The organism is Methylobacterium sp. NPDC080182, assembly GCF_050281105.1.
GTDB lineage: Bacteria > Pseudomonadota > Alphaproteobacteria > Rhizobiales > Beijerinckiaceae > Methylobacterium.
Map to the genome: position 1 here is coordinate 1 of NZ_JBNNWO010000020.1, position 57671 is coordinate 57671.

At 72.7% G+C, this 57671-nt stretch carries 45 protein-coding genes (1 of these 45 running past the window's edge); 23 read left to right on the forward strand and 22 right to left on the reverse strand.

Annotation, left to right across the window (positions count from 1 at the left end; translation table 11 throughout):
• Together ACQKQD_RS27995 and ACQKQD_RS28000 are read left to right on the forward strand one after the other, a co-directional pair.
• The coding region (locus ACQKQD_RS27995; protein ID WP_427510165.1) for an amino acid adenylation domain-containing protein at window positions 1-2544 on the forward strand (2544 nt) is incomplete at its 5' end.
• A complete protein-coding gene (locus tag ACQKQD_RS28000; protein WP_427510166.1) occupies window positions 2541-6659 on the forward strand; it encodes an amino acid adenylation domain-containing protein in 4119 nt (1372 codons plus the stop codon). The genes ACQKQD_RS27995 and ACQKQD_RS28000, both read left to right, overlap by 4 nt.
• A gap of 287 nt (window positions 6660-6946) precedes the next feature.
• On the opposite strand, the gene ACQKQD_RS28005 is transcribed toward ACQKQD_RS28000, so the two are convergent.
• From ACQKQD_RS28005 to ACQKQD_RS28025, 5 genes are all read right to left on the reverse strand, one after another.
• A complete protein-coding gene (locus ACQKQD_RS28005; protein ID WP_427510167.1) occupies window positions 6947-9169 on the reverse strand; it encodes a TonB-dependent siderophore receptor in 2223 nt (740 codons plus the stop codon).
• Window positions 9170-9544: 375 nt separating this feature from the next.
• Window positions 9545-9832 (reverse strand): hypothetical protein, encoded by a 288-nt coding sequence (locus ACQKQD_RS28010; protein WP_020094334.1) that lies wholly within the window; start codon window positions 9830-9832, stop codon window positions 9545-9547.
• A gap of 98 nt (window positions 9833-9930) precedes the next feature.
• Entirely contained in the window at window positions 9931-10275 is a 345-nt protein-coding gene (locus tag ACQKQD_RS28015) for an AtuA-related protein (RefSeq protein ID WP_091682746.1), read from the reverse strand.
• An 18-nt stretch (window positions 10276-10293) separates the two neighbouring features.
• On the reverse strand, window positions 10294-11631 hold the full coding sequence (locus ACQKQD_RS28020) for an acyclic terpene utilization AtuA family protein (protein ID WP_427510168.1): 1338 nt from the start codon (window positions 11629-11631) through the stop codon (window positions 10294-10296).
• 26 nt (window positions 11632-11657) lie between these two features.
• On the reverse strand, window positions 11658-12983 hold the full coding sequence (locus ACQKQD_RS28025; protein ID WP_427510169.1) for a CitMHS family transporter: 1326 nt from the start codon (window positions 12981-12983) through the stop codon (window positions 11658-11660).
• A 116-nt stretch (window positions 12984-13099) separates the two neighbouring features.
• Here ACQKQD_RS28025 and ACQKQD_RS28030 point away from each other — a divergent pair, with 116 nt between their 5' ends.
• Window positions 13100-14026 (forward strand): LysR family transcriptional regulator, encoded by a 927-nt coding sequence (locus ACQKQD_RS28030; RefSeq protein WP_427510170.1) that lies wholly within the window; start codon window positions 13100-13102, stop codon window positions 14024-14026.
• A 29-nt stretch (window positions 14027-14055) separates the two neighbouring features.
• Here the strand turns inward: ACQKQD_RS28030 and ACQKQD_RS28035 are convergent, their stop codons facing one another.
• Window positions 14056-15876, reverse strand: a complete 1821-nt coding sequence (locus ACQKQD_RS28035; RefSeq protein ID WP_427510171.1) for an amidohydrolase — start codon at window positions 15874-15876, stop codon at window positions 14056-14058.
• A 319-nt stretch (window positions 15877-16195) separates the two neighbouring features.
• Between ACQKQD_RS28035 and ACQKQD_RS28040 the strand changes: the two genes are divergently transcribed.
• Entirely contained in the window at window positions 16196-16468 is a 273-nt protein-coding gene (locus tag ACQKQD_RS28040; protein WP_020094328.1) for a hypothetical protein, read from the forward strand.
• A 229-nt stretch (window positions 16469-16697) separates the two neighbouring features.
• Here the strand turns inward: ACQKQD_RS28040 and ACQKQD_RS28045 are convergent, their stop codons facing one another.
• Window positions 16698-18389 (reverse strand): methyl-accepting chemotaxis protein, encoded by a 1692-nt coding sequence (locus ACQKQD_RS28045; RefSeq protein ID WP_427510172.1) that lies wholly within the window; start codon window positions 18387-18389, stop codon window positions 16698-16700.
• A gap of 322 nt (window positions 18390-18711) precedes the next feature.
• Complete coding sequence (locus ACQKQD_RS28050; RefSeq protein ID WP_427510173.1) at window positions 18712-19683, reverse strand: bifunctional helix-turn-helix transcriptional regulator/GNAT family N-acetyltransferase; 972 nt, start codon at window positions 19681-19683, stop codon at window positions 18712-18714.
• 226 nt (window positions 19684-19909) lie between these two features.
• Between ACQKQD_RS28050 and ACQKQD_RS28055 the strand changes: the two genes are divergently transcribed.
• Window positions 19910-20845, forward strand: coding sequence for a helix-turn-helix domain-containing protein (locus tag ACQKQD_RS28055; protein ID WP_020094325.1), 936 nt, complete (start codon window positions 19910-19912; stop codon window positions 20843-20845).
• An 87-nt stretch (window positions 20846-20932) separates the two neighbouring features.
• Here the strand turns inward: ACQKQD_RS28055 and ACQKQD_RS28060 are convergent, their stop codons facing one another.
• The 4 genes from ACQKQD_RS28060 to ACQKQD_RS28075 all read right to left on the reverse strand — a co-directional run bounded on the left by ACQKQD_RS28060 (window position 20933) and on the right by ACQKQD_RS28075 (window position 28078).
• Window positions 20933-23068, reverse strand: coding sequence for a TonB-dependent receptor (locus ACQKQD_RS28060; RefSeq protein WP_427510174.1), 2136 nt, complete (start codon window positions 23066-23068; stop codon window positions 20933-20935).
• 225 nt (window positions 23069-23293) lie between these two features.
• The gene (nikR, locus tag ACQKQD_RS28065) at window positions 23294-23740 is read right to left on the reverse strand and encodes a nickel-responsive transcriptional regulator NikR (protein WP_132369134.1); all 447 of its coding nucleotides are present in this window, start codon (window positions 23738-23740) and stop codon (window positions 23294-23296) included.
• 350 nt (window positions 23741-24090) lie between these two features.
• Window positions 24091-25710 carry a PepSY-associated TM helix domain-containing protein gene (locus ACQKQD_RS28070; RefSeq protein WP_427510175.1) on the reverse strand — a complete coding sequence of 540 codons (1620 nt, stop codon included), beginning with the start codon at window positions 25708-25710 and terminating at the stop codon, window positions 24091-24093.
• Between the two features lie 10 nt (window positions 25711-25720).
• The gene (locus ACQKQD_RS28075) at window positions 25721-28078 is read right to left on the reverse strand and encodes a TonB-dependent siderophore receptor (RefSeq protein ID WP_427510176.1); all 2358 of its coding nucleotides are present in this window, start codon (window positions 28076-28078) and stop codon (window positions 25721-25723) included.
• A 324-nt stretch (window positions 28079-28402) separates the two neighbouring features.
• Between ACQKQD_RS28075 and ACQKQD_RS28080 the strand changes: the two genes are divergently transcribed.
• Entirely contained in the window at window positions 28403-29227 is an 825-nt protein-coding gene (locus tag ACQKQD_RS28080) for a 2-keto-4-pentenoate hydratase (RefSeq protein ID WP_427510177.1), read from the forward strand.
• Window positions 29228-29328: 101 nt separating this feature from the next.
• Window positions 29329-29565: a hypothetical protein gene (locus ACQKQD_RS28085; protein WP_091927668.1), complete on the forward strand. Its 237-nt coding sequence runs from the start codon at window positions 29329-29331 to the stop codon at window positions 29563-29565.
• A 27-nt stretch (window positions 29566-29592) separates the two neighbouring features.
• On the opposite strand, the gene ACQKQD_RS28090 is transcribed toward ACQKQD_RS28085, so the two are convergent.
• Together ACQKQD_RS28090 and ACQKQD_RS28095 are read right to left on the reverse strand one after the other, a co-directional pair.
• On the reverse strand, window positions 29593-30300 hold the full coding sequence (locus ACQKQD_RS28090; RefSeq protein WP_020094318.1) for a response regulator: 708 nt from the start codon (window positions 30298-30300) through the stop codon (window positions 29593-29595).
• Window positions 30297-30824: a MarR family winged helix-turn-helix transcriptional regulator gene (locus tag ACQKQD_RS28095; RefSeq protein WP_020094317.1), complete on the reverse strand. Its 528-nt coding sequence runs from the start codon at window positions 30822-30824 to the stop codon at window positions 30297-30299. The genes ACQKQD_RS28090 and ACQKQD_RS28095 overlap by 4 nt, the downstream gene beginning before the upstream one ends.
• 215 nt (window positions 30825-31039) lie before the next feature.
• On the opposite strand from ACQKQD_RS28095, the gene ACQKQD_RS28100 reads away from it, so the two are divergent.
• On the forward strand, window positions 31040-32407 hold the full coding sequence (locus ACQKQD_RS28100; protein WP_427510178.1) for an 8-oxoguanine deaminase: 1368 nt from the start codon (window positions 31040-31042) through the stop codon (window positions 32405-32407).
• Between the two features lie 154 nt (window positions 32408-32561).
• Here the strand turns inward: ACQKQD_RS28100 and ACQKQD_RS28105 are convergent, their stop codons facing one another.
• From ACQKQD_RS28105 to ACQKQD_RS28120, 4 genes are all read right to left on the reverse strand, one after another.
• The gene (locus ACQKQD_RS28105) at window positions 32562-34235 is read right to left on the reverse strand and encodes a formate--tetrahydrofolate ligase (protein WP_427510179.1); all 1674 of its coding nucleotides are present in this window, start codon (window positions 34233-34235) and stop codon (window positions 32562-32564) included.
• A 260-nt stretch (window positions 34236-34495) separates the two neighbouring features.
• Window positions 34496-35455, reverse strand: coding sequence for an OmpA family protein (locus tag ACQKQD_RS28110; RefSeq protein WP_427510180.1), 960 nt, complete (start codon window positions 35453-35455; stop codon window positions 34496-34498).
• A gap of 223 nt (window positions 35456-35678) precedes the next feature.
• Entirely contained in the window at window positions 35679-37547 is a 1869-nt protein-coding gene (locus ACQKQD_RS28115) for a tetratricopeptide repeat protein (RefSeq protein WP_020094312.1), read from the reverse strand.
• A gap of 279 nt (window positions 37548-37826) precedes the next feature.
• Window positions 37827-39500: an electron transfer flavoprotein-ubiquinone oxidoreductase gene (locus ACQKQD_RS28120; RefSeq protein WP_427510181.1), complete on the reverse strand. Its 1674-nt coding sequence runs from the start codon at window positions 39498-39500 to the stop codon at window positions 37827-37829.
• Window positions 39501-39737: 237 nt separating this feature from the next.
• Here ACQKQD_RS28120 and ACQKQD_RS28125 point away from each other — a divergent pair, with 237 nt between their 5' ends.
• Window positions 39738-40628 (forward strand): uracil-DNA glycosylase, encoded by an 891-nt coding sequence (locus ACQKQD_RS28125; protein WP_427510182.1) that lies wholly within the window; start codon window positions 39738-39740, stop codon window positions 40626-40628.
• 155 nt (window positions 40629-40783) lie between these two features.
• Window positions 40784-41695 (forward strand): KPN_02809 family neutral zinc metallopeptidase, encoded by a 912-nt coding sequence (gene ypfJ / locus ACQKQD_RS28130; RefSeq protein WP_427510183.1) that lies wholly within the window; start codon window positions 40784-40786, stop codon window positions 41693-41695.
• 147 nt (window positions 41696-41842) lie between these two features.
• On the opposite strand, the gene ACQKQD_RS28135 is transcribed toward ypfJ, so the two are convergent.
• Window positions 41843-42103 carry a hypothetical protein gene (locus ACQKQD_RS28135; protein WP_020094308.1) on the reverse strand — a complete coding sequence of 87 codons (261 nt, stop codon included), beginning with the start codon at window positions 42101-42103 and terminating at the stop codon, window positions 41843-41845.
• Window positions 42104-42298: 195 nt separating this feature from the next.
• Here ACQKQD_RS28135 and ACQKQD_RS28140 point away from each other — a divergent pair, with 195 nt between their 5' ends.
• Together ACQKQD_RS28140 and ACQKQD_RS28145 are read left to right on the forward strand one after the other, a co-directional pair.
• On the forward strand, window positions 42299-43921 hold the full coding sequence (locus tag ACQKQD_RS28140; protein WP_427510184.1) for an ABC-F family ATP-binding cassette domain-containing protein: 1623 nt from the start codon (window positions 42299-42301) through the stop codon (window positions 43919-43921).
• A 118-nt stretch (window positions 43922-44039) separates the two neighbouring features.
• Window positions 44040-44519, forward strand: coding sequence for a hypothetical protein (locus ACQKQD_RS28145; protein WP_427510185.1), 480 nt, complete (start codon window positions 44040-44042; stop codon window positions 44517-44519).
• 75 nt (window positions 44520-44594) lie between these two features.
• Here the strand turns inward: ACQKQD_RS28145 and mnmE are convergent, their stop codons facing one another.
• On the reverse strand, window positions 44595-45920 hold the full coding sequence (gene mnmE, locus ACQKQD_RS28150) for a tRNA uridine-5-carboxymethylaminomethyl(34) synthesis GTPase MnmE (protein WP_427510186.1): 1326 nt from the start codon (window positions 45918-45920) through the stop codon (window positions 44595-44597).
• Window positions 45921-46042: 122 nt separating this feature from the next.
• Here mnmE and bla point away from each other — a divergent pair, with 122 nt between their 5' ends.
• The 5 genes from bla to ACQKQD_RS28175 all read left to right on the forward strand — a co-directional run bounded on the left by bla (window position 46043) and on the right by ACQKQD_RS28175 (window position 50250).
• Complete coding sequence (gene bla / locus ACQKQD_RS28155) at window positions 46043-46945, forward strand: class A beta-lactamase (protein WP_427510187.1); 903 nt, start codon at window positions 46043-46045, stop codon at window positions 46943-46945.
• A gap of 11 nt (window positions 46946-46956) precedes the next feature.
• A complete protein-coding gene (locus tag ACQKQD_RS28160) occupies window positions 46957-47466 on the forward strand; it encodes an aminoacyl-tRNA deacylase (protein WP_427510188.1) in 510 nt (169 codons plus the stop codon).
• Between the two features lie 78 nt (window positions 47467-47544).
• Window positions 47545-47901, forward strand: a complete 357-nt coding sequence (locus ACQKQD_RS28165; protein WP_331298311.1) for a hypothetical protein — start codon at window positions 47545-47547, stop codon at window positions 47899-47901.
• A gap of 96 nt (window positions 47902-47997) precedes the next feature.
• Window positions 47998-48846 carry a pantoate--beta-alanine ligase gene (gene panC / locus ACQKQD_RS28170; protein ID WP_427510189.1) on the forward strand — a complete coding sequence of 283 codons (849 nt, stop codon included), beginning with the start codon at window positions 47998-48000 and terminating at the stop codon, window positions 48844-48846.
• Between the two features lie 117 nt (window positions 48847-48963).
• Window positions 48964-50250: an OprO/OprP family phosphate-selective porin gene (locus ACQKQD_RS28175; RefSeq protein ID WP_427510190.1), complete on the forward strand. Its 1287-nt coding sequence runs from the start codon at window positions 48964-48966 to the stop codon at window positions 50248-50250.
• A gap of 40 nt (window positions 50251-50290) precedes the next feature.
• Here the strand turns inward: ACQKQD_RS28175 and ACQKQD_RS28180 are convergent, their stop codons facing one another.
• Window positions 50291-51826, reverse strand: a complete 1536-nt coding sequence (locus ACQKQD_RS28180; RefSeq protein WP_427510191.1) for an EAL domain-containing protein — start codon at window positions 51824-51826, stop codon at window positions 50291-50293.
• Between the two features lie 240 nt (window positions 51827-52066).
• Here ACQKQD_RS28180 and ACQKQD_RS28185 point away from each other — a divergent pair, with 240 nt between their 5' ends.
• Window positions 52067-52939: a MipA/OmpV family protein gene (locus ACQKQD_RS28185; RefSeq protein WP_244540024.1), complete on the forward strand. Its 873-nt coding sequence runs from the start codon at window positions 52067-52069 to the stop codon at window positions 52937-52939.
• A 68-nt stretch (window positions 52940-53007) separates the two neighbouring features.
• Window positions 53008-53229: a heavy-metal-associated domain-containing protein gene (locus tag ACQKQD_RS28190; protein ID WP_026605107.1), complete on the forward strand. Its 222-nt coding sequence runs from the start codon at window positions 53008-53010 to the stop codon at window positions 53227-53229.
• A gap of 148 nt (window positions 53230-53377) precedes the next feature.
• Here the strand turns inward: ACQKQD_RS28190 and ACQKQD_RS28195 are convergent, their stop codons facing one another.
• On the reverse strand, window positions 53378-53527 hold the full coding sequence (locus tag ACQKQD_RS28195; protein WP_020094296.1) for a hypothetical protein: 150 nt from the start codon (window positions 53525-53527) through the stop codon (window positions 53378-53380).
• A 406-nt stretch (window positions 53528-53933) separates the two neighbouring features.
• Between ACQKQD_RS28195 and mnmG the strand changes: the two genes are divergently transcribed.
• The 4 genes from mnmG to ACQKQD_RS28215 all read left to right on the forward strand — a co-directional run.
• Window positions 53934-55835 carry a tRNA uridine-5-carboxymethylaminomethyl(34) synthesis enzyme MnmG gene (gene mnmG, locus ACQKQD_RS28200; protein WP_427510192.1) on the forward strand — a complete coding sequence of 634 codons (1902 nt, stop codon included), beginning with the start codon at window positions 53934-53936 and terminating at the stop codon, window positions 55833-55835.
• A complete protein-coding gene (gene rsmG / locus ACQKQD_RS28205) occupies window positions 55832-56467 on the forward strand; it encodes a 16S rRNA (guanine(527)-N(7))-methyltransferase RsmG (protein WP_091980762.1) in 636 nt (211 codons plus the stop codon). The genes mnmG and rsmG overlap by 4 nt, the downstream gene beginning before the upstream one ends.
• Window positions 56464-57321 (forward strand): ParA family protein, encoded by an 858-nt coding sequence (locus ACQKQD_RS28210; protein ID WP_427510193.1) that lies wholly within the window; start codon window positions 56464-56466, stop codon window positions 57319-57321. The genes rsmG and ACQKQD_RS28210 overlap by 4 nt, the downstream gene beginning before the upstream one ends.
• A gap of 61 nt (window positions 57322-57382) precedes the next feature.
• Window positions 57383-57671, forward strand: the beginning of a protein-coding gene (locus ACQKQD_RS28215) for a ParB/RepB/Spo0J family partition protein (RefSeq protein WP_026605106.1). Its footprint extends 605 nt past the window's final position; 289 of the gene's 894 nt are visible here — the first part of the coding sequence; it begins with the start codon at window positions 57383-57385; the stop codon falls past the right edge of the window.

Here is a 57671-nt window from a genome sequence, read left to right on the forward strand (position 1 = left end):
GTCGCCTTCGGCACGACCGTGGCCGGGCGCCCGGCCGACCTGCCCGGGGCCGAGACCGTGCTCGGGCTGTTCATCAACACCCTGCCGGTGGTCGTCGACCTCGACCCGGCCCGGCCCCTCGGCGCGTGGCTGGCGGGCGTGCAGGAGGCCGGTCTCGGCCTGCGCGAGCACGGCCACCTGCCCCTGGCCGCCGTCCAGCGCCTCGCCGGCGCCGCGGGCACGGGCATGGGCACAGGGACGGGCACAGGGACGGGCGGCCTGTTCGACAGCCTCGTGGTGTTCGAGAACTACCCCGTCGACGCCGCCCTCGCCGCCGCGCGCCACGGACGGGACGGCGACGGAAACGGGGACGGGGACGGAAACGGCGACGCTGCCGACCCGCACGCCTTGCGTCTCGGCCCGGCCATCGTCGCCGAGACCACGCACTACCCCGTCAACCTGGTGGTCCACCCGGAGACCGGCCCCGACGGGACGCGGCTGGCCCTGCGCCTGAGCTACGCCGCCGATCGCCTGGGACACGCGGATGCCGAGGCGCTGCTCGCCGCCTTCGTGGCCCAGCTCGCCGCCCTGGCGGAGGCCGACCCGGCAACCCCGCTCGGGGCACTGCCGCCGCCACTGCCCGACAGCGACCGGGCGGTGATCGGCTCGGCGAACGCGACCGCCCGGGCCTATCCGGACGGCGCCGGCGACGTGCTCGCCGCCTTCGCAGGCCACTGCGCGCACGACCCCGACGCGATCGCGGTGACCGACGGGCAGGGCGCGCTCACCCGCCGCGCCCTCGACAGCGCGGCCTCCGCGCTGGCCCGCCGCCTCGCCCGCGCCGGGGCCGGTCCCGACACTCTGGTCGGCGTCGGGCTGGAGCGGTCCTGCGCGCTGCTCGTCGCCTGGCTCGCCGTTCTCAAGACGGGGGCCGCGATCCTGCCCCTCAACCCCGAGCTGCCGCGCCCGCGCCTCGTCGCGACCGCCCGCGAGGCGGCCCTGCGCCTCCTCGTCACCGAGTCCGGCCTGGCCGCGCGGATGCCCGGGCCGGCGGAGCTTCCGGACTTGCAGATCCTCACCCCGGATCTGGCAGAGGCGGCGGACGATCCCGCCCTGCCGGCCGCGGCGCCGCACCCGGACGCCCTGGCCTACCTCATTTACACGTCCGGCTCGACCGGCACGCCCAAGGGCTGCGCCAACACCCGCGCCGCCATCGCCAACCGCCTCGCCTGGATGCGGGCCCATTTCGCGGTCGGCCCCGCCGACGTGATCCTGCACAAGACCCCGGTCTCCTTCGACGTCGCCGTCTGGGAGATCCTCCTGCCCCTCGTCAGCGGCGCACGCCTCGTCATGGCGCCGCCGCAGGCCCACCGCGACCCGGACGCGCTGGCCGCCCTGATCCGGCGGGACGCGGTGACGATCGTGCACTTCGTGCCCGCCCTGCTGGAGGCGTTCCTGGCGTCCGGCCGGCTCGCCGCCTGCCCGAGCCTGTCCCGCATCGTGTGCAGCGGCGAGGCGCTCGCCCCCGACCTCGCGGCCGCCGTCCGCGCCCAGAGCCGGGCCGACCTGGCGAATCTCTACGGGCCGACGGAGGCGGCCATCGACGTCAGCGCCTGGATCTGCGGGCCCGAGCCGGACGCCACGCGGGTGCCGATCGGGCACCCGATCGCCAACACGCAGCTCCACGTCCTCGACGACGCGCTGCACCCGGTGCCGGTGGGGGCGGTGGGCGAGCTCTACATCGGCGGCACCGGCCTCGCCCGCGGCTACCTCGGACGCCCCGGCCTGACCGCCGAGCGCTTCGTGCCCGACCCGTTCGGAAGGCCCGGCGCGCGCCTCTACCGCACCGGAGACCGCGCCGCACGCCGCCCCGACGGCGCCCTCGACTACCGCGGACGCGCCGACGAGCAGGTCAAGATCCGCGGCCAGCGCGTCGAGCCCGGCGAGGTCGCCGCCGCCCTGCGCGCACAACCCGGCATCGCCCAGGCCGCCGTCGTCGCCCGCCGCAGACCCGACGGCCCCGCGCGGCTCGTGGCCTACGCGGTGCCCGCGCCGGGCGCGCGCCCCGACCCGCAGGAGCTGCGCCGCGCCCTGGCCCGCGACCTGCCCGAGGCCCTGGTGCCGACCGCGATCGTCCTGCTCGACGCCCTGCCGCTCTCGCCCAGCGGCAAGCTCGACGCCCGCGCCCTGCCCGAGCCCGACGCGGACGTGCCCGCCCGGGACGCCGACCCGCCGCGCACGGCGACCGAGCGGCGCCTCGCCGATCTCTGGGCCGCGGTGCTCGGCCTGCCCGGCCCCGACGCCGTCGCCCGGTCCGACACCTTCTTCGAGCGCGGCGGCGATTCCATCCTCGTCATGAAGCTCGTCGCCGCCGTCCAGGAGAGCCTGGGACCGCGCCTGCCGCTGCGCGCGGTCTTCGATCACCCGACGCTGGCGGATCTGGCCGCCCGGATCGACGCAGACGGCAGCACCGGCAGCACCGGCGGGGCCGGGGCGGCCGACCTCACCGACATGGAGAGCTGGCTCGACGCGATCGAGACGGCGGCAGGAGCGACGCGGACATGACCCTTCAGGCCACGCAGATCGCGCGACGCTTCGCCCGGCTCGCGCCGGAGCAGCGCCGGGCCTTCCTCGCCAAGCTCGCCGAGAACGGGATCGACTTCGCCACCCTGCCGATCGTCCCGGCGGACGGCGACAGGACGGCGCTGCCGCTCTCGGCGGCGCAGCGCGGCCTGTGGCTGACCTGGCAACGCGAGCCCCTGAGCCCGGCCTACAACCTGACCGGCATCGTCGAGATCGCCGGGACCCTCGATCCGGCGCGGCTCCAGGCCGCCGTCGACGACCTCGTGCGGCGCCACGAGCCGCTGCGCACCACCTTCGGGCTGGATCCGCAGGGCGAGCCGTGCCAGCGCGTCCACCCGGCCGCCCCGGTCCCGATCCGGGTCCGCGAGGGGCTCGACGCCGCCGGCAGCGACGCCCTCGCGGAGGCCCTGGCCCGCAAGCCGTTCGATCTGGAGGGCGGTCCCCTGCTCCGCGTCGAGCTGCACCGCCTCGGGGACGGCACCGACCGGATCCTGCTGGGCCTGCACCACATCGCCGCCGACGGGCAGTCGATCCCCCTGCTGCTGCGCGACCTCGACGCCCTGTACGCGGCCCGGTCGCGGGAGGCGGGGGCCGACGGCCTGCCGCCGCTGCCCGTGCAGTACGCGGATTACGCCCTCTGGCAGCACAGCCGGCTCGAGGCCGGGGAGGCCGCGCGCCAGGCCGCGTACTGGCGCTCGGAACTGGGCGCGTCCCCGGCCGAGACGCCGCTGCCCCTCGACCGGCCCCGCCGCGCGGAGCGCGCCGCTTCGGGCGGGATCCACGCGTTCCGGATCCCGCCCGAAGTGAGCGAGGCCCTGCGGAGCCTCGCCCGCCGCGAGGGCGCGACGCCGTTCATGGCCGCCCTCGCGGGGTTCGCCCTGACGCTGGCCCGCTACGGCGACGGCGCGGACGTGCGCGTCGGCCTGCCGCTCGCCGACCGCGCGCGGCCCGAGACGCGCGGCATGGTCGGCCACCTGACGGGCATCGGGGTCCTGCGGGCCCGCGTCGACCCGCGCGACGGGTTCCGCGCCCATCTCCGGCAGGTCCGCGATCGGCTGCTGGCCGCCCAGGCGCACGCCGATCTGCCGTTCGACCGGATCGTCGCGGCGTCGGCGACGGAGCGCCGGCCCGGACTCCACCCGCTGTTCCAGGTCAAGGTCACCGAGCAGGCCGCGCCCCCGCCCGACGCCCGGTTCGCCGGACGGCCGATGCGGCTGCGCGGCCTCGACGGGGGCGACGTCCACTTCGACCTCAGCCTCGATCTCGTCGATTCCGCCGAGGGCCTGTGCGGCCGCTTGGCCTTCGCCCGCGACCTGTTCGACCCCGAGACCGTCGCGGGCCTGGCCGAGGCCTTCGCGACGCTGCTCGCCGCGGCCGTCGCCGAACCCGACCGCCCGCTCTACGCGCTGGCGAGCCCCGCCCCGGCCGCGGCGACGGACCCGGCCGCGCTCGACGGGGTCGCGCCCGACGTGGTCGCGGCCTGGCGTGCCCGCGCGGCCGAGGCGCCGGAGGCGCCCGCCCTGCGGCAGGGCCGGCGCTCCCACAGCCGGGCCGAGCTGAATGCCGCCTCGGACCGCCTCGCCGCGCGGCTGGCCGCGGACGGGGCGAGGTCGGAGACGCGGGTCGCCCTCCATCTCGGCCGCGGCCCCGAATGGGTGCTCGGCCTCCTGGCGATCCTCAAGACCGGCGCCGCCTACGTGCCGATCGATCCCGGCCTCCCGGCCGCCCGCCGGGCCGACCTCGTGGCCGAGTGCGGGGCCTGCCTCGTCCTGGGCGAGCCGGTCCCGGGCGACCGGCCCGACCGGCCGGTGATCGCGGCGCGCTTCGACCCGGCCGAGGACGCGGCGGCCCCGCCCTTCGCGGCCGCGCCGCCGCATCCCGACGCGGCGGCCTACATCCTCTACACCTCGGGTTCCACGGGCCGGCCCAAGGGGGTCGTCGTGACCCGCGGCGGCCTCGCGCAGTACGTGGCCGGAATGCTCGCGCGCGTCGGCCTGCCCGCCGGCGGCCGCGTCGCGATGGCCTCGACCGTTGCGGCCGACCTGGGCAACACCGTGCTGTTCGGCGCGCTGGCCGGCGGCTCGGAACTCGACCTCCTCGACCACGAGACCGCCCTCGACCCCGACCGCTTCGCCGCGGCGGTCGGGGGGGACGCGGCCGGGGGCCGGAGGATCGACGCCCTGAAGATCGCGCCGAGCCACCTCGGCGCGCTGCTCCAGGCGGCCGACCCCGCCGCCGCGCTGCCAGAACGGCTCCTCATCCTCGGCGGCGAGGCGCTGCGCTGGCCCCTCGTCGACCGGATCGCCGCGCTGAAGCCCGGCTGCCGGGTGGTCAACCATTACGGGCCGACCGAGGCGACGGTCGGCGCGCTGTGCCAGGAGGTCCGCGCGGGGGCGGAACACCGGGGCGGTGCGCTCGGCCCGGAGGACGGGGCCGGACGCTGGGCCGGCGGCGCGCCCATCGGGACGCCGCTCCCGGGCGTCCGCGCGCGCGTGCTCGACGGATTCCTCGCACCGGTGCCGCCGGGCGCGACGGGGGAGCTCTACCTCGGCGGGCCGCAGGTCGCGCGGGGCTATCTCGACCGGCCGGGCCTCACCGCCGAACGGTTCGTCCCGGACCCGCATGCCGGCCCCGGGGCGCGCCTCTATCGGACCGGCGACCGCGTCCGGCTTCTCCGCGACGGCAGCCTCGCCTTCGTGGGCCGGGCCGACGACCAGGTGAAGATCCGGGGCCACCGGGTCGAGCCCGGCGAGGCGGCCGCGGCCCTGCGCGACCTTCCGGGAATCCGCGACGCCGCCGTCATCGCGCTCGCCGAACCGGAGGCCGACGGGGCGGACGGCCCGCGCCTCGCCGGCTACGTCGTGGCCGACCCGGACCTCGACCTCGCCGCGGTCGGCGCCCGGCTCGCCGAGCGCCTGCCGCCGGCCCTCGTGCCGACGAGCCTGACCCGGCTCGACGCGCTGCCCCTGACCCCCAACGGCAAGCTCGACCGGTGCGCCCTGGCGTCGCTGGAGGCGGCGCCCGGGACGGGCGGGAAGGATCCGCCCCGGGACGGGACGGAGCGGGCGCTCGCCGCCCTCTGGGCCGACCTCCTCGGCCTGGATCCGTCCGCGATCGGCCGCCACGACGCCTTCGCCGACCTCGGCGGCGACTCGATCCTGAGCCTGAAGATGCTCGCGCGCATCCGCCGACAGGGCGTCGCGGGGGGCAAGACCCTCACCCTCGCCCAGATCCTCGGCGCGAAGAGCCTCGCCGACCTCGCCGAACGCGTCGCGCCGGCGGCTCCGCGCGGGCCGGAGATCGTCCATCTCCGCCGCGAGGGCGGACGGACCCCGCTTTTCTGCGTCCCCGGCCTGATCGCCAACGCGACCGAGTTCGCCGCGCTGGCCGCGCGGCTCGGCCCGGAGCGGCCGGTCCACGGCTTCGTCAGCCACGTCTACACGGAGGCGCGCTGGCAGGGGTACGACGTGCCCGCGCTGAGCGGCGCCTACGCGGACTGCATCGCCGCGCACGCGCCGGGCGGCCGGTGCGCGCTGGTCGGCTGGTCGTCCGGCGGCGACCTCGCCTACGAGACCGCGCGCCGTCTCTTCGGGCGCGTGCGCGTCGACTTCCTGGGCCTCGTGGATGTGTTCGAGTCGGTGCCCTTCGCGGCGCCGCGGGCTCTGGACGCGGCCGCGCGGGCGCTGGCCGCGCGGCGGCGCGCGGACTGGCTGGAGGGCTCGCGGATGGCCGAGCAGTGGCGCGGGCTGATCGCCCGCATGGACGCGGACGAGCGGGAGGCGCTCGACGCCTACCTCATCGACAACCCGGAGCTGCCCGCAGACGGGCCCGACCTGACGGCGCGCGAGTTCGAGCTGTGGGCTCTCCTGGACAAGCGCGTGCGGGCCAAGCGCCACGCCTTCGCGCCGCTGGCGCGGCCCGTGCACGTCTTCCAGGCCGCGGATTCGCTGACGCGACCGGAGCGCCTGCGCGACTGGAGCGCGCTGGCGCCGGTCGCGGACCTGAGGATCATTCCCGGCGCGCGGCACCTGGACATCCTCCGGAGCACCGCGTTCCAGGACGCGTTCGCCGAGGCCCTCGACGCGGCCGAAGCCTGATCCGGGCGCGGGCCCTTCCGCGAGGGCCCGCGTCGATCCCGACAGGACGGCGCCGATCTCTGCTCCCGCGCGCGGGACGAGGGGCCGCGGCGGCGGCGGGGACCCGGAGCGCGCGGTGCGTCCGGTCCGCGGCGGGCGCAGGGATGCGTCGGATCAGGGACCGCGCGCCGATCCGGCCGGGGCCGACGCTGGCGGGCTCACGGCGGCCGTCCGACGCGGATGCCCGGGCGCGGTCCCGCCGCGTCCGGACCCGCCGCCCCGCGTGGGGGCGACCGCCGGCGAGAGGCTCACCACCGGTATGTGAGGGTCCCGAACACGTTGCGCGGCTCGCTGTACCGGCAGCCATTCACCGTGACGCAGGTGACGTAGGAATGGTCGAGGACGTTGCGGGCGTTGATCTGGGCGCGCCATCCCTTGAGGCTCGGGTCGGCGACGCCGAAATCGTAGAGCGCCACGAGGTCGAACAGGGTCGCCGCGCGCGAGTCGAAGGTCGCGCCCGAGATGTTCGAGCTGCCGACGTAGCGCACGCCGCCGCCGAGCCGCAGGCCCGGGATCCCGAATAGGCCCATGTCGTAGGTGCCGAACACGCCGGCTTGGTTGTAGGGCACGAGGTCGAGGCGCTGGTTGAAGTTCGCCGCGACCGTGGTCCGCGTCTGCCGGGCATCGGTGTACGAGTAGGAGGCGACCGCCTCCAGCGGGCCGAAATTCGTCCGCGCCTCGGCCTCGAAGCCCTGCGAGCGGACCTGCCCGGCCTGCGTGCTGAAGACCGGGTTGACCGGGTCCGCCACCAGCGCGTTCGTCTGGTTGATCCGGTAGAACGCGGCGCTGAGCAGGGTGTCGGCGCCCGGGACCTCCCAGCGCAGGCCGCCCTCGTACTGCTCGCCGAGCGACGGCTGGAAGGGATTTCCGTTCCGGTCGGTGACCGCGAAGGTCTGGAAGGACTGGCTGTAGGAGACGTAGGGCGCCAGCCCGTAATCGCCGAGATAGAGCAGGCCGAGCCGCCCGCTGAAGGCGCTGTCGTTCTGATCGAGCTGCGCGCCGGTGCGGTAGGTGAGGACCTGCGTGCGCGCGAAGTCCTGGCGGCCGCCGGCCAGGAAGACGAAGCGGTCGAACCTGACCTGATCCTGGACGTAGATACCGACTTGGTCGAGCAGGCTCTTCGAGCCGGTGTTGATCGCGTAATTGATCCGCGGGTAGGTCAGGCCGTAGACCGGGGCGTAGACGTTCAGATTGCCGACGGTGCCGTTGGTGTAGCGCTCCGAGTTCAGGAAGCTGCGGTAGTAGTCGATGCCAGTCAGCAGCGTGTGCGCGGTCGGGCCGATGACGAACTTCGTCTCGAGCGAGGTGTCCGACGCCACGCCCGTCGCGTTCTCGTTGCGCATGCTGATGCCGCGCGTCGCGACCTGCCGGTTCGCCAGCAGGGATGTCGGGGTCAGGTAGTCCCAGTCGACCCCCGACTGGTAGTAGCGCAGGGCGTGGCGCAGCCGGACCGAGTCCGAGAAGGCGTGGTCGATCTGGTAGCCGATCGCGCCCGACCGGGAATCGTACCGGTCGAAGGCGGGCTCGCCGTAGAACCGGTCGATGGCGAAGCGGGGGAACCGGCCGTTGGGCAGCAGCGTGCCGACCGCCGAGAGCGGCGGCTGGAAGCGCGTGTGGATCTCCTGATAGTAGCCGAGCAGCGTGACGGAGGTCGCCGTCGACGGCCGCCACGTGATCGCGGGCGCGATGTAGCGCTTGTCGTCGGGCGTGTACGCGAGATAGCTGTCGCTGTTCCGGATCAGCCCGGTCAGCCGGTACGACCACGCGCCGTCGTCGGTGAGCGGTCCGGTGAAATCGCCCGACACTTCCTTGCGATTGTACTGGCCGAAGCTGACGTTCATCTCGTTGAACGGCGTCTGGAGCGGATGCTTGCTGACGGCGTTGACGATGCCGCCGGGCGAGAGCTGGCCGTACAGGATCGACGCCGCGCCCTTGAGGACCTCCAGGCGCTCCAGCCCGTACGGCTCCTGCGTCCCGTCATAGACGCCCGATTGCAGCTTCAGGCCGTCGCGCAGCAGCCCCGAATTGCCCGCCTCGACGGTGAAGCCGCGGATCGTGAAGCCGTCGGAGACCTTGGCGAAGCCGCCCACGGCTTGGCTGCTCAGGCCGGGCGTGTAGGCCAGGGCCTCGGCCAGCGTCGAGGCCCCCTCGTCGCGTATCTGACGGGCGCCCACGACGTTGATCGTCTGCGGCGTCTCGATGATCGGCGTGTCCGTCTTCGTGCCGGACGCGCTCGCCTTGGCGACGTAACCGTTGACCGGCCCGGTCGCCGTGTTGGGCGACAATCCTCCCTGTCCGACAACCTGGATCTCGTCGAGGGTGACAGCAGTCTGCCCGCCGCTCACCGGCTGCGCGGCCAATTCGTCGGCGGGCAGCGAGATACCGACGGCCACCGACAGCAGGAGCGGCCCCCAATACGGGAGGCGCTTCTGTGGTCGATCGGACGGAGCGGGAGCGAAATCGACGCACATGCAGGCAACTCTTGGGCGCTGCAGCCGCCGCGGTCGGATTCGGCTGCGAGACCTCCATCTGCGCGGCCGCCGCACAGGAACGCAATAGGTCAAGCTCGCCTGCGAGCCTATAACGGCAGTTCAGTTGCAGATCAGAGACAAAATCAACATGTAATAATTCTAATTTGCGAGATTTCCCCGGACCGCTCCGTCGGGACGAGTCGCGTGAGATCGGCGGAAAAGAGTTGCGCGCAACCGCTCTACTGCGATGTGCTAGTCCTCGCAGGACAACCCGGCAGGGATGGCGGGATCAACGTGATCCGTGACGCGGGCGCGGGGGCCGTCGAACGTCGCCCGGCTCGAGGCCCGGATCGAGGCCCGGCTGGGCGCCCGCTCTCAGACGGCCCAGTCCGCCGCCAGCGCGGCGGCCGCGTACCGGGCGCGCGCCGCGGCGTCGCGCGGGAGCCCGGCGCGCTCGCACCACGCCGCGAAGATCTCCGGCTCGACCGGCACGCGCACGACCTCGACGCCGCTGCGCTGCACCTCCCGTTCCATCTGCTCCGTGGCGACGCGCCAGGTCTCGTAGTCGGGGGGCAGCTTGGCGCCGTCCGCGAGGCTGGTGCGCAGGGCTGGGTACTGCTCCGGGGTGTACCAGGGCAGTCCGACGCGGCGGGGGCGGTCCATCTGGGCTCTTCGAACGGTCACGCTGAACGACCGTCAACGGTCATGGGCGGCCTCTGGTTCGAACCCGCATCGCGATCAGGCCGCGGCGGCCTCGCCCCTCACCGTCTCGGGCTTCCGCGTGCGGCTCGGCCGGCGCCGAGGTCCGGGATGTCCAGATCGAGGAGCGCGGCGCCGAGGCCCTTGCCGTGCGCGTCGAGGGCCAGGGAGCGGGTGACGCCGCCGCCGAGCGCGCCCGTGAGCACGAAGTTCAGCGCCCCGAGCTTCGGCAACGCGTAGCGGGTCACGTCGCCGGTCACGATCCCGCGGAAATGCGCCCGCACCCGCTCGGCCGTGACGTGCGCCGCGAGGTGCTCGTAATCGGCCGCGTCGTAGGCGATCAGCGCGATGTTCGACGTGTTGCCCTTGTCGCCCGTGCGGGCATGGGCGAGCGCGCGCAGCTTCATCCTCGGGTCTCCCGGCTCTCAGGCTTCGACGACGTGCACGCGCGGCCGGGCGAGGGCGGCCGGGACGAGGACCGACTGCACCGCCACCACCTCGCGGGCCGATTTCCAGGCGCCGCCGCCGCCGGCCGGGCCGTTGGTGTAGAGCGTCTCGACCTCGTTGCCGATCCGCACGGCCTCGGTGTGGGTCTCGGTCCGCCCGGCGACCCGCAGGCGGACCTCGTAGGGCTCCCGCTCGCCCGACAGCGCCGCGCCGTGGAGCGCGTCGACGCCGATCAGGTCGCAGCGCAGCTCGGTCGTCGCCACGCCGGTGAGGGCGAGGCGCTCGCGCACCACCGACAGGGCGAGCCGGCCGCGGGCCAGGGCGCCGGGCCCGGCGTAGGAGATCTGCCCCTCGCCGATATAGGAATCCACGTACCCGACCGAGACCTTCAGGAGGCCCGTCGCCGGCGCGCCCGTCGCGCCGCGCACCCGGACGCGGTCGGGGCCGACCTGCTCCATCTCGACCTCGGAGAAGTCGCCGACCACGTCCGGCTGGATGTAGCGCGCCGGGTCGTGCACCTCGTAGAGCAGCTGCTCCTTGCAGGTGGCGAGGCTGATCCGGCCGCCCGAACCCGCGACCTTCGTGATCTCGACCGTGCCGTCCTCGGCCACGATCCCGATGGGGAAGCCGAGGCGCGCGAGGTCCGGTACGTCCTTGCAGCCCGGATCGGCGAAGTAGCCGCCGGTGATCTGGCCGGCGCATTCGAGGAGGTGGCCCGCGAGGGTGCCGCGGCCCAGGCGCTCCCAGTCGTCCATCGCCCAGCCGAAGGCGTGCACCAGGGGGGCCAGGAACAGGGCCGGGTCGCCGACGCGGCCGGTGATGACCACGTCGGCGCCGTCCGCGAGGGCGGCCACGATCGGCGCCGCGCCGAGATAGGCGTTCGCCGAGACGACGCGGTTGCCGAGGCCGGCGACCGGCTCGCCGCTCTCCTCCAAGACGAAGTCGCCCGCCCGCACCGCGTCGAGCAGGTCGTCGCCGGTCACCGCGGCGATCCGCAGGCCGGCGAGGCCCATCTCCCGCGCGAGCGCCCCGGCCTTCCGGGCGGCGGCGACCGGGTTGGCCGCGCCCATGTTGGTGACGATGCGGATGCCGCGGGCCCGGCACGGCCCGAGCACGGCCCGCAGGCGCGCCTCCAGCAGCGGATCGTAGCCGCCCTCGGGGTCGCGCAGCTTCGCCTGCTGCGCCAGCGCGATGGTGCGCTCGGCGAGGCACTCGAACACGAGGTAGTCGAGGTCGCCGCGCTCGGCGAGTTCGACGGCGGGCTCGATGCGGTCTCCGGCATAGCCGGCGCCGGCGCCGAGGCGGACGGTTCTCATGGCGCGCTCTCCGCTGTCAGAGGGGTTCAGATGGGGAAGACGCCGAAGACGACGCAGGCGAGGGTCATCACCACCGAGGCCGCCAGCAGGAACGGGAAGGTGAATCTCTGGTGGTCGGCGAGGTCGATCCCGGTCAGGCCGCAGACCAGGAAGGTCGCGGGCGTCAGCGGGCTGACGGGGAAGCCCGTCGTCATCTGGCCGAGCAGCGCCCCCTGGGCGACCTGCACCGGCGGGACGCCGAGCTGGTGGGCCACCTCCGCCACCACCGGCAGGACGCCGAAGTAGAACGAGTCCGGGTCGAACAGCATCGACAGGGGCATCGACACGAGGCCGAGCCCGAACGGGATGTGGCGCCCCATCTCGGGAGGCACGAAGGTGACCGCCGTCTGGGCCATGGCCCTGAGCATGCCGGTGCCCTGCATGATCCCGGTGAACACGCCGGCGGCGAGGAGGATCGAGGCCATCAGGATCGCGGCCCTGGCGTGCGCGTCGACGCGCTGCCGCTGGGCGTCGACCTGCGGGTAGTTGATGACCAGCGCGAGCGCCGTGCCGAGCATGAACATCAGCGCCGGCGGCACCTTCTCGGCCAGGAACACCATCGTCCCGAGGACCGCGGCCGTGAGGACGATGTTGATCCAGAAGCGGTCGGGCCGGCGCAGGGCCCGCTCCGCGTCGCTGAGGGTCCGGGCGGTCGTGGCCGGGCCGGGCGCGGCTCCCGCGGACCCCGTCGCCCCGGGGACGAGGGCCAGACGGCGCTCCTCCCGCAGGCCGAGCCAGTACGAGGCGGCGAAGATGAAGACGAGCCCGACCGCCTGAACCGGCACGAGGGGCGAGAAGATCTCGGGGATCGGCAGCTTGAGGGCCGCGGAGGCGCGGATCATCGGCCCGGTCCAGGGCAGGAAGTTCACGCCCGCCGCCATCGAGGCGGCGCAGGCCAGGATGCGCCGGTCGATGCCGACGCGGTCGTAGAGCGGCAGCATCGCCGGGATGGTGATCAGGAACGTCACCGCGCCCGACCCGTCGAGGTGGATCAGCAGCGCCAGCAGGGTGGTGCCGGGCACGATCCGGGTGGGGCGGGTGCCGACCCGGGCCAGGATCCGGTCGATGATCGGGTCGAGCATCCCGGCATCGCTGACGATGCCGAAGAACAGGATCGCGAACACGAACATCCCGACGACGCCCGCGAGGCTCTGCAGGCCCGCGAGGACGAACTTGCCGGTATCGAACCCGAACCCGCCGATCAGGGCGGCCGCGACCGGGATGACGATCAGCGCCACGAGGGGCGACATCCGCTTGGTCAGGATGGCGGCGAGCAGCAGCGCGATCGTGCACAGGCCGAGCAGGGCCAGCATCCGTTCCTCCCGTTGGCGCCGGCGCGGTTCGGACCCGCGCCTGTATCGGGTCAGGAAACGGCGGACGGCTTCATGACACAATTGAAAAGATCGGATCGCAGCGATAGCCTGAGATTATGGATCTCAACCTGCGGCAGGTGCGGGCCTTCGTGTCCGTCGTCCAGGTCGGCAGCTTCACCCGCGCGGCCGCCCTGCTGAACCTGTCGCAGCCCGCCCTGACGGTTCAGATCCAGCGCCTGGAGGAGATGCTCGACGCGCGGCTCCTCGACCGGACCAGCCGCACCGTCGCGCCGACGCGGCTCGGCCGCGAGCTGCTGCCCGTGTTCGAGCGGGTGCTGCGCGACCTCGACGCCGTGGTGGTCGACACCCGCGACCTCGCGGCACGGCGCCACGGGGTCGTGCGCGTCGCGACGCTGCCGTCCTTCGCGGCGAGCGTGCTGTCCGACGCGATCGTCCGCTTCCGCGCCGAGCACCCCGCCGTGACGTTCCGGATCAACGACGTCATCGCGCAGCGGGTGCTCGACCTCGTGCGCGAGGAGGAGGCGGATCTCGGCATCGTCGGCGGAGACGTCCGCGATCCGGAGATCGGCGTCCTGCACCGGACGCGCGACGCCCTGCACGTGATCTATCCCGCCGATCATCCGATCGGCGCGCTGCCCCGGGTCACGATCGCGGCGCTCGCCGAGCACCCCCTGATCCTGATGGACCCGGCCACGAGCGTGCGGGCGGTGGTCGACCGCGCCTTCGTCGGCTCGGGCCGCCTGCCCCGCGTGGCCTGCGAGGCCACCTACATGATGACCGCCGTCAGCCTGGTCCGGGCCGGCCTCGGCCTGACGATCCTCCCGGGCGCGGCGCGGGAGATCCGGGCCGAGCCCCTGCTCCGTTCGCGGCCGATCGACGACCCGCTGTTCGAGCGTCCGGTCTGCCTGATCAAGAAGGCCGGGCGGACGATGCCGCCTGCGGCCGAGGCGTTCTGCCGGATGGTGGCGGACCGGCTCGCGGATCCGGGGGGGACGGCCGCCGGCGCCGCGCCGGGCCCCTGATCGGCCGGCCTGATCGTCCGGCCGGATCCTCAGGCCCGGTGCCGCACGACGCCGTCCATCATGGTCAGGACGACCTTGGTCCGGTGGATCTCGTGCGGATCGATCGTCAGGATGTTGCGGTCGAGGACGATCAGGTCGGCGCGCTTGCCCACCTCCACCGACCCGATCCTGTCGTCCATGCGGAGCTGGTAGGCGGCGCCCATCGTGTTGGCGTGGATCGCCTCCGCGACCGTCAGACGTTCGTCGGCGGGGCTCAGCACGGGCGCGTCCGGCCGACCGACCAGCTGCCGCGTCACGCCGACCTGGATCGACGTGAGGGGCTCGTAGGTCGAGACGTAGCCGGCCGCCGGCCAGTCCGTGCCGAAGGAGACCCGCCCGCCCTGCTTCAGGATCGTCCTGGTCCGGTACATCCGGCTGGCGCGGTGCGCGCCGTAGCGCGCCATCATGTTCTGCAGCGTGTCGGGGTCGGCCGACGACCAGTTGGCCGAGAACTGCGCGGTCACGCCGAGCCGGGCGAAGCGGGGCGCGTCGCTGTCCTCGACATAGACCAAGTGGGCGATGGCGTGCCGCCGGTCGCGGGCCGGGTTGTTCGCCACGGCCTTCTCGATCGCGTCGAGGGCGACGCGGGCGGTCCGCTCGCCGCAGGCGTGGACGTGGACGTCGAAGCCCGCCGCGTCGACCGCGCCGACGAGGTCGTGCCACTGCGCCTCGGTGAAGGGCGACCCTCCGGTCGAGTCGGGCAGGTCGGCGTAGGGCTCGATCAGCCACGCCGTGTAGCCGCCCTGCGAGCCGTCGCCGACGATCTTCACGATGTCGACGTGCACGAGCTCGCCGGAGACCTGCCGACGCACGGCGTTGAACTGCTCGACCGTGTCGTCGATCGGCAGCGACTTCACCGAGTAGGAGGCGGAGACGCGGAACGGCAGCGTGCCGCGCTTCTCGGCCTCCACGTAGAGCGCGATGATGGCGGCCTGATCGCTGCCGACGGGCGGGACGCCCGCGTCGAAGACCGTGGTGATGCCGGCGGCCGCGGCCTTGGGCAGCCAGCCCTCCAGCAGGCTGCCCATGGCGGCGACGCTGATGGGTTCCACGGCGTTGACCAGCCCGAGGACCGCGTTGACCTCGAGCACGTAGCCGGTGGGGTCGCCCTTCTGGTCGCGCGCGTAGTAGCTGAAGCGCGGGATCGGGTCGGGCGTGTCCCGGTCGACGCCGGCCATCGCCAGCGCCTTGGAATTGGCCCACAGGCTGTGCCCGTCGATGGCGAAGAAGAAGGCCGGCCGGTCCGGCAGGATGGCGTCGAGTTCGGCCCGGTTGGGGCCCTCCGGGGGAAACATGTCGACGCGCCACCCGAAGCCGCGGATCGGCCCGGTCGGATGCGCCTTCGCGTAGGCCTCGATGGCCGCGAGGACCTGGGCGAGGTTCTCGCGCTGCAGGTCGACCCCGGACGTCAGGAACGCGCCGAGGAAGGGGTGGGTGTGGCCCTCGACGAAGCCGGGCATCAGCAGCCGGCCCTGGAGATCCACCACCTGCGTGGCCGGGCCGGCCAGCGCCAGCGCGCCGGCCGCGTCACCGACATGGACGATGGTGTTGCCGCGCACCGCGACCGCCTCGGCCCAGGGGGCCGGCCCCGCCACCGTGTAGACGGGGCCGTTGTGGAACACGACGTCGGCGGGCCCCGCCGCGGCCGCGCGGCCGCTCCCCGGTTCGGCGCGGGCGCCCGTCGGGACGAGGTCCAGCGCGAGCGCCGTCGCGGTGATGGCCGCGCCCGACCGCAGCACCGCGCGCCGATTGACGGCGCGCCCGCCCCCGAAGGCCTGGAAATGGGGCGCCCAGTCACACGCGACGCACATGCGAGGCTCCCTGTTCCCGGATCCACTCTCGACGGGACCCGATCCCGCTCTTGTAAATACTTAGCTAATATTTATTAGCGATCGACTAAGATCTGACCGGATAGATTTCGCCCGATGATCGCGCGATCGGATCGGACCGACCGGGCCGGCAGCCGAACCGGTCCGCCAAGCGATCGCTCTGAGCGCAGTCGGGACTCTATCGGCCAGTCGGATTACGGTGGATAGTGGAGCCATCCGGCTCACGACTGGACGAAGGCGGTTTCGGGAGGCGACGGATACTGCCAAGCTGTTTCACGCGCGCTCGACGACGGGAGGTACGATGACCCGAACCCTCTTCCGCTCCGCGGGCCTGGCCCTGCTGAGCCTGGCCGTCCCGGCCACCCTCGCGGCCCAGGGCCTGGCGCCCGACCAGACCGGGACGGGCGGCGGCCCGGCTACGACGATCACGGCGCCGAACACCAACAGCCTCGGCGTGACCAAACCCCCCGGCACGTCCCTCGGCCCGGGCGAGGTGCCGCCGCGCGCCGTGCAGGAGCACGAGCGCGCCCGGCTCAACAAGATCGAGCGCAGCATCTGCGACGGCTGCAACTGAGCGCGGGCGGGGCGGCCCGATCCCCGGGCCGACCGGCGCGTCGACCCGCGGGGCCTCACGCGGGGGGCGGTCCAAGTCGTTGTGCACCGTTCCGGAAGACAGATCCGGAAGACAGACGCTCCGGTCGGGGCAGCCGCGCCATGCCCCCTCTGCCGTGCGGGAGAGGGGCCGGCACCGCGGACGGCACGGGCTCGGCGATCCCCCCGTCGCGCCTCGATCGGGCGCAGCTCTAGGCGGCCCGGACCTCGTCCAGGAAGCTGCGGACGGCCCGGCTGAGCCCGTCGGACCGGACCGCGAGGGTGCGCGCGGCGTCGAGAACCTGCGTCGCGGCCGATCCGGTCTCGCCGGCCCCCTCGCGCACCGATCCGATATGGCCCGTGACCTGCCGGGTCCCGTGCGCGGCCGCCTGGACGTTCCGCGCGATCTCGCGCGTGGCCGCGCCCTGCTCCTCGATCGCCGAGGCGATGTGGGTGGCGATGCCCGACATGTCGTCGATCGTGCGGCTCACGCCCTGGACCGCCTCCACCGCGCCCCGCGTGGCGGACTGGATCGCGCCGATCCGGGCGGAGATCTCCTGGGTCGCCCGGGCCGTCTGCTCGGCCAGCGTCTTGACCTCGGCGGCCACCACCGCGAAGCCGCGGCCGGCTTCGCCGGCGCGCGCCGCCTCGATGGTGGCGTTGAGGGCGAGCAGGTTGGTCTGGCTCGCCACGCCCGAGATCAGGCCGGCCGCCGCGCCGATCCGGTCGGCGCTGTCGGACAGCTCCCGGATGATGGTGCCGGTCTCCTGTGCGCGCGCGATGGCCGAGGCGGCGATCTCGACCGAATGGGTCACCTGCCCGCTGATCTCCTGCACGGAGGCCGCCATCTCCTCGGTCGCGCTCGCGACCTGCTGGACGTTACCGGAGGTCTGCTCGGCGGCGACCGAGACGCTCGCCGCGAGGGTGTTGGTCTGCGCGGCGATCTCGGTCATCGAGGCGGCGGTCGCCTCCATCTCGGTGGCGGCGGCGGTCAGCTCGTCCGTGAGCGCCCCGGCCTCCCGCTCGAAACCGCGGGTGATGCGGTCGAGCAGCTCGGCGCGGCGCATCTTGGCGGCGTCGGCCTCGGCCTGGAGGGCGGCCAGCCGCCGCGCCTCGATCCCCGAATCCTTGAAGACCTGTACGGCGTCAGCGATCTGGCCGATCTCGTTCCGCTCGCCCTGGTGCGGGATCGCGACCGCGAGGTCCCCGGCCGCCAGCCGCCGCATCGGTTCCAGCACGGCGCGGACACTGGCGGCGATGCTCCGCACGATCAGCGCACCGAGCGCGGTCGCGAGCACGAGGGCGATGGCGCCGATCGCCAGCATGAGCCGCTTCGCGCCGGAGGCGGCGGCCGCTCCCTGGGCGATCGCCGTCTCGCCGCTGGCGTTGTTGAGCGCCACGATCTCCTCGAGCGCCTGGGAGGCCGCCTTGATGTGGGGGCGGACGCCGACCAAGCTCTCGCGCAGCGCCAGATCCTTGCGGCCCGTCCGCGAGTATTCCAGCACGGCGGGGATCGCCGCGAGGTAGCTCTTCCATTCCCGGTCGAACACGTCGAAGAGCGCGCGCTCCTTCGGACCGTCGATCAGCGGCGCGTAGTTGCGCATCGCGGCGGCCACCGCCTCCGTCTTCTTCGCCAGGGCCGCCTCCTCGGCCCGCATGTGGGCGGCCTCGGGATAGAGGATGTGGTTCACGACGCTGACGCGCACGTCGATCACGTTGCCGCGCAGCTCGCCGGCGTAGCGCACGCTGGGCAGCGTGCCGTTGCCGAGGCGGATCTGGTCCTCGGCGAGATCGCCGACGGCGTGCAGGCCCACGCCGCCGACGAGGAGCAGACAGACGATGAGCAGCGCGAGTGCTCCGACCAGCCGGTGCTGGATCGAAAGTTTCGCGAACCAAGCTTTCATTGTCCGAGCGCAGCTCCAGAGCGGGGCCACCAAGATGGAAGCGCGACGATAAGATTCCGTTACGGGATCTGTTGCTGATGCTCTCACAAACAGATCGCCCAAATCAATTTTCAGTTGAACTCTTCGCGCCCATCATTTTGTCTGTCCGCGCATCGTCACTGCTGAACGAGATCTGACGCAGAGCGCGCGGCTATCCTCCGCGGATGGGAGCGGCTCGCTGCGGCGCCGCGCGGGCCCGCGCACGGCCGGGATCCGCGCTTCGTCGCCGCGCCGGGCGGCACGACCGGGAACGGGTCGCCCTCGGCGCGTCGGGCGCGCGGCGTCACAGGGGATAGCGCATGGCCACATTGCAGCGGGCATAGCGCCGGCCGAACCGGTCCATGATCTCCGGGTCGTGCCGGAACCCGACCTTCTCGTACAGGTGCACGGCGGCCGCGCACTTGGTGTTGGTCAGCAGGTAGAGCGTCTCGATCTCCATGGCCGCGGCGCGGGCCAGCACCGCCCGCAGCAGGTGCTCGCCGGCCTTGCGGCCCCGGGCCCGCGCGGACACGGCCATCTTGGTCAGCTCGTAGCAGCCCGCCTCCGTCCGCATCAGCGCGCAGGTGCCGACGATCCCGAGATCCGCCGACTCAACGAACAGGATGAGCCCGCCGCGGTCCAGGATCTCGCCGCGGGGATCGGACAGGATCCGGCGGTCGTTCTCCTCCAGCGCGAACATCGCCTCGATCCACTCGGCGTTGATGTCGCGGAAGCGGTCCGCCAGCGCGTCCGTGTAGTCCCGGATCGTCAGGCCCGTCGCGGCGTCGCCGGCCGCGCCGTCCTGGCGGATGCGGGCCGCGAACGGGACGGCGTCGAGCCTGCGCTCCAGGGCGGCGACCTGGTCCAGCAGGGGGCCCGACAGGCCGGCACACAGGCTCGCGACGGCCCTGTCGACGCGCGGCCAGAGCGCGTCCTTGGCGCGCGCCATCAGGGCCTCGCCCGCACCGCTGAGCGACAGCGCCTTCTGGCGAAGGTCCGCGTCCGACCGCGCCTCTTCGAGCAAGCCGAGCGCGACGAGGCTCGCGGCCGTGCGCGTGGCCGCCGGCTGGCTGACGCCGAGGGCGGCGGCGGCGTCGCCGATGGTCAGCGGTCCGTAGCGGTCGATGGCGGCGAGGAGCGGGAACTGGGCCGGCTGGATGCCGAGTCCCTCGTCCCGCAGGATCCGGGCGGCGTCGGCCTGGAAGCGGTCGGCGAGGCGCTTGAGGCGGCTGCCCAGGAAGAGCGGCCCGAGTTCGTCGAGGATGTCTGCCGGCATGTCGGTTCTCCCGACATCAATTATATAACGCGTTATGTTTCTCGCAAGCCCTGGTGGCCCGAAGGTCGTCCCATCGCGGCACTGCCGCGATGGGACAATGGCCCCGGGGTACAGACTGTCACCCCGTGGGAGCGGGTCGCGTCAGATCGTAGATTGTGTCCCGTGCGCACTGGTCGATCGCGCAACGTAAGGTAAACTCACTCAACCCTCGCTCATCGGTCCCGCCGTGAACGTCGTACCCCGTTCCCTCTTCACGACGGATGCCCTGCCGGAGCGCGACCGCTTCGCCGCGTGGCGCGCGCTGTTCGCAGCCCACGACCTCGATGCCGATCCGCACGGCTTCTCGGGCCGGATCGAGACGACGCTGATCGGCCCGATGGCCCTGCGCGTCATGAGCGCCGCACCGCAGGCGCCGGCCCGATCCCGCTCCCGGATCCGGCGCGACGGTCAGGACGGGTTCGTCCTGCACCTCAGCCGGCACGCCTACAGCGTCGAGACCGAACGGGGCGTGGCGGAGGTTCCGGCGGGCGCGGTCAGCCTCAACGACCTGTCGCAGCCGTACCGCCGCAGCCGGGTGCCGGAGACGGACTCGCTGATCCTGGCCGTCCCGCGCGCCTCCATCGCCACCGTGCTGCCGGACGAGGACGCGATGCACGGGCTGATCCTGACCGGCGGCGCGGGCCGCCTGCTCGCCGACCATATCCGGAGCCTGGCCGCGCATAGCGGCGCGATCACCGCGACCGACGCCGCCCCGATCGCGCAGGCCACGCTCCACATGGTCGCGGCCTGCGCGCGCCCAAGCCTGGAGGGAGCGGCCCGCGCGGCCGCGCCGCTCGAGGCCGCCCGGCTCAGGGCCGCGAAGCGGCTCATCCGCGGCCAGCTCGACACGCCGCCCCGGATCGACGCGATCGCGCGGGCGCTCGGCATATCGCGCTCCCAGCTCTACCGCCTGTTCGAGCCGGAAGGTGGGGTGGCGCGTTACCGCGCGCGGCAGCGCCTCGCGGCCGTGCGGGCCGCCCTCGACAATCCGCTGGAGCCGCGGTCGATCGGCGCGATCGGGGAGGCCTACGGCTTCGGGAGCGGCGCCCAGCTCAGTCGCGCGTTCCGGGAGACCTACGGCCTGACCCCGCGCGACTACCGGGTCTCGCGCAGCGGCGGCTGACGCGACCGGGACGCCGGGACGAATTCCCTCGCGGCATGGGTCTGCCGCGAGGGGGTCGGGATCCGCGTGTCGTCGTGGCGCCGGCGGTCAGAACCGCCCGGCGATCGTCAGGCGCACGGCCGTGGGCTCCACCGGGTGGAAGAGGCGGTCGATCAGCCCCTCGGCGGGCTCGCCCGGAAGGCGCGAGACGTAGGCGTAGGTGATCTGGTCGGCCTTGCTGTTCGTCAGGTTGAGCACGTCCAGCGAGACGCTCACCCCGGTGTCGAACAGGTAGCCGATGCGGCCGTTGAGCAGGGCGGTCGCCCGGGAGCGGATCGCGTTGTCCTCGATGAGCGGACGCGGCCCGAAATAGCGGACCCGCAGGCTCCCGAACCAGCCGAGGGGCTCGCCGAAGGTCACGCCCGCCGACGCGATGGTCGTTGGCGCCTCCGGCACCCGGTTGCCCACCGGGTCGTAGCTGGAGAACCGGGCGTTGGTGATCGTCAGATCCCCGTCCAGGGACAGCCACGGCGTCACCGCGTAGCGGTTCGTCCACTCGACGCCGAACCGGCGGGTCGGGCGGCTCGGCTCCGTGGTGCCGGTGTCGCCCTGGAAGATGTTCTCCGAGGCGAAGTCGAGCCGGAACAGGGCGAGGCTCGTCTCCAGCCCGGCGATCGACCGGTTGCGCAGGCCCAGCTCGTAGCCCGTGGAGGGCACCAGGAAGGGCGACCGGGTGATGTTGAACAGGGGGCTCGCGGGATCGACCGTGGCGGTCACGCCGCGCGCGTCGTTCGAGTGGAAGCCGCCGCCGTAATTCACGTAGATCTCAGTGTCGGACCACGGTCCGAGCACGAGGCCGAGCTTCGGGTTGACGATGCCGTCGGTGGCCCGTCCCGAGTTCGCCGGCGTGTCCGAGCGGACGTCGGCGTAGTAGCCGTCCGCCCGCACGCCGACGCTCGTGCGCAGCCACTCGGTCCAGCGCACCCGCGTGTCGAGGTAGAGGGCGCCGCTCGATTCCAGCACGCGGTCGTCGAGCACGGTCGAGCGGTACTGGCGGAAGGCAGTGTTGAACAGGCCGACGCGGATCGAGTCCGTCCGCGTCTGGGCGCCGACCTCGACCTCCAGCGGCCGGCCGAACAGGTCGCCCTGGAAGATGTGCAGCATCTCGCCGCCGCCGAGGACGCGCTGGTCGAGCTGGTGGAACTGGTCGCCGCCGACGGGATCGTTGAGGAAGTAGGTGAAGTCGTTGAACAGGTTCATCTGGTAGCGGATCACGTAGGCCGAGGCCCGGGTGATGCCGGTGTCGTCCGTCGCGCTGAACCGCCCCGACAGGGAGAAGCGGGCGGTGTCGCCGCCATCCGTGGGGTTGAGGGTGCCGTAGCGGCCGATCAGCCCCGCGCCGACGGCCCGCTCCGGGATCTGGTTGGTGGCCGTCCAGCGGGACGCGTAGGCCATGCCGGTGACCGCGAACCCGTCCAGCGCCGTGCCCTGGCTGTAGCGGGCGACGCCGTTGAGCTTGCGCAGCGCGTTCGGGACGGTCCACGGCCCGTCGTAGACCTGCGCCTCGCCGGCCACCAGCAGGGTGCCCTCGCCCAGCGGGGCCGAGGCGATCGACAGGGCCCGCTTGTAGCCGAAGCTGCCGATCGAGGTCAGCGCGAGATTCTCCCGCACGGTGTCGAGATAGTCGATGCGCACCGAGCCCGCGGAGGCGAAGTCGCCGTCGCGCACGAAGTACGGCCCCTTGTGGTACTCCACCGCGCCGACGAGTTCGGGGATGAGGAAGTTGAGGTCGGCGTAGCCCTGGCCGTGGGCGTGGGTGCGCATGTTGACCGGCATGCCGTCGACGCTGATGGCGATGTCGGTCCCGTGGTCGAGGTTGAAGCCGCGCAGGAAGTACTGGTTGGCCTTCCCCTCCCCGCTGTGCTGGGTGACGATCAGGCCCGGCACTGCCTCCAGCACCTCGCCGGGCCGCGTGACCGGGCGGGCGTTGAGGACCGCCCCGCCGATGAGGCCGGCGCTGGCCGCGTCGACGCTCAGCAGGGCGCCGCCGATCCCGGTGACGCCGCCGACATAGCCGGCGCTGGCGCTGGGCCCGTCCGTCGCGGGGATGACCAGAGGCGCCGCGGGGACCACCGAGATCTCGGACAGGGTGACGGCCGACGGTGTCGGGGCGCCCTCAGACGCCGCCCAGCCGCGCCCGGCGGTCGCGACGACGAGGCCGCCCACGGCGAGCAGCCGGGTCACGGCGCGGAGGCCGGGGGCGGCAGGCCGGTGGCGGCAGACAGGACGGGAAGTCGAGCGGGAAGTCGGGCGGGACACCGGCAGACCGGGCGAGGCGTGGCGATCCCCGGACTCTCGCACGCCGCCCGTATGATAAACATGCGAAAAAATCATACGGGCGGATTAGGCCGGCCGTGTTGCGCGTGGGGCGCAGTCGACGGGGTGCCGGATCGCGGGCGGGGGGCATCCTCACCCCGGGCCGTCGTCGCCGTGGCCCGGATGGGCGTGGGCGTCGTCACCCTCCGGGATGAGGTGCAGGTGACCGTAGCGGACGCCGCGCTGCGTGACCACGGCGTCGGCGTAGCTCTGCATCCGGGCCACCGGCCCGCGCAGGACCGCCACCTCGAGGCACGCGTCGTGGGTCAAGTGCACGTGCAGGCTGGCGATCGAGACGCCGTGCTCATGCCCCTCGCCGGTCAGCCGGCGGGCCAGGTCGCGGGTGCCGTGGCTGTAGACGTAGCTCAGGGCTCCGTAGCAGGCCGCCGATCCCCCGGTCTCCGCGGCGCGGACCGGCGCCAGGGCGTCGCGGACGATGTCGCGCACCGCCTCCGAGCGGCTGCCGTAGCCGCGCCGCGCGCAGAGGTCGTCGACCGCCGTCAGCAGGGCGTCGTCGATGGTGATGGTGATGCGCTGCATGCCCGTCCTGCCGCTCCCGGGGCCTTCTGGTACGGGGACGCGGGGCCCGTGAACAGCCGCCGGGCCCGCATTGCCCGGCGCGGCAGAAAAAGAGCCCCGAGGGCCGCGCCTCGAGGCTCAAGTTCTGGGTCTCGGGGACATGTCCAGCGTGCGCTTGGGATGGACCGCGCTGGAACGCCTGGGCCGAAGGATCAAGGGCGTGAAAATCGACGACACAGGCGCGACCGGCTGGCATGCCGGCCGAACCATTCTGCACAGATACAGTCGACGCGCATCCGATATATGTCAGGCTTCGGGAGTTATTTTGAATTAATTCGCCGCACTGGGTTCAATATACCAGTTCAATTTTATCATATCGGCTCCCGATCTCCCGGTACCGGCATGCCGGGCCAGGCCTGGTCCCGCCGCGCGTGCCCCGCGATCGAGAGCCCCGCGGCTTTCGCGGGGCCGCGGGACGCTCCGCCGCGCCGCGCGATCGTGCGGACCGCGAGCAGGAAGAGGGCGGCGAGGGCCAGCATCGCGCCGTCGAAGGCGAGGAGGACCGGCTCGACCGGCGCGTCGCCGCCGAGCCGGAGCGCGACGAGGCGCCCGACATCCGCGGCCGCGACGGCGCCGTACAACGCGGCCGCCGCCGTCAGCGTCTCCGGCCAGACCCGCCCGGCCGGGCGCAGGAGCGCCGCCACGGCGACGAGCAGCCAGACGGCGAAGAAGGCCCCGACCTCCCACTCCGCCCGCGCGGGCAGCGCGGCGGGGAGCAGCCGGTTGGCCAGGAAATAGGCGGCGATGGCCGCGGGCAGGCCGGCGATCGTCGCGACGTTCAGGCCCTGGACGAGGCGCAGGCCGAAGCCCCGGGGCGCGTCCCCCTTGGGCAGGCGCGCCACCGCCCAGAGCAGCAGCCCGGTCGCCACCATGGCGCTGCCGGCGAGGCCGCACAGGAAGAACAGCACCCGCAGGGCCGGGCCGGCGAAGTGCGCCTCGTGCAGGCCGACCATCGCGGTGAACGTCTTGGTCGCCGGCCGCAGGCCGCCCGCGCGCACCTCCAGGACCGCGCCCGTCACGCCGTCGAAGGCGATCTGCGGGTGCTCGTGGGAGAGGCCGTGCGGCTCCTCGAACACCGCCACCACGGTGGCGCGCGCGTCCGCCGGGTTGACCACCGTGATCCGCTCCAGGGGTTCCGGCCGCATCGCCAGGGCGCGGACCACCAGCGGCCCGACCGGCACGAGCGTGCCGGGCTGGCCGGCGGGCGAGCGCGGCGCGGTGATCTGGCCGGACTCGGCGAAGTAGCGCTGGCTGTCGCCGCGATAGGCCGTGTTCAGGCCCCAGGGCACGTACATCACCATGAGGGTGGCGAGCCCGGTATAGGTGATCATCAGGTGGAACGGCAGGGCGAGCACGCCCGTGACGTTGTGCGCGTCGAGCCAGCCCCGCTGGGCGGACTTGTCCCGGCGGAAGGTGAAGAAGTCGGCGAAGATGCGCCGGTGGGTGACGATTCCCGAGATCAGCGCCACCAGCATGATCATCGCGCAGGCGCCGACGATCCAGCGGCCCCAGAGCGGCGGCAGGTTCAGCTCGAAGTGGAAGCGGTAGAGGAAGTCGCCGCCGCGCGTCGCCCGCACCGCCGCCGGCGCGCCGCTGTCGGGATCCAGGAGGACGTGGCCGGGCGGCCGGCCCGGGCCGGTCCGCCAGAACAGCTCCAGCACCGGCCGGTCCGGCCGCGGCAGCGCGAGGAACCACGTCCGTGCGCCGCCCGCATGGGCCTGCAGGTGGGCGACGCCGCGCTCGGCCGCCGCCGCGAGCTCCGCCGGCCCGAAGGTCCGGTCGGTGCGGAGCTCGGGCCGCATCCACTGCGAGATCTCGGGCCGGTAGTAGCTCGCCGTGCCCGTCACGAAGACGGCGAACAGCACCCAGCCGACGACGAGGCCCGACCAGGCGTGGAGCCACGCCATCGACTGCCGGAAGGTCTTGCCCACGGCGGCCGCCTCACCAGCGGTAGCGCAGGGTCGCGTAGACCGTGCGCGGCAGGCCGTAATAGCAGCCCGAGTAGGTGAAGCAGCCGGTCACGTAGCGCTCGTCGAGCAGGTTCTGCACGTTGATCTGCGCGCTGAGGCCGGCGAGCCGCGGGTCGAGGTGCTTCATGTCGTAAGAGGCGACGGCGTCGACCAGCACGCTCTCGGGCACCTGGAACGTGTTGGCGGGATCGCCCCAGGACGGGCCGAGGTAGCGCACGCCGCCGCCGAGGCCGAGGCCGATGAGCGGGCCGTCGGTGAAGCGGTAGTCGACGAACAGCGAGGCCGTCGTGTCCGGCACCTGCACCGGCCGCAGGCCCTGGAGCGGCACCTGCCGGCGGGTCAGGTCGTTCGTGGTGAAGCCGGTGTCGCGGACGTTGCGGATGTCGAGGAGCGAGAAGCCGCCGATCAGGCTGAGGCCCTCGGCGAGGGTGGCCCGCGCCTCGAACTCGACGCCCTGCACGCCGACCTCGCCGGTCTGCACGACGAAGCCGGGATTGACCGGGTCGGTGGTGGTGGCGTTCGAGCGGCGGATGTCGAAGAACGCGGTGGTCAGCAGGATGTCGGTGCCGGGGGGCTGGTACTTGATGCCGGCCTCGTACTGGTTGCTGGCGATCGGGACGGGGATGCGCCCGGCCGAGCCGAAGGCGGCGTCGAAGATCCGCCCGTTGACGATCGGCTCGAACGCCTCGCTGTAGGAGACGTACGGGGCGACGCCGCTGTCGAACAGGTAGAGCAGGCTGGCGCGGCCGGTGAAGGCCTCGGCCGGGACGTCCTGGATGGTCAGCCCGTTCGGCGCGAAGGTGCGGGTCGGGCCGGTCTGCCGGGCGGTGTCGTAGCGGCCGCCGAGCGTCAGGATGAAGCGGTCGAACTTCGCCTGATCCTGGAAGTACACGCCGGTCTGCTGCGCGTCGATCCGCGAGGTCGACGTGAAGGCGGGGAACCGGATCGGCAGGTCGTGGTCGGGGGCGAGGGCGTTCAGGCTCGTCGTCGCCGGGAACGGGCCGGTGACGGACCGCGTGCTGAAGGTCCGGTGGTCGACGCCGAGCAGCGCCGTGTGGGCGATCGGGCCGGTGTCGAAATCGGCGATGAAGTTGTTGTCCATCGTGTAGGCTTCGATGTCGACCTGGGTGCCGCCGACCGACCGGCCGATGATCGGGCCGCTCGTGTACGGGCCGTTGACGTCGCCGAAGGTCGTGAACACGCTGCGGTAGTCGCCGTTCGAGCGCAGGTAGCGGCCGGCCGAGTGGAAGCGCAGGTTCTCGGTGATCCGGTGGTCGAACAGGTACTCGACGGAGGCCTGCGTGCGGTCGGAGCGCTCGATGGTGCGGTCGCCGTCGTAGAAGTTGACCGGCAGCCGGCCGAAGACGCCGCTGCCGAAATTGCGCGGGAACACCGTGCCGACGGCCGGGAAGCCGCCGTAGAAGCCCGAGAACGGGTCGCGCTGGTAGTTGGCGATGACCGTGAGCGAGGTGTCGGCGGAGGGCCGCCACGTGAGGCTCGGGTTGATGAAGGCGCGCTCGACCTTGGTGGTCACGGCCGGGCCGTCGCCGTTCCAGCCGAGGCCGATGACCCGGTAGGCGAACTGGTCGGCGAGACCCGGGATGTCGGACGCGATCGGGCCGCCGACGTCGAAGCCGCCGCGGACCTCGCTGAAGCCGCCGCCCTGGACGAAGATCTCGCCGTGGCGGACGAATTGCGGGACCTTCGAGACGAGGTTGACGAGGCCGCCCGGACCGGACTGCCCGTAGAGGACCGAGGCCGGCCCCTTGATGATGTCGACCCGCTCCAGGCGGTAGGGATCGACACTGGGGAAAGCGTCGCGGTTACCGGGCAGCGCCATGTTGTCGAGGAAGATCGGCGCGGTGAAGCCGCGGATGTAGAACTGCTCCAGGCGCGTCGAGCCCGCGCCGCCCCGCTGCTCGGTGGTGACACTCGGGGTGAAGCGCAGCGCCTGATTGATGGTCAGGGCGTTCTGGTCCTCGATCTGCTGGCGCCCGATGACCGACACCGACTGCGCGGTCTCCAGGATCGGCGTGTCGGTCTTCGTGCCGACCGTGCTGCGGCTGGCGACGTAGCCGGGCACCGGCCCGGTGGCCCCGCCGCGCCCGTACAGGTCGCTGTTCAGGCTGCGCCCGCGCGCCTCGCCCGTCACGCTGAGTTCGGACAGCTCGATCTCCGTGGCGGGCGCCGGCTGGACGGGCGCGGGCTGGGCGAGCGCGGCCGCCCCGAGCGTGAGTATAGATGTCGACGATACAAACCCGATCCGGAGCAGCCTCTCCGCACGATCGAACGCGCGCGACGCGGCCCGGTCACTGACATATCTCGACATTGTACCGACTCTAAACAAGAATTACTGGGCGTAGATACGCGCCGATGCTCAGCTATCACGGATCCGTGAGCAGTATGTGCCTCCGATGACACATCTTTAAGAAACTTATTTTGGTATTCCTCTAATGAAAATATGCTGCGGGCGGCCGGGCCGGGAGCGAACGCCCCGGGAGCGCGCTCCGCGCGGGGGACGGGCCGGCGAGCGTCGGCGGCGCAGCGACAGAGCGCGCGTTCCCGGCGACGGTCACCTCGGGTAAGATCAGTCGGCCGCGATCGAGGCGGCCCGGCGCGGGTGCCGCCCCGTCGGCCCTCACGCCGTGCGCCGATGACCGAGCCGATCTCCGCCGCGGCCCATGCCCGCACGATCCTCTCCGCGCACGAGCATCGCCGCCCGATCGCGCCGCTGACCGACTGGGATCCGGCCCTCGACCTGCCGGCGGCCTACCGGGTGGCCGAGGCGGTCCGGGTCCTGCGCGGGGAGCGCGGCGAGCGGCCAGTCGGCTACAAGATCGGCTTCACCAACACGACCCTGTGGGAGCGCTACGGCGTCCGCGCGCCGATCTGGGGGCACGTCTACGACACGACCCTGCGCGACCGGGCCGCGCTGTCGGAACCGGTGCCGCTCGCCGCCTTCGTCGAGCCGCGGATCGAGCCGGAGATCGTGTTCGGGCTGGCGCGCGCGCCCGAGCCCGGCATGGATGCCGCCGCGCTGATCGCCTGCCTCGACTGGGCGGCGAGCGGCTTTGAGATCGTGCAGTCGCTCTATCCGGGCTGGCGCTTCGCGGCGCCCGACACCGTCGCGGCCTTCGGGCTGCACGGGTTGCTGGTGGTGGGCGAGCGGGTGCGGATCGCCCCGGACGCGCGATCGGCCTGGATCGGCGAGCTCGCGGGCTTCACCGTCGAGCTACTGCGGGACGGGGCCGTCGCGGACCGGGGCGGTGGCGGCTGCGTGCTCGGGACGGGGCCGCTCGCGGCCCTGGCCCACCTCGTCGATGCGCTGGCTAACGATCCGGTGGCCCCACCGCTCGACGCCGGGACTGTCGTCACGACGGGCACGCTGACGGACGCGCTGCCCGTCGCCTCCGGTCAGCGCTGGCGCACGCGCCTCGATGGGCTGCGGCTTCCCGGCATCGACCTTGCCCTGATCTGAGAGACCCGGCACGGGTTATCGTGCCGGGTGCGTGCGGTTTCCCGGCCGGCTCCGGGTCTCAGGCATTGGTGATGGTTAGCCGACATGCCAAATGCTGGACCATGCCTGGACGCCCGCGGCGACGCCACACGACCTTCCTCGTCTCCGTGACCGCGGAGGGCGCCGGCGCGGCGCCCGGCGCCACGGTCTACGCAGTGATGAAGCCCAGCGCCGAGGAGGCGGTGGAGGCCGTCCGCGCCCTCGCCGGCCCGTCGGCCAGCCTCGCGATCGTGGGGAGCCTGTCCACCCGGATCGCCAAGGCCCTCAAGCTGAAACCCGACACGCCGCGGGTGGTCTGAGCCGCCCGGCGGCGGCCCGCGGGCGGCTCAATCCACCGCGAGCCGGTAGCCGACGCCCCGCACAGTCTGCAGGAAGACCGGGTTGGCGGGATCGACCTCGGTCTTGCGACGCAGGCGGTTGATCTGCACGTCGACGGTGCGCTCCGCCGCCGCGCCGCCCGGACCGGCGAGCTGCTCGCGCTCGACATTGGCGCCGCCCGCCGTCGCTAGGATCGTCAGGATCTCGCGCTCGCGCTCGGTGATGCGGATCAGCTCGTCGTCCCGGCGCAGCTCGCCCCGGTCGATCCGGAACGCGAAGGGCCCGAAGGTCACGGCCTCGGCGGAGGCCGCGCGGGGCCGCACGCTGCGCTTGATGATGTTGTTGAGCCGCAGCGTCAGCTCCCGCGGCTCGAACGGCTTCGGCAGGTAATCGTCCGCGCCGATCTCCAGCCCCATCACCCGGTCGTTCGGGTTGGAGCGGGCCGTGAGCATCAGGATCGGCACGCGCGAGGTCTCGCGGACGCTGCGCGCGTAGTCGAAGCCGTTCTCGCCGGGCATCATCACGTCGAGCACCATGGCGTCGAACACGACGCTCTGGGCCCGGGCGCGCGCCTCCGCGGCGCTCGCCGCCGCGGTGACCCGGAAGCCCTGGTCGGTGAGGTAGCGGGCGAGCAATTCGCGCAGGCGGCGGTCGTCGTCGACCACGAGGACGTGGGGCGCCTCGTCGGGCAGGTCGGACCGGGCGGCGTGGCTCACGCGGGCTCCTCCGCGTCGACCTGCCCCTCGGCCCCGCCCCCGCGCCGCGCCATCAGGCGCTGGACCGCCGGCCGGTCCTCCGGCTCAATCATCGCCATCAGGAAGTCCTCCGGGGAGCCCCGGGCATCCGGCGCCGCGAGCGCCCGGGCGAGGCGGCGGGCCTGGACCCGCGTCAGGTCGGCCGCGAGCCCGGCGCCGGCCTCGGTGCAGTACAGGAGGCGCTGGCGCCGGTCGCTGGAACCGGGCTTCTGCGCGACGTAGCCCTGCCCGATCAGGTCCTTGAGCACCCGGTTCAGGCTCTGCTTGGTGATGCGCAGGATGTCGAGGAGCTCGGCGATCGTCAGGCCCGGGTACCGGTCGACGAAGTGCAGCACCCGGTGGTGGGCGCGGCCGAACCCGTAATCGGCCAGGATCCTGTCCGGATCGCCGACGAAATCCCGGTAGGCGAAGAACAGGAGCTCGATCAGGTCGTCGCTGCCGAGGGCGGCCGGCGCGGCGCCCGGGACGGGTTTCGGCGCGAACATCTCCTCGCGCGGGGCTGTCCGTGTCACGGCGCGGCCGCTCCCAACGGGTGATAGGTCAGTCCCCATGACGTTTCTCAAGGCGGCCGGGGCCCGTCAACCCTGGCCGGGGCGGCCGGGGCGCCGACCGCCCCGGATCCTCAAGCGTGTACCCGCGGGATTGCCCCCGGTCCGACGCCTCCGCTACGCAGGCCCTCGGGCGACGGGAGCGGACGCGCATGGCCGAGGCAGGGGAACCGGGATCGGGACGCCTCTGGATCCGCGACCCGCGCGCCGTCCTGGCCGAGGCCGCCGGCGGCGGGATCGTGGTGGCGGGCACCCGGATCGTCGAGTGCGTGCCGGCGGGCGCGCGGCCCGCCGCGCCCGTGGATGCGACCTTCGACGCGTCGCGCCACGTGGTCATCCCGGGGCTGATCAACACCCACCACCACGCCTTCCAGACGCTGACCCGCGCCCATCCGCTGGCGCTCAACAAGCCGCTCTTCCCCTGGCTGGAGGCGCTCTACACGGTCTGGGGGCGGATCACCCCGGAGGCGTTCCGGCTCGCCACGCGGGTCGCCTTCACCGAGCTGCTGCTCTCGGGCTGCACCACGGCGGGCGACCACCACTACCTGTTCCCGAAGGGCCTCGAGGCGTCGATGGACATCCAGGTCGCGGAGGCCCGCGACCTCGGGATCCGGGCCGCGCTCACCCGCGGCTCCCTGAGCTTGTCCGACCGGGCGGGCGGCCTGTCGCCCGCGGCCCTGACCCAGGACGACGACGCGATCCTCTCGGACTGCGAGCGGGTGCTGAACCTGTTCCACGATCCCGCCCCCGGGGCGATGGTGCAGATCGCCCTCGCCCCCTGCTCGCCCTTCTCGGTGACCGAGCGCCTGATGCGCGCGAGCGCGGAGCTCGCCGCCCGCAGCGGGTGCCGGCTGCACACCCATCTCGGCGAGACGCGCGACGAGGAGGCCTATTGCCAGCAGATGTTCGGCTGCCGCCCGGTGGAGTACCTCGAAGAGGTCGGCTGGCTGAGCGACCGGGTCTGGCTCGCGCACGGCATCCACCTCACCGATGCCGAGGTCGCGCGGCTCGGCGCGGCCGGCGTCGGTGTCTGTCACTGCCCGACCTCGAACATGACCCTGGCCTCGGGCCGCTGCCGCACCTGCGAGCTGGAGGCGGCGGGCGCGCCCGTCGGCCTCGGCGTCGACGGCTCGGCCTCGAACGACAGCTCGAACCTGATGGAGGGGGTGCGCCACGCCCTCATGATCAACCGGCTCACCTACGGGGCGGAGGCCGTGACGCATCTCGACGCCCTGCGCTGGGCGACCGAGGGCTCGGCCGCCTGCCTCGGCCGCTCCGATATCGGCCGGATCGCGCCGGGCCGCGAGGCGGACCTCGCCCTGTTCACCCTGGACGAGCTGCGCTTCTCCGGTGCCCACGACCCGCTGGCGGCGCTCGTCCTGTGCGGCGCCACCCGGGCCGACCGGGTGATGGTCGCGGGGCGCTGGCGGGTGATCGACGGGCAGCCGCTCGGAGTCGATACCGGGATGCTGCGCGAGGCGCATTCCCGGCTGGCAGTGGACTTGTTCGGGGACGCGTAGGGGCGGCCCCTGATCCGACCCGCTCCGTCATCGCGAGCGCAGCGACCCAGGGCAGCGCGCGATCTCCGGATGCGGTGTGTCCCTGGATTGCTTCGCTCCGCTCGCAACGACGAACGGCGGGGCCCGCCCGTGGGCGAGCCCCGCGCGACGTTTCTCAGAACAGCCCGTCGATCTGCCCGTTGGCGTCGAGCCGGATCGTGTCGGCGGCCGGCACCCGGGGCAGGCCCGGCATGGTCATGATCTCCCCGCAGATCGCCACCACGAAGCCCGCGCCGGCCGAGAGCCGGACGTCGCGCACGCCGACGATGTGGCCCTCGGGGGCGCCCATCAGGGTCGGGTCGGTGGAGAAGGAGTACTGGGTCTTGGCCATGCAGATCGGCAGGTGGCCGTAGCCGTCCTTCTCGAAGGTGGCGAGCTTGCCGGCGGCCTTGGTCTCGATCTGGATGTCGGCGGCGCCGTACAGCTTGGTGGCGATCGCCCGGATCTTGTCGGTGAGCCGGCTCTCGGTCTCGTAGGCGTGGCGGATCGGCGCCGGCTCGGCCTGGCTGAGCTTGACCACCGCGCGGGCGAGTTCCTCGGCCCCGGCACCGCCTTCGGCCCAGTGGCGGCAGGTGATCGCCTCCACGTCGAGCCGCTCGCGGCACAGGTCCTTGAGCTTGGCGTGCTCGGCGTCGGTGTCGGCGTGGAAGTGGTTGACGCCGACCACCACCGGCAGGCCGAAGCCGCGCAGGTTGGTGACGTGACGGGCGAGATTGGCGAAACCCTTCTCCAGGGCATCGATGTTCTCGGACCCGAGGTTCTTCTTGTCGACGCCGCCGTGCATCTTGAGGGCGCGGACCGTCGCCACCACCACCACGGCCGAGGGGGTCAGGCCCGCCTGCCGGCACTTGATGTCCAGGAACTTCTCGGCGCCGAGATCGGCGCCGAAGCCGGCCTCCGTCACCGTGTAGTCGGCGAGCCGCAGGCCGGCCCGCGTGGCGATCACCGAGTTGCAGCCGTGGGCGATGTTGGCGAAGGGGCCGCCGTGGATCAGCGCCGGGTTGCCCTCGAGGGTCTGCACGAGGTTCGGCTGCAGGGCGTCCTTGAGCAGCACCGTCATGGCGCCGGTGGCCTTCACGTCCTTGAGGGTGACGAGCTTGCGGTCGCGGGTCTCGGCGATGACGATCCGGCCGAGGCGCTCCTCCAGGTCGGCGAGGTCACGCGCGAGGCAGAACACCGCCATCACCTCGGAGGCCACCGTGATGTCGAACCCGTCCTCGCGGGGGAATCCGTTGGCGACGCCGCCGAGCGACTGGTTGATCGCGCGCAGGGCCCGGTCGTTCATGTCGACGACCCGGCGCCAGTGGATGCGGCGGACGTCGATATTGAGCTCGTTCGCCCAGTAGACGTGGTTGTCGATCAGCGCGGCCGCGAGGCTGTGGGCCGACGTGATGGCGTGGAAGTCGCCGGTGAAGTGCAGGTTGATCTGCTCCATCGGCACGACCTGCGCCTTGCCGCCGCCGGCTGCGCCGCCCTTCATGCCGAAGCACGGCCCGAGCGAGGGCTCGCGCAGGCAGATCATGGTCTTCTCGCCGATGCGGTTCAGGGCGTCGCCCAGGCCCACCGTGGTGGTGGTCTTGCCCTCGCCCGCGGGCGTCGGGGAGATCGCGGTGACCAGCACGAGCTTGCCGGCCTTCCGGCTCTCCAGCCCGGCGATGTAGCCGTGCTCGATCTTGGCGATGTGCTTGCCGTAATTGTGGAGCGCGTCATCCGGGATGCCGAGCTTCTCGGCGACCTGCGCGATCGGCTTCAGGGTCGCGGCGCGGGCGATCTCGATGTCTGACGGCATGGGCCTTCCTCCCTGGGTCGCGGGCACGTGCCCGCCCGCCGGCTCTTGCCGTGCGAATCTCCTGCCGGGCGGGACGCGGCGTGGCCGCCCGCGAACGGCCACGCACTGTGCGTCAAAGCTCGCGAAAATGCGCGTCGATTTTTATGAGCTGGCGGACAAAATACTCTTGTCGATCGCGCTGTCCCCCGCTCCGACGCCGGAGCGCTACCGGATGGTCCGTCCGAGCCCGGCCGCCGGGGGTCTTCGCGCGCCCGCGCCGCTCAGAACTTGACCAGCTCGACGCGCCGGTTCTGCGCCCGCCCCGCCTCGCTGTCGTCGGCGGCGACCGGGCTGGCGGCGCCGAAGCCCTTGGCCTTCAGCCGGTCCTTCGCGATTCCGGCGCCGACGAGCCTCGCCATGACCGCTCTGGCACGGCCGTCGGACAGGGCCTGGTTGTGCGCGGCGGCCCCGGTCCCGTCCGTGTAGCCGTTGATCGCGAGCCGCAGGCCGGGATCCGTCCGGAGCAGGGCCGCCACCGCGTCGATCTGCGGGGCGGAGGCCGGCAGGATCTCGGTCCTGTCGGTGGCGAAGTTGACTTGGATCACCGCCTTCCCGGTCTTGTCGAGAGCCTGCTTCAGCCGCTCGGCGGGCAGGAGGGCGGCGGTCTGCACGAACGGCTTCGTCTCGAGGATCGTCCAGGCCGCGGTGAAGCTGTCGGGCACGAAATGCACCCAGATCTGCCGGTCCGGCCGGCGGATCACCCAGGTCTGGGCGGGCACGTTGTAGACGTCGCCCAGGCCCTCATACATCCCGATCCGGATCTCCTCCGGCAGCGTCTCCGTCACGGAGTTGGGGATCCGGCCGTCGGCGATCTTCCGGCCGCCGGCCTGCGTCAGCACGGCCTCGATGTTCTTCTTCAGCTCGTAGGCGGAGTAGGTCTTGCCGTCCTTGGGACCGATCAGGGACTGGAAGACCTTGCCTTCGACCTCGTGGAGCGCTGCGCCGGTCCAGAACAGGAAATGCCCGAATTCCCGCGTCTCGGGCGGGTTCACCGGCTGGTAGCCGTCGGGCAGCGCGAAGTAGGGAAAGCGACCGAGCGGCGCGTCCGAGACGGGAACGGAATCGAGCGCGAAGGACTTCGGCGCCGCCGCCGCGTCCTGCGCCCGCGCGGGATCGGCCCCGATCCCGGACGCCGCGCAGGCGAGGGCCAGCAGGACACAGACAGGCTTCAGCGCTCTCACGTCGCACTCCGGAACGTTGCGGAGGCGCGACGATAGCGGGCGCGGATCGATGGGCAATTAGGTCGCTCGACCTACGGCCTCCGGGCCGCAGCGCGGGCGCCCGAAGCCGCGACAGGGCGGCGGGCGCGGGCCGGATCTCGCGGCCTCGCGTCCCGAAATGGCCCGCGCATCGTCAGGACGGCGCGGCAGCCACACCGCCCCGAGGCGGGACTTGGCGGGAGGCCTAGCCCCCCGACTTCTTGGCCTTGTCGGCGGAGCCCGGCGCCTCGTGCGGCTGGGGCGCGCCCTTCGGGAGCTCCGGGTTGTCGGGATTGTGCGGGGCGGCGACCGGGGCCGGCACCGTCTCGGCGGTGGCGGTGGGCTTCTCGATGTCGGGCAGCCCGTCCTTCAGCTTCGCGTTGATCTGGGTGAGGTCGTCCGGCTCGGGGTTCAGGTCCTTGGCGTGCTGCCACTGGAACTTGCCCTCGAGGCGCCGGCCCGAGCGCCAGTAGGCGTCGCCGAGGTGGTCGTTGATGGTCGGATCGCCGGGCTTCAGCTCGACCGCCTTCTCCAGCTCGCGCACCGCGTCGTCCCAGCGGCCGAGGCGGTAATAGGCCCAGCCGAGGCTGTCGACGATCATGCCGTCCCGCGGGCTCGCGTCGGCGGCCTGCTGCAGCAGCTTGAACGCCTCGTCGATGTTGATGTTCTGGTCGACCCAGGAATAGCCGAGGTAGTTCATCACCTGGGCCTTGGCGGCCGGCTGGTTGGCCGGCACCAGGGACAGGGCCTTCTTCAGGTCGGCCTCGGCCTTCGGCCACTGCTTGGCGCGCTCGTAGGCGGTGCCGCGGAAATAGTAGGTCGTCCAGTAGTTGGATTGCGGCCGGTTCCCGATCAGGTCGATGGCGCGGGTGTAGGTGGCCGCCGCCTCCTCGTATTTCTTGCGGGCGCGCTGCACGTTGCCCAGCGCGGTGATGACGTCGATGTCGTCCGGGTGGGCCTTCATCGCCGCGTCGAGATGGGCCAGCGCCTCGTCGCCCTTGCCCATCTGCTCCAGGTTCAGGCCGATCTGGATGTCGGCGTTGAGCTTGAGCGGGGAATTGGCCGGGATCTGCGCGTAGGCCTCGTTGGCGCGCTCGGGCTGCTTCATCCGGTCGAGCGTGTCGGCGAGCGTCAGCCGGGCCAGCGCGTGGTCGGGGGCGAGGTAGAGGGCGAGCCGCAGGTAGATCACCGCGGGCAGCTCGTCGCCCTGAGTCGAGCCGGCGGAGCCCAGCCCGTACAGCACCTCGGCGGCGCCCTCCTGGGCGGTGCCGATCAGCCGCGTGAGCGGCTTGCCGTCCTTCAGCTTCTCGAGGGCGTCGCGCACCAGCGGGTGGCGCGGCGAGAGCTGGTCGAAGTCGGAATAGGCCTGGATCGCCAGGTCGGTGCGGCCGAGGCTGGCCTCCATGCGGGCGTAGGCGTCGACGATGCGCAGGGTGTTGTGGTCGGCGTCGTAGGCGGCCTTGAGGCGGCGCTCGGCCTCGGCGTTGTCGCCGGTCACCGAGGCGATCAGGCCGGCATGGTAGTCCCGGAAGGTGTTGTAGTAGCGCTCGCCCCGGAGCTTGTTGACCGTCTCCAGCGCCTTCTTGCTGTCGCCGGCGCCCGCGTAGGACCAGGCGGTGAGCAGCGTCGCGGTCAGGTCCGTGGCGGCGCCCCGACCGCTCCGGGAAAAGTTCTGGCGGGCGGCGGCCCACTGGCCGGCCTTGATCTGGCGCACCCCGAGGGAGAGGTTGGCGAGGCCGTTGGTCGGATCGCGGGCGATCAGCTTCTCGGCGGTGCGGAACGCGTCCGGCAGGGCGCCGTCGGCCAGCAGCGAGATGAAGGCGCGCTCGACGAGTTCCGCGTTGCGCGGGTCGGCCTTCACCGCCTCGCGGTAGAAGGTCGCCGCCGCCGCCGTGTCCCGCGACGCGCCCGCGATGTAGGCGGAGAGGAAGTTGCCCTCGAGCGAGTCCGCGGGCTCGTAGTCGAGCACCGGGGTCGATTCCTTCGGCTGCGCGGCGAGCACGGTCTGCGGGAGCCCGGCGGCGAGCAGCAGGGCGAGCGCCGAAACGCTCCGGCGGGCGCGTGTCATCATCATGAACCGATCGCGGCTCCTGGGCGCCGGCCCGTCGGGGGCCGGGCGCGAGAATGGCGGGGCATCCCCGAAAAAACGTTGGGGACACTGAACCCATCCCGCCAGCCCCGCAAGGCGAAAGGATGGCGCGGGGGTTGAGGCCGGGTTGGTCGGCCGTCCCGTCATCGCGAGCGCAGCGAAGCGACCCAGGGCGGCGGGACGTCTGCCCACGGAGCGGTTCACTGGATTGCTTCGCTGCGCTCGCAAAGACGTGAGCCTCGGCCCCTCGGCCGAGGGCGGCACTCACATGTTCGGGTAGTTCGGCCCGCCCGGGCCCTCCGGCGTCACCCAGTCGATGTTCTGGTTCGGATCCTTGATGTCGCAGGTCTTGCAGTGGACGCAGTTCTGCGCGTTGATCTGGTAGCGCACGCCGTCGCTGGCTGAAGAATCCTCCACCCACTCGTAGACGCCGGCCGGGCAGTAGCGACCGGACGGGCCGCCGTAGACGTCGTGCTCGGAGCGCTTCTGCAGCTCCATATCGCGGACCTTCAGGTGGGGCGGCTGGTCCTCCTCGTGGTTGGTGTTCGACAAGTAGACCGAGGAGAGCCGGTCGAAGGTCAGCTTGCCGTCCGGCTTCGGATAGACGATCGGCGTCACCTCCGAGAGCGGCTTGAGGCAGGCGTGATCCGGCTTGCCGTGGGACAGCGTGCCGAACGGCGAGGCGCCGAGGATGCTGGTCGCCCACATGTCGATCCCGCCGAGCCCGACGCCGACCAGCGTGCCGTACTTGGACCAGAGCGGCTTGACGTTGCGCACCGCCTTCAGGTCCTGCCCGATCGGGCTGTCGCGCCATCCGGCCTCGTAGGCGGTGAGCTCGTCGCCGGCGCGGCCCGCCTTCAGGGCGTCCGCGATGGCGTCGGCCGCCTGCATGCCGGACAGCACCGCGTTGTGCGAGCCCTTGATCCGCGGCACGTTCACGAAGCCGGCCGAGCATCCAACGAGGCACCCGCCGGGGAAGACCAGCTTGGGCACCGACTGCCAGCCGCCCTCCATGATGGCGCGCGCGCCGTAGCCGATGCGCTTGGCGCCCTCGAAGGTCTCGGCGATCATCGGGTGGGTCTTGAAGCGCTGGAACTCCTCGAACGGCGACAGGGTCGGGTTCTCGTAGTTCAGGTGCGTGACGAAGCCGACCGAGAGCAGGTGGTCATCGAAGTGGTAGAGCCAGGAGCCGCCGCCGGCCTTGTTGGGCAGCGGCCAGCCCATCGTGTGCTGCACCAGCCCGGGCTCGAACTTGCCGGGCGCGAGCTGCCAGAGCTCCTTCACGCCGAGCCCGTACTTGAAGTGGTCGCTGTGCCGGTTGAGTTCGAACCGCTGGATCAGACCCTTGGTCAGGTTGCCGCGGGCGCCCTCGCCGAACACCGTGTACTTGGCGCGCAGCTCCATGCCGCGGGTGTAGTCCTCGCGCGGCTCGCCGGACCGGCCGATGCCGAGATCGCCGGTGGCGACGCCCGCCACCGCGCCGTTCGCGTCGAACAGCACCTCGGAGGCCGGGAAACCCGGGTAGATCTCGACGCCGAGCGCCTCCGCCTGGGCACCGAGGTACTTGCAGACGTTCGAGAGCGAGCCGACGAAGTTGCCGTGGTTCGACATGAGCTTGGGGAAGAACACGTTCGGCAGGGTGATGCCGCTGTTCTTGGTGAGCATCATGAACTCGTCGCGCTGCACCTCCGTCTTAAGCGGCCGCTCCGGGTCCTGGCGCCACTCCGGCAGGAGCCGGTCGAGGCCGATCGGGTCGATCACCGCCCCCGACAGGATGTGGGCGCCGACCTCCGAGCCCTTCTCGACGACGACGACCGAGATCTCATCGCCGATCTCGGCGGCGCGCTGCTTCAGGCGGATCGCGGTGGCGAGGCCGGCCGGGCCGGCGCCCACCACGACCACGTCGAAATCCATGCTCTCGCGTTCGGGCAGCGCCATCCTCGGGTTCCTTTTCTTGTTCCGGCGCCCGGTTCGTCGCCGGGCCGGCCTTCCTGATGCCGTCTCAAGCGATTCCAAGCTAGAAAGGCAAGTTGCCGACGCTCAAGCTCAAGGCAAAGTTCCCTTTGCCGCAGGGAACGGCGTCACAGCGCTGCGCCGCGCCGCGCTGTTCGGTCACGCAAGTCCTTGCTACCCGGAGCGATTCGGCGAGTTGTCCACAGGCCCCGGCGATCCCACATGCTGAATCCCATGCCGAGCCCCACCGACGCGCAAGCCGACCTGATCGCCTATCTCGACTTCCACGTGGAGGCCGGGGCCGACACGGCGCTCGACGAGCAGCCGCACGACCGCTTCAACGAGGCCGACACGCCCGCGCCTACCCTGCGCGCGCCACGCCGGGCGGCGCCCCGGCCGGTCGAGCAGCCGGTCAGCCCGGTCGCCAACACGCTCGTGCCGCCCCCCGGCTCGGCCCCACCCGCCGCCGCGCCGCGGACCTTCGGCCGCGCCGCCAGCGCCCAGCCCGACGAGGCCGCGAGCGACGCCCGCGCCCGGGCGCGGCAGGCCAAGTCCCTCGACGAGCTCGAACGGATTCTCGCGGATTTCGACGCCTGCCCGCTGCGCTTCACGGCGAAGAACCTCGTCTTCGCCGACGGCAATCCCGAGGCGCGGGTGATGTTTCTCGGCGAGGCGCCCGGCGCCGACGAGGACCGGATCGGCAAGCCGTTCATGGGCCGCTCGGGCCAGCTCCTCGACAAGATGATGAAGGCGGTCGGGCTCGACCGGACGAGCGCCTATATCGGCAACATCGTACCCTGGCGGCCGCCGGGCAACCGCAACCCGACCCCCCAGGAGGTGGCGGTGTGCCGGCCCTTCGTGGAGCGCCAGATCGAGCTCGTCGACCCGGACATCATCGTCTGCCTCGGCGCGCCCGCGACCCAGACGCTGACCGGCACCAAGGACGGCATCCTGCGGACTCGAGGCCGCCTCTTCCCGTACAAGTTGCCGAACCGCGAGGTGAAGCTGCTCGCCACGCTCCACCCTGCCTTCCTGCTGCGCCAGCCGGTCCAGAAGCGGCTCGCGTGGCGGGACTTCCGGTCCCTGCGCGCCCTCCTCGACGGGAAAGCGTGACCGCGAGCTTGACCGGAGTGACGGAACCGGCTCTCCCCTCCCGCCATTAGAGCTTCGTTCCCGCTGCTGGCGCGCCATCGGCCGGACACGACGACGCACAGCCAATCCCGGCCCGCCCGAGGCGGCCGGCGCAGCACCGATGGCGGGACCCAACCATGCGCTGGGAAGATCTACGCAGCTCCGACAACGTCGAGGATCGCCGGGGCGAGGGCGGCGGCGGTGGCGGCATGGGCTTTCCCGGCGGCGGCGCCGGCGGGCTCGGCATCGGCACCATCGTGGTGCTGCTGATCATCAGCTACTTCACGGGCATCAACCCGGCGATCCTGATCGGCGGCGCCCAGCAGATCGGTGGCGGCGGCCGCAGCCAGCAGGAGCAGGTCGACCCGCAGACCCAGGCTAAGCGGCGCCAGGCGCCCACCGACGAGAGCGGCCGGTTCGCCTCGAAGATCCTCGGCAACACCGAGGACGTGTGGAGCCAGATCCTGCCGCAGCAGACCGGCAAGCAGTACACCCCGACGACGCTGGTGCTGTACACCGGCGGCACGCGCTCCGGCTGCGGCTCGGCCCAGGCCGCGATGGGTCCGTTCTACTGCCCGCTCGACAAGAAGGTCTATCTCGACACCGGCTTCTTCAAGGAGATGGCCTCGAAGTTCGGCGTGAAGGGCGACTTCGCCTACGCGTACGTGATCGCCCACGAGGTCGGCCACCACGTCCAGGACGTGCTCGGCATCCTCGGCAAGGTCCAGGCGCGCCAGCAGCAGGCCTCCAGCAAGACCGAGGCGAACGCCCTCTCGGTGCGGATCGAGCTGATGGCCGACTGCCTCGCCGGCGTCTGGGCCAAGAACTCCAATGACAAGTACGCCGAGCTCGAGCAGGGCGACATCGACGAGGCGCTGAACGCCGCCGCGCAGATCGGCGACGACGCGCTGCAGCAGCGCTCGCGGGGCTACGTGGTGCCGGATTCCTTCACCCATGGCTCCTCGGCCCAGCGCCAGCGCTGGTTCATGGCCGGCTACAAGAGCGGCCAGACCAAGTCCTGCGACACGTTCCGGACGGCCAATAACTGAAGGCGGATCGCGGCTTCACGAGCCGACCCCGTCATCGCGAGCGCAGCGAAGCGACCCGGGGCAACGTGACGTCGCCGGATGTGGCGCCGCTGGATTGCTTCGCTGCGCCCGCGATGACGGCGCGCCGAGACCCGGCGGGCACGGGCCTCACCCCCGGCTCAGCCGCCGCGCGTTCGCCTGGACCTTCCGCCGGTAGCTGCGGATCACCTTGCCGTTCGAGGCGCCCGCTGCGAGCATGAGGGCCGCCTCGCCGGCGGCCAGCATCTTCTCCGTCACCATGAGCTGCGCCTCGGCCTGGGCCGCGGGGCCGCCGAGGGCGAACATCGCCATGCGCTGGGCGATGACGCCCTGCGCCTCCAGCCCCAGCATGGCCATGTCCATGCCCGTCATCCACCAACCGAACAGCATCGCGATCCTCATGTTGCCCAGGGCAACGGCCGAGCCTCATCCTGGGTCCCGGGATGCGCCCAGGCCTGCGCCGGACGCAAGCGTTATCCCGCACTGCGGCACCCTGCCTTTGCGCCGCGTCGGCCGATGCCGTAAGCGGCCGGGATACTCCCGGACACCTTCCGGACAGCGACCTCCCGGACAGCGCCCGCCGCCATGATACGCCTGGACAAGATCACCAAGCAGAACGGGCGGCAGCTCGTCTTCATCGAGGCCTCGGCCGCCCTCCAGCGGGGCGAGAAGGTCGGCCTGGTCGGCCCGAACGGGGCCGGCAAGACCACGCTGTTCCGGATGATCATCGGCCAGGAGCAGCCCGACGAGGGCCAGGTCGCGGCCGACCGGGGCATCACCATCGGCTATTTCAGCCAGGACGTCGGCGAGATGTCCGGCCGCAGTGTCGTCACCGAGGTGATGGACGGCGCCGGCCCGGTGAGCGCGGTCGCGGCCGAGCTCGCCGAGCTCGGCGCGGCGCTCGCCGACCCGGACCGGGCCGACGAGATGGACGCCCTGGTCGAGCGCTACGGCGAGGTCCAGGCCCGGTTCGAGGAGCTCGACGGCTACGCCCTGGAGGGACGGGCCCGCGAGGTGCTCGACGGGCTGAGCTTCAGCCAGGAGATGATGGACGGCGACGTCGGCGCCCTCTCGGGCGGCTGGAAGATGCGCGTCGCGCTCGCCCGCATCCTGCTGATGCGCCCGGACGTGATGCTCCTCGACGAGCCGTCGAACCACCTCGACATCGAGAGCCTGATCTGGCTCGAATCGTTCCTGAAGGGCTACGACGGCGCCCTGCTGATGACCTCGCACGACCGCGAGTTCATGAACCGCATCGTCACGAAGATCATCGAGATCGACGCCGGCGCGCTCACCACCTACTCGGGTGACTACGCCTTCTACGAGGGCCAGCGGAAGCTGAACGAGGCGCAGGCCCAGGCGCAGTACGAGCGCCAGCAGGCGATGCTGGCGAAGGAGATCGCCTTCATCGAGCGGTTCAAGGCCCGGGCCTCCCACGCGGCCCAGGTGCAGAGCCGGGTGAAGAAGCTCGACAAGATCGAGCGCGTCGAGCCGCCCCGGCGGCGGCAATCGGTGGCCTTCGAGTTCCAGCCGGCGCCGCGCTCGGGCGACGACGTCGTGATGCTCAAGGGCGTGAACAAGCGCTACGGCAGCCGCACGATCTACGAGGGGCTCGATTTCTCGGTGCGGCGCAAGGAGCGCTGGTGCGTGATGGGCATCAACGGCGCCGGCAAGTCGACGCTGCTGAAGCTCGTCACCGGCACCACCGCGCCCGACGACGGCTCGGTCACGGTCGGCGGCAGCGTCAAGCTCGGCTACTTCGCCCAGCACGCCATGGACCTGCTCGACGGCGACCGCACGGTGTTCCAGACCCTGGAGGATTCCTTCCCGCAGGCCGGCCAGGGGTCGCTGCGGGCGCTGGCCGGCTGCTTCGGCTTCTCGGGCGACGACGTCGAGAAGCGCTGCCGGGTGCTCTCGGGCGGCGAGAAGGCCCGGCTGGTCATGGCGCTGATGCTCTACGACCCGCCGAACTTCCTGGTGCTCGACGAGCCGACCAACCACCTCGACATGGGCACCAAGGAGATGCTGATCGAGGCGCTGGCCAATTACGAGGGGACGATGCTGTTCGTGTCGCACGACCGGCACTTCCTGGCCGCCCTCTCGAACCGGGTCCTCGAGGTCACGCCGGAGGGCATCCACCAGTACGGCGGCGGCTACACCGAGTACGTGGCCCACACCGGCCAGGAGGCGCCGGGCCTCCGGAGCTGACGGTCCGCTCCGTCCTCGCGGGCGCAGCGTTCCGGCCGGCAGCCCTGCGACCGGCGTGCCGCTATCGCCCCCTGGCGCCCCGCGCTAGGCTGCGCCGAAACGGCCCGGGTGAGACGCCGTGCGACGCCTGCTGAAATTCCTCCACACGATGGGGTCCGCCGGGCTGCTGGGGGCCATGGCGTCCCTGGTCGTCATGCTGAGCCTGGCGCCCGCGCCGTCCGCCCTGACGGGCTACGCGGCGATGCGGGGCGCGATGGGCGCCGTCGCCACCTGGATCTTCCTTCCCGCCCTGGCGGTGACGCTGATGTCGGGCCTGCTCGCGATGGCGCTGAACCGCGCCTTCCTCAACGCCGGATGGGCGTGGGTGAAGCTCGCCACCGGCGTCCTGATGTTCGAGGGCGGGCTGGTCTACGTCCAGGGCCCGATGAAGCAGGAGGCGGAGCAGAGTGCCCGCGCGCTGGCGGGCCTCGTCGACCCCGCGGTGCTGGCCGTCTCGCTGACCGGCGAGCACGGCACCCTCTGGGTCCTGCTGGCGGTCGCGACCGCGAACGTGGCGCTCGGGATCTGGCGGCCGCGGATCCTGCGGATCCCCCAGTAGCGCCGCATCGTGCTGGACAGGGGCGCCGGCACCCGGCCGGTCCGGCCCCGCCCCCGCAAATTGCCGGCTACCGACCTACTTGCCGATGCAGAACCCGCTGAATAGCCGGTCGAGGACGTCCTCCACCCCGACATGGCCCGCGACCGCGCCGAGCGCCCGCACCGCGAGCCGCAGATCCTCTGCGGCCAGCTCCGGCAGGCCGCCGGCACTCCCCGAGACGCGGTCGAGATGGCCTAGGCAGGCCTCCAGCGCGGCCCTGTGCCGGGCGCGGGTGATCAGCGCGTCGCCGGTGCCGAGACCGTCCTCGGCCGCGGCCTGGATCGCATCGAGCAGGGCATCCATGCCGGCGCCGGTATGGGCCGAGACCGTCACGTCCACCGGATCACCCTCCTGTTCTGAGCCGGCAAAAAGATCGGCTTTGGTACGCACGGTCAGGACCCGGCCCCGCGCCGGCCCGAGATCCGGGACCGCGCCGCCGGGGGGCTTGAGGGCGACCACGAGATCGGCCGTGTCGATCCGCGCCCGCGTCCGCACGATCCCCGCCGCCTCGATCGGCTCCGCGGTCTCGCGGAGCCCGGCCGTGTCGACCAGCAGGACCGGCAGGCCACCGAGGTCGAGTCGCACCTCGATGGCATCGCGGGTCGTCCCCGGGCTCTCCGACACGATGGCCACGTCCCGCCGGCTCAGCGCGTTCAGCAGGGTCGATTTCCCGCTGTTGGGAGCCCCCGCCAGCACCACCGTGAACCCATCACGCAGGCGCTCGCCGCGCTGGCCGTCGCGCAGCGCCGCGGCGATCGCGTCGCGCAGGCGGGCGGCGCGGTCGAGCAGCGCCGCGTCGAGCCCGGCATCGTCCACGTCCCCCTCGTCGGCGAAGTCCAGCGCGGCCTCCGCGGCGGCGAGGCAGTCGATCGCCTCCGCGCGCCACGCGGCCACCTGCCGGCTGAGCGCGCCGTCGAGCTGGCGCAGGGCCTGCCGGCGCTGACCCTCGGTCTCCGCGTCGATCAGGTCGGCGACGGCCTCCGCCTCGGCGAGATCCATCCGCCCGTTGAGGACGGCCCGCCGGGTGAAAGCCCCGGGCTCGGCGGCCCGGCAGCCCGGGAGGCGGGCGAGGGTGGCGAGGACGCGCATCCGCACGGCCGCGCCGCCGTGCAGATGCAGCTCGCCCATATCTTCGCCGCTGTAGGTGTCGGGCCCGGGAAACCACGCCACCAGCGCCCGGTCGAGCTCGGTGCCGTCGTGGGGATCCCGGAGGCTCCGCAGCGACAGCCGGCGGGGCGGCGGCAGGCGTCCGCCCAGGGCGACGAGCGCGTCGCGCGCGGCCGGGCCGCTGATGCGGATCACCGCGACGGCGGCCCGGCCGAAGCCGCTGGCCGGCGCGAAGAGGGTGTCGGTATCGATCATGGTCCCACAGGGCCGCGCGAGGGGCGGAGTTTCACGTGAAACAATCGCGGCCGCCCTATACCATCCCGGCGCCGACGCGCCGCACCCGCTTGCGCCGTCGCGATCTCGAACGGGGATCCGCCATGATCGTCTGGACCCGCCGCGCCGTCGGGCTCGGCCTGCTCGCCGCGCCCCTCGCCGCCACCCTCCCCGCGTCCCCGGTCCTGTCCGCGCGCGCCGCGGAGGCCGAGCCGGACTGGGCCGCCATCGAGCGCCGGCTCGGCGGCCGCCTCGGGATCGCGGCCGCCTCGGCGGACCGCGTCCTCGCCGCCTACCGCGCCGACGCGCGCTTCCCGATGTGCAGCACCTTCAAGGCGCTGGCGGTGGCGGCGATCCTGGCGCGGGTCGATGCCGGCCGCGAGACCCTCGACCGGGTCGTCAGCTACGGGCCCGGCGACCTGCTGAGCTACGCGCCCCTGACCCGGAAGGCGCTGGAGGCCGGCGCCGGGACCGGGCGGATGAGCGTCGCGGACCTGTGCGCGGCCACGCTGATCTGGAGCGACAACACGGCCGCCAACCTGCTCTTGGCGGATCTCGGCGGGCCCGAGGCGCTGACCGCGTGGCTGCGGACCACCGGCGATCCCGTCACCCGCCTCGACCGGACCGAGCCGACCCTCAACACCGCACTGCCCGGCGACCCGCGCGACACGACCACGCCGGACGCCATGCGGGCGACCCTGGGCCGTGTCCTCCTCGGAACCGTCCTGTCGGCGGGCTCGCGCGCCCGGCTGGAGGCCTGGATGGTCGCCTGCGAGACCGGCCGGAAGCGCCTGCGAGCCGGCCTGCCGCCCGACTGGATCGCGGGCGACAAGACCGGGAGCGGCGACAACGGCACCGTCAACGACGTCGCGATCCTCCGGCCGCTGGGGCGCGCGCCGATCCTCGCGGCGGTCTACGTCACGCAATCGACCGCCTCCCCCGACACCTGCGCGGCGGCCTACGCGGAGATCGGCCGCCTCATCGCCGCGCGCGCCCATTCGACCTGACCGGACGAACCATGAAGACAGCCGCCAAGACACCCAACAAGACACCTTCCAAGACGACCCGCGCGACGCTCGCCCTCGACAAGGCCGGCATCCGGTACAGCCTCCTCGTCTACGCGTACGATCCGGACGCGCCGCGCATCGGCCTGCAGGCCGCGGAGGCGCTCGGGGTGGACCCGGGACGCGTGCTGAAGACCCTGATGGCGTCGGTGGACGGACGGACGGTCTGCCTGCTCGTGGCCTCCGACAGGGAGGTGTCGATGAAGCGGGTCGCCGCCGCCTTCTCGGGCAAGGCCGCGTCCATGCTCAAGCCGGCCGATGCCGAGCGGCTGACTGGCTACCATGTCGGCGGGATCAGCCCCCTGGGGCAGAAGCGATCCTTCCCGTCGGCGATCGACGCCGGATCCCTGACCGAGCCGGCGGCCGAGATCCACGTCAACGGCGGCGGCCGCGGCTTGCAGATCCGGCTGACCGAGGGCGATCTCGCCGCCGTCCTGGACGCCCTCGTCGTGCCGCTGACGTGATCCCGCGGTAATCACTCGTTTACCCTGCCGTCGCACGGTGTCGCCTTCCGACAGAGACGAAGGCGGCGCAGGGGCGGCATGCGGGAGACGGCGCGCAGGGCGGTGACGGCGCTCGGACTCGTCCTGCTGCTCGCGGCACCGGGCCGGGCGGCCGATCTCGACCTCCGCTACGGCGCCGAGGCGGGCGCGGGCGGCAGCCCCCGCTTCTTCCCGCGCAACGACGGCCTCGACCGTCGGCCGGTCTACGCGGTCCGGTCCCGTCGCGTGCCGGTGGGCTGCACGCCCCGGCGGGTGCCCGTGCCGACCAACGCCCCGGACGATCCGAGCTACGTCGGCTCCGAGTACGGCCTGGGGCATCCGAGCTATTACGGCTTCACGCCGCCGCTGGGCGTGGACGACCCCTTCGGCCGCTCCCTCCTGCCCTACTGCCCCTGACGCCGATCGCGACGACGGGATCCGGCGTCGACTGCCGGATTCCACCGCTCCCCATCATGCTCTAGACCGGCCCTGCCCTCCCCCGGAGCCCGTGCCGTGTCCGAGTTGACCTTCCAGTCCTTCCGCGACCTCGCAGCCCTGCGCGGATGCGTGGCCACGTGGCGCGCGGCGGGCGAGCGCGTCGTCCTGATCCCGACCATGGGCGCCCTGCACGAAGGGCACCTCGCCCTCGTGGCCGAGGCGCGGCGGATCGGCCGCCGGACCGTGGCCAGCATCTTCGTCAATCCGACCCAGTTCGGCCCGAACGAGGATTTCGCCCGCTACCCCCGCGACCTCGACGCGGATCTGGCCCTGCTGGCGGGGGCCGGCGCGGACGCCGCCTGGACGCCCGGCGTCGAGACCATGTATCCGCCGGGCTTCGCCACCCGGATCGAGGTCGCGGGCCTGACCGAGGGGCTGTGCGGGCCGTTCCGGCCCGGCCATTTCGCCGGCGTCGCCACGGTGGTGACCAAGCTCCTCAACCAGGTCCGGCCGGACGTCGCCCTGTTCGGCGAGAAGGACTTCCAGCAGCTCCGCGTGCTCCAGCAGGTGGCCGCGGATCTCGACCTCGCGGTGGAGATCCGCGGCGTGCCGACCGTGCGCGAGCCCGACGGCCTCGCGCTGTCGTCGCGCAACTGCTACCTCTCGGCCGAGGAGCGCGCCGTCGCCCCGAAGCTCCAGGCCGTCCTGGCCGAGATCGCCTCCGCCTCCCGCAACGGCACCCCGGTGGCCGGCCGGATCGCCGCCGGGCGGGCGGCGCTGGAGGCGGCGGGGTTCCGCGTCCAGTACCTCGCGGTCTGCGACGCCCGGACCCTGGTGCCGGTGGAGCGGGTCGACGGCCCGGCCCGCGTCATCGCCGCGGCCTTCCTGGGCCGGACCCGGCTGATCGACAATCGCGCCGTCTAGGCCGGCGCCGGTCCGACCGCCGACGGTCGTGGCCGCCGGGCCACGACGCGCGGATTTCCGGGTTTCACTGCGCCAGGTGATTGGCGCCGCCCGGCCGACCTGCTCTCTGCTGGTCGCGTGATCGGAACGCGCACCGCACCGGCCATCCTGGCCGTGTCCCTCGCCCTGGCGGGCCCCGCCGGCGCCGGCGAGGACGCGTTCGAGGGGATGGCCGGCCCCTACGGCGAGCGCCTGCGCTACGACGCGAAGGGGCTGAGCCTCACCTTCCCCGAGCCCGACGTGAAGCTCCGGATCGGCGGCCGGCTGCACATCGACGGCGGCGCGGCGGGTTTCGGCCGGGCGGACCTGCCCGAGGCTTTCCCCGACAACGTCGCCGTGCGCCGGGCCTGGATCGAGCCGACGCTCACGATCGGCCGCGACTGGGTGATCGCCTTCCAGTACGATTTCGCGGACCCGATGCTGCCGATCAACGACGCGCTGGTCGCCTGGAAGGGGCTGCCGGACACGATCCTGACGCTCGGCAACATGAAGGAGCCCTTCAGCCTGGAATGGCTGCAGAGCAACAACGACACGCTGTTCGCCGAGCGCTCGGTGGCCAACGCCCTCGTGCCGGAGCGCCGGTTCGGCTTCGCGGCCGGGCACCACGGGGCCGCCTGGACCGCGGTGGTCGGCGTCTTCGGCAACGCCGCCAGCAGCGGCATCGACGGGGACGGTGTCGCGGTGGCGGCCCGCGCCACCGTCGCGCCGATCATGGAAGGGGACGAGACCCTGCATCTCGGTCTCGCCGGGGTCTTCCGCAGCCGGTCCCGGTCGGACGGGGCCTTCAGCTTCTCCAGCCCCGCCGGCGCCTTCCTGTTCGAGCGCCCCCTGGTGGATACGGGCGACCTCCCCGACGCCGCCAGCGTGTCGCGCCTCGGCGCCGAGCTGGCCTATCGCCGCGGCCCGTTCCTGCTGCAGGCCGAGTACATCCGGGCCGCGTTGCAGCCGTTCCGCGGTCCCGGCCAGCCCGGCACCGCGCTCGATTTCCAGGGCGGCTACGTCGAGGCGGCCCTGGTGCTCAACGGCGAGGGCCGCGCCTACGCGCTGACGCCGCAGAGCGGCACCACTTACGCGACTTTCCGGGGCGTGACGGTTCCGGAGGCGCAACGATTCTCCCGGGGCGGGATCGGGGTGTTCGAGCTTGCGGTACGCTACAGCGCCGTCGACCTGGACGCCCTGGGCTTCCGCGGGGGCATGGAGCAGGACGTGACCCTCGGTCTGAGCTGGTATCCCGAGCCTAACCTCCGGTTGATCGGGAACGTCGTGCACGGGCGCGTCCGACCCGGGGAGGCTCAGTCCGAGACCCTGGGCACCCGCCCGTTCACGGTCGACACGGTGATCGCGCGCCTGCAGATCTACTGGTGACCGGGCTCGCCGGGCCCGCAGCGTGCCCGGGCGCGGCCCCTCACACGGCCCTGCGCAGCACCGACCGGAACGGGCGCCGCTCGGGCTCCGGCGGAGGCGTCGGATCCTCGGCCGGCGGGGTCGCCAGGACCTCCGCGCGCACCGGGCGCGGGGCCGCGAAGGCCGTCCCCTGCGCGAACGGCACGTCGAGGTCGATCAGGTCCGGGACGTCGGCCTCGTCGGCGACGCCCGTGGCGACGACGCGGATCCCGGCCCGGGCCAGGGCCGGCGCGGTGTCCTCCAGGGCGATGTCCGACAGGCTGCCGCGGCCCGCGCCGGGCCGGAGCAGCATCTCCGCCGGCACCTTGACCTGCCCGATGCCGAGCGCCGCGAGTTCGGCCGCGTCGAAGCGGAGGTCGTCCGGGCGGTCGAGGCTGAACCCGATCCGGCCCTGCAGGGGTGCGAGCAGGCCCCGCTGGCCGGCATCGAGACGGCGCCAGCTCTCCTGCGGCAGCGCGATGGTCAGGCCGGCCAGGGCTGGGTCGTCGGCGGCCGTGCGGGCCAGCTCGCGCAGGAGGCCGGGCTCGAACAGCGACAGCGGCGACAGCCCGTAGGTCAGGAGGGTCTCGCTGCCGCGCCGGGCGAGGTGGCGCGCCACGATCGTGGCCCGCTGCAGCATGCGGCGGTCGAGCTCGGTGGTGCGCCCGTAGCGCTCCAGCACCGGCAGGAAAACCTCGGGCTCGGCCGGCGGCGCGCCGGGGCCGCCGATCCGCAGCCGGGCAAGCGCCTCGTAGGCCACCACCTTGCGCTGCGGCAGGGTGACCACCGGCTGCAGGTGGATCTCCAGACCGTCCCCCTCGAAGGCCGCGACGATCGCGCCCTCGTCCGCGGGGGGGATTGCGGGCCGGGGCGGGATCGGCCGCGGCGGGATCGGCCGCGCCGGGACGGACGGGGCCGAGGCCGGGGCGAGCTGAGACCAGGGCGGGACTTGCTCGAGCGGGGCGGCCTGAACCTGCGGAGGCGGTACCGGCACGGGCTGCGGCGACGGGGCCGCTGCGGCATCCGGAAGGGCTGCGCCGGGCACCGCGGGCATTGGCCGGGGCGCCTCGGCGGGTGCGATCGCGGGCCTGATCTCGGGCGCGATCTCCGGCCTCGCCTTGAGGCCCGCGATCTCGGCATCCTGGGCGCTCACGACCGTGGTGAGGTCGCGGACGATCCCGCTGAGGAGCCCAAACTCGACGGTCAGTTCCTCGATCTGGGCGCGCAGGGCGGCCTCGGCGGTCTCGGGCCGCGGCTGGGCCGCCGCGGTCGCGGCCGCCGTCTCGACCTTGAGCAGGCGCCGGGACAGCAGATCGACCTCGCCGGACAGCTTCTCGCAGCGCGCCTTGAGGGTGGCGATACGGGTCAGGGCGAGACCGCCCGCCAGGGCGGCCGCGGCGCCGAGCGTCAGGGCACTCCAGAGCGGCAGGAACACCGCGAGCGGCCCGAGAACGACGAGCCCGAGAAGGCCGACCGTCAGCAGCCCCGCGTACCGGCCGAGGACCGGGACCATCGTCTGAACACCTGCCAGGAACGCGCGCCGGTCGCCGGGGGACATCCCGAGCGATCCCCACCGGGCGCGAACCGAATCGCAGGATCATTGGCCGCCCGCACCCCGCCCGGCAAGGCTCGGGGACCGCGATGGCGCGCCGCCGCCTGTTAATTCCGGGCGGTGTGACGCTCGCGCCCGCTGGAACGTTGCGGATTCATCACGGCGGACCCGATTGCGGGGGGATCCGAGGAGGGTTGCGCGGCTTGCGAATGCAGACGGGATGAAAAAGGATCATAAAGCGTGGCCATGACGCCCGCCCCCCCGCGTACTCCCCGATTTCGCGCCGTTCTCGGCGCCGGCGCGCTCCTCGCGACCCTCGGCACGACGGCGCCGCGGGCCGCGGATCTCGGCGCGGATCTTCCGCGCACCACGCCGACCTTCGCGATGGTCGATCCCAACACTTGGATCGTCACGCTGAGCGGCTCGATCCAGGCCGTCCCACGCTATCCGGGCGCGAGCGACTACACGGCCGTCGGTTACCCGTCGATCGACATCCGCCGGGTCGGCGAGCCGCGCCGCTTCTCGACGCCGGATGACGGGTTCAGCTTCTCGCTCTTCGACACCGAGTCGTTCCGCATCGGCCCGACCGCGCGCTTCGTGCCGGGGCGCTACTACGGCGACGACCGGCGCCACCTGTACGGTTTCCGCGACGCCCGCTTCGCCGTGGAGCCCGGCGTGTTCGCGGAGTTCTACCCGGTCTCGTTCATCCGGACCCGCGTCGAGCTGCGCCAGGGCGTCTACGGGCATCACGGAACGGTCGGCTCGGTGGCGGCCGACTACCTGATCCCGGCGGAGAAGTTCCTGTTCTCCATCGGGCCGCGCCTCAATGTCGGCGATGCCAGCTACGCCCGGAAGTACTTCGGCGTCTCGCCGATCGAGGCGGCGCTGAACGGGCGCGTCACCCCCTACGACCCGCGCAGCTTCTACTCGGCCGGCGTGCTCGGCGGCGTGACCTACACGCAGAGCGAGACCTGGGCCTACACGGCCTATGCCGGCTACACCCGGATCCTGGGCGCCTCCGGCGACAGCCCGCTGGTTCGGCGCCCGTTCGGCAACCCCAACCAGTATCAGTTCGGCCTGCGCATCGATTACGCCTTCCGCATGCCGGCGCTGTTCTGAGCCGAGACCCGGCTTGCGCCGGCCCCGCCGGGCCCCGACATCCCGGAGAGGCGGTTATGGAGGCCCCGATGGACGAGACGCGCGCCGACCTGCTGATGCGGGTCGAGGGCATGACCTGCGACGGCTGCGCCGCCGCGGTGACCCGCACGGTGAAGCGGATCGACCCCGCGGCCGACGTGCAGGTCGACCGGGACGCCGCGCGCGTGGCGATCCGCACCGACGCGCAGGCGCTGACCATCGCCGAGGCCCTGACCAAGGCCGGCTACACCGCGACGGCCATGACCGGCTGAGCCGGCTCGGCGCCCCGCGTTCGCGAGCCGCGGGAGGCACCGTGCGGCCGTCCGCGCGCGCGGTGCGGTCATCCGGGCCGGCGCGACGCTCGGCCGGGAAGCCTGGCGAGAAGCCTGGCTCGAGACGACGCGCCCCCGGGAACCGCCCTCAGGAGCGGCTCAGGAACATCCCGGTCAGGAGCAGGGCGAAGCCCGCGAGGCCGAACAGGCCTTCCTTGCGCCGGGTGCGGTCGAGGAAATGGGCGGCGGCGCCGGCCGCGCAACAGGCGGCGCCCAGGCCGATTGTCAGCGACGACATCTCGAGTCTCCTCCTCGCGCGTCGCTCGGCGGCGCGGCGAAAACGGTCCCTCTCGTGGGCCTGCCGGACGGCGTTGTCCGCACAGGATCGCGTCACGGCGCAAGATTTGCACGGCCCGGAGAGACTGGCAAGACGCGATGCCCAAGTCCTCGCGGGATCCGCGACAGCAACGCGCGCGGGAACGACAGATCTTCGCGCGGCGGGCGTTCTGAATACCGCATTCAGAGGATCCGCCGGCGCCGGCGGAGGGGGCGTCGTTGCGGCGGGCGGGACGCGTTGACCCGCGCGCCTTCGCGCGCTTAGACCTCCCGGCAGATCCGCCGGTCCCGCGCCCACCCGCCGTGCACGGCCCGGGGCGCTCCTCGCACCCGCGGCGGGATGTCCGCGAAAGGCTGCTCGGTACCCGATGCTCACCCCCTCCTCCGCCCGGTTCGACGTCGCGGTCGTCGGCGGCGGCCATGCCGGCGTCGAGGCCGCCGCCGCCGCGGCGCGCTGCGGCGCGCACACCGCGCTGGTCACCCACGATCCGGCGACGATCGGGGCGATGTCCTGCAACCCGGCCATCGGCGGCCTCGGCAAGGGCCACCTCGTCCGCGAGGTCGATGCCCTGGACGGGCTGATGGGCCGGGTCGCCGATGCGGCCGGCATCCAGTTCCGCCTGCTCAACCGCCGCAAGGGGCCGGCGGTGCGCGGTCCCCGGACCCAGGCCGACCGCAAGCTCTACGCGGCGGCCATGCAGGCAGCCGTGGCCGAGACCGAGGGGCTGACGGTCGTCGCGGGCGCCTGCGAGGATCTGGCCTTCGACGCGGACGGCCGGCTCAGCGGCCTCGTCCTGGCGGACCGGCGCACCCTCGCCTGCGCCGCGGTGGTGCTGACCACCGGCACCTTCCTGCGCGGCCTGATCCATATCGGGGAGCGGCAGATCCCGGCGGGGCGCGTCGGCGAGGCGCCGGCGATCGGGCTGGCGCGGACCCTCGACCGGCTCGGCCTCCGCCTCGGGCGCCTGAAGACCGGCACGCCGCCGCGCCTCGACGGGCGGACCATCGACTGGGCCGGCCTGGAGATGCAGGAGGCCGATGCCGAGCCGGTGCCGTTCTCGACGCTGACCGAGCGGATCACGACGCCGCAGATCCGCTGCGGCATCACCCGGACCACCCAGGCCGTCCACGACCTGATCCGCGCCAACCTGCACCGCTCGCCGATGTATTCCGGCGGCATCGCCAGCCGGGGTCCGCGCTACTGCCCGTCGATCGAGGACAAGGTCGTGCGCTTCGGCGACCGGGAGGGGCACCAGATCTTCCTGGAGCCCGAGGGTCTCGACGACCCGACGATCTACCCGAACGGCATCTCCACGGCGCTGCCGGAAGAGGTGCAGGGCGACCTCGTCCGCCTGATCCCCGGGCTGGAGCGGGCCGCGATCCTGCGCCCGGGCTACGCCATCGAGTACGACTACGTCGATCCCCGGGAACTCGATGCCGGCCTTCAGGTGCAGCGCCTGCCGGGCCTGTTCCTGGCCGGCCAGATCAACGGGACGACGGGCTACGAGGAGGCCGCGGGCCAGGGTCTGGTGGCCGGCCTCAACGCTGCCCGGCACGCGGGCGGACTCGGTATCGCGGGCTTCGACCGGGCCGAGTCGTATCTCGGCGTGATGATCGACGATCTCGTGACCCAGGGGGTGAGCGAGCCCTACCGGATGTTCACCTCGCGCTCGGAATATCGACTGTCCCTGCGGGTCGACAACGCCGACGCCCGGCTGACGCCGCGCGGGATCGCGCTGGGCTGCGTCGGAGGACACAGGGCGGCCCATTTCGCGGCCGGGCAGGCGGCGCTCGACGCGGCGCGCGCCCGCCTCGACGCGGTGAGCCTGACGCCGAGCCAGGCCGCGGCCCACGGGATCGTCCTGAACCGCGACGGCATCCGCCGCACCGGCTTCCAGCTCCTCGCCTACCCGGAGATCGGCTGGTCCGACCTGGCGGCGGTGTGGCCGGACCTCGCCGAGGTCGCCCCGCGGATCGCCGACCGGATGAAGACCGACGCGACCTACGCGGTCTATCTCGACCGGCAGGACGCCGACATCGCGGCCTTCCGCCGGGACGAGGCCGTGCGCCTGCCGGCGGGGCTGGACTACGCGGCGATCAGCGGCCTCTCGAACGAGATGCGGGTGAAGCTCGAGACGGTGCGCCCCGGGACCCTCGGACAGGCGGCGCGGATCGAGGGCGTGACGCCGGCCGCCCTCACCCTGCTGGCCGCCCACGCGCGGCGCGGCGCGCGCGCGGCGTCGACCCCCGCGGACCGGCTCCCGGCATGAGCGATCCGGATCGCGCCCGTATCCTGGCGGCGGCCGGTGTTTCACGTGAAACAGCCGAGCGGCTCGACCTCTACGTGGCGCAGCTGCGGCGCTGGCAGCCGATCAAGAACCTCGTCGGCCCCGCGACGCTGGCGGAGGTCTGGAGCCGCCACATCGACGACGCGCTGCAGCTCCTCGACCTCGCGCCGGAGGCCCGCACGTGGCTCGATCTCGGCTCCGGCGCGGGCATCCCGGGCCTGATCCTGGCCATTGCCGGCCAGGAGCGCGGCGTCCGGGTCGACCTCGTCGAGAGCAACGCGCGCAAGTGCGCGTTCCTCACCGAGACCGCCCGGCTCACCGGGGCGCCGGCCCGGGTGCGCAATGCCCGGATCGAGGCGGTGATCGGCGAGTATGTCGGGACCGACGTCGTCTGCGCCCGCGCCGTCGCCCCGATGGCGCAGCTCCTCGCCTGGACGGAGCCTCTGTTGAAAACGGGCACCACCGGCCTGTTTCCGAAGGGGCGGGACGTACAAGCCGAATTGACCCAGGCCGGCGCGCAGTGGAGAGTCGTTAACGACCTCGTGCCGAGCCGGACCGATTCCGAAGCCCGGATCGTGCGCGTCACTGCCCTCGCCGCCCCGAGCCACCGATGAGCGAAGCGATCCTCGGCGACCCCGCCGACAGGTCCATGGATTCATCCATGCGACGCCCTCTGCGCGTTCTGGCGCTCGCCAACCAGAAGGGCGGCGTCGGCAAGACCACGACGGCGATCAACCTCGGCACCGCCCTGGCGGCGATCGGCGAGGACGTGCTGGTCGTCGATCTCGACCCGCAGGGCAACGCCTCCACGGGTCTCGGGATCGACCGCGCCAAGCGCCGGGTCTCGACCTACGAGGTCATGGCCGGCGAGGCCTCCCTGGCGCAGTCCGTGGTCCCCACCGCCGTGCCGCGGCTGTCGCTGGCGCCCTCGACCATGGACCTCCTCGGCCTGGAACTTGAGCTGGCCACCCTCCCCGATCGGGCGCACCGGCTGCGCGGCGTGCTGAAGAGCCTGACCCAGGCGCCGAGCCTCAGCCGGATCAGCTACGTGCTGATCGACTGCCCGCCCTCGCTCAACCTGCTGACCATCAACGCGCTGGCGGCCGCCGACGCGGTGCTGGTGCCGCTGCAGTGCGAGTTCTTCGCCCTGGAGGGCCTCAGCCAGCTGCTGCGCACCGTCGAGCAGGTCCGCGGCGCCCTGAACCCGAAGCTGACGATCCAGGGCATCGTGCTGACGATGTTCGACCCGCGCAACAACCTCTCCGCCCAGGTCGTGGCGGACGTGCGCGGCTTCATGGGCGACAAGGTCTACGAGACCGTGATCCCCCGCAACGTCCGGATCTCCGAGGCGCCCTCGCACGGGAAGCCGGCGCTGCTGTACGACCTGAAATGCGCCGGCAGTCAGGCCTACCTGCGCCTCGCCTCGGAGGTGATCCAGCGCGAGGGCCGGGTTCCGGCCGCGGCCTGACGGGTTTGAGTCCCCCTCCCGGTTCGAGGGGCGAGTGTGGAGCGTGACACGGGTGGCGATCATGGCGGAGGAGGGGGCGAAGCCTCGACTGGGGCGCGGGCTCGCGGCGCTGATCGGTGACTTCAACGAGGCCGGCAAGGCCTCGGCCAAGGCCGAGGAGCAGCGCCGGGTTCCGATCGAGTTCCTGCGCGCCAACCCGCGCAACCCGCGCCGGAGCTTCGCCGAGACGGAGCTGTCCGAGCTGGCGGCCTCGATCGGCCAGCGGGGCATCATCCAGCCGATCGTGGTCCGCCCGATCGGCGACGTGCCCGGCACCTTCGAGATCGTGGCCGGCGAGCGGCGCTGGCGGG

Coding starts and splice junctions, on each gene's coding strand:
- ACQKQD_RS28140 (WP_427510184.1), top strand. CDS start 42,299: ATGATACGCCTGGACAAGATCACCAAGCAGAACGGGCGGCAGCTCGTC.
- ACQKQD_RS28040 (WP_020094328.1), top strand. CDS start 16,196: ATGACCCGAACCCTCTTCCGCTCCGCGGGCCTGGCCCTGCTGAGCCTG.
- ACQKQD_RS28190 (WP_026605107.1), top strand. CDS start 53,008: ATGGACGAGACGCGCGCCGACCTGCTGATGCGGGTCGAGGGCATGACC.
- ACQKQD_RS28035 (WP_427510171.1), bottom strand. CDS start 15,876: ATGTGCGTCGCGTGTGACTGGGCGCCCCATTTCCAGGCCTTCGGGGGC.
- mnmE (WP_427510186.1), bottom strand. CDS start 45,920: ATGATCGATACCGACACCCTCTTCGCGCCGGCCAGCGGCTTCGGCCGG.
- ACQKQD_RS28125 (WP_427510182.1), top strand. CDS start 39,738: ATGCTGAATCCCATGCCGAGCCCCACCGACGCGCAAGCCGACCTGATC.
- ACQKQD_RS28195 (WP_020094296.1), bottom strand. CDS start 53,527: ATGTCGTCGCTGACAATCGGCCTGGGCGCCGCCTGTTGCGCGGCCGGC.
- ACQKQD_RS28075 (WP_427510176.1), bottom strand. CDS start 28,078: ATGTCGAGATATGTCAGTGACCGGGCCGCGTCGCGCGCGTTCGATCGT.
- ACQKQD_RS28045 (WP_427510172.1), bottom strand. CDS start 18,389: ATGAAAGCTTGGTTCGCGAAACTTTCGATCCAGCACCGGCTGGTCGGA.
- ACQKQD_RS28010 (WP_020094334.1), bottom strand. CDS start 9,832: ATGGACCGCCCCCGCCGCGTCGGACTGCCCTGGTACACCCCGGAGCAG.
- ACQKQD_RS28160 (WP_427510188.1), top strand. CDS start 46,957: ATGAAGACAGCCGCCAAGACACCCAACAAGACACCTTCCAAGACGACC.
- nikR (WP_132369134.1), bottom strand. CDS start 23,740: ATGCAGCGCATCACCATCACCATCGACGACGCCCTGCTGACGGCGGTC.
- ACQKQD_RS28120 (WP_427510181.1), bottom strand. CDS start 39,500: ATGGCGCTGCCCGAACGCGAGAGCATGGATTTCGACGTGGTCGTGGTG.
- ACQKQD_RS28135 (WP_020094308.1), bottom strand. CDS start 42,103: ATGCTGTTCGGTTGGTGGATGACGGGCATGGACATGGCCATGCTGGGG.
- ACQKQD_RS28100 (WP_427510178.1), top strand. CDS start 31,040: ATGGCCGAGGCAGGGGAACCGGGATCGGGACGCCTCTGGATCCGCGAC.
- ACQKQD_RS28025 (WP_427510169.1), bottom strand. CDS start 12,983: ATGCTGGCCCTGCTCGGCCTGTGCACGATCGCGCTGCTGCTCGCCGCC.
- ACQKQD_RS28115 (WP_020094312.1), bottom strand. CDS start 37,547: ATGATGATGACACGCGCCCGCCGGAGCGTTTCGGCGCTCGCCCTGCTG.
- ACQKQD_RS28185 (WP_244540024.1), top strand. CDS start 52,067: ATGACGCCCGCCCCCCCGCGTACTCCCCGATTTCGCGCCGTTCTCGGC.
- ACQKQD_RS28030 (WP_427510170.1), top strand. CDS start 13,100: ATGGATCTCAACCTGCGGCAGGTGCGGGCCTTCGTGTCCGTCGTCCAG.
- ACQKQD_RS28085 (WP_091927668.1), top strand. CDS start 29,329: ATGCCTGGACGCCCGCGGCGACGCCACACGACCTTCCTCGTCTCCGTG.
- ACQKQD_RS28050 (WP_427510173.1), bottom strand. CDS start 19,683: ATGCCGGCAGACATCCTCGACGAACTCGGGCCGCTCTTCCTGGGCAGC.
- ACQKQD_RS28165 (WP_331298311.1), top strand. CDS start 47,545: ATGCGGGAGACGGCGCGCAGGGCGGTGACGGCGCTCGGACTCGTCCTG.
- ACQKQD_RS28210 (WP_427510193.1), top strand. CDS start 56,464: ATGAGCGAAGCGATCCTCGGCGACCCCGCCGACAGGTCCATGGATTCA.
- ACQKQD_RS28020 (WP_427510168.1), bottom strand. CDS start 11,631: ATGAGAACCGTCCGCCTCGGCGCCGGCGCCGGCTATGCCGGAGACCGC.
- ypfJ (WP_427510183.1), top strand. CDS start 40,784: ATGCGCTGGGAAGATCTACGCAGCTCCGACAACGTCGAGGATCGCCGG.
- ACQKQD_RS28015 (WP_091682746.1), bottom strand. CDS start 10,275: ATGAAGCTGCGCGCGCTCGCCCATGCCCGCACGGGCGACAAGGGCAAC.
- ACQKQD_RS28180 (WP_427510191.1), bottom strand. CDS start 51,826: ATGTCCCCCGGCGACCGGCGCGCGTTCCTGGCAGGTGTTCAGACGATG.
- ACQKQD_RS28000 (WP_427510166.1), top strand. CDS start 2,541: ATGACCCTTCAGGCCACGCAGATCGCGCGACGCTTCGCCCGGCTCGCG.
- rsmG (WP_091980762.1), top strand. CDS start 55,832: ATGAGCGATCCGGATCGCGCCCGTATCCTGGCGGCGGCCGGTGTTTCA.
- mnmG (WP_427510192.1), top strand. CDS start 53,934: ATGCTCACCCCCTCCTCCGCCCGGTTCGACGTCGCGGTCGTCGGCGGC.
- ACQKQD_RS28005 (WP_427510167.1), bottom strand. CDS start 9,169: ATGTGCGTCGATTTCGCTCCCGCTCCGTCCGATCGACCACAGAAGCGC.
- ACQKQD_RS28080 (WP_427510177.1), top strand. CDS start 28,403: ATGACCGAGCCGATCTCCGCCGCGGCCCATGCCCGCACGATCCTCTCC.
- ACQKQD_RS28105 (WP_427510179.1), bottom strand. CDS start 34,235: ATGCCGTCAGACATCGAGATCGCCCGCGCCGCGACCCTGAAGCCGATC.
- ACQKQD_RS28095 (WP_020094317.1), bottom strand. CDS start 30,824: ATGTTCGCGCCGAAACCCGTCCCGGGCGCCGCGCCGGCCGCCCTCGGC.
- bla (WP_427510187.1), top strand. CDS start 46,043: ATGATCGTCTGGACCCGCCGCGCCGTCGGGCTCGGCCTGCTCGCCGCG.